Genomic DNA, 55,383 nt, shown 5'->3' with positions numbered 1-55,383 from the left:
GGCCGGTGCCGAAGTAGTTGTCCTGGTAGCTCCAGTCGATCCGGTTGAACCAGTCGCCTGCATTGAAGCTGTTCTTGTCCAGGGACTTCGAACGCAGCGTGTCGATGCCGGCGTGGTAGTAGGCCACACCCTGGCTGAAGGCGTTGATCGCCATGCCCAGCACCTGCACACGGGCGCGCTCGTTCGCAGGGGTCGCCACCGGCAGCTTGAGCACATTGATGTCGAACAGCGTCTGGTTGTCGTGGTTCTCGACGTAGTTCACCACTTCACCGGGCTGGCTCGCGTAGCCGGCCGGCTGGTCGCCGTAAGGGATCGCTTCCAGCGTGCTCTGCTTGCCGTCGAAGGTCTGGAAAGCGAACGGGCGCACCGAGCCGGCCAGGCCGACGCGGATCATGTCGGCCGCCTTCAAGAGGTCGGCCGTCTTGTGCTCGCCGCCCAGCGCGTTCGGATCGTAGACCAGGCCGTTGATATAGCCCTGGCGGCGGATCATCGCCTCGCCCGAGTCGCCGGCGCTGCCGCCGCGCACGGCGTCGCGTGCGCGGTCGCTGAAGGTGCCGATGCCGGAACCGTTCAGCGACAGCTGGGACGCCTGTACGAAGCGCGCGCCGTTGGCCACCTCGCCGAAGTTCCAGCCTTCGCCGATCAGCTGGACGTGGCGGCCCGCGGCCTTGTCGACGCGCTTCTGCAGGCGCTCCATCGCTTCGCGCGGCTGGTGGCCCATCAGGTCGAAGCGGAAGGAGTCGATCTTGTAGTGGCGGGTCCAGAGTTCCGCGGAGTCGATCATCAGCTTGGCCATCATGCGGTTCTCGGTGGCCGTGTTGTCGCAGCAGGTGGAGCGTTCGATGGTCCCCAACGCGTTCAGGCGGTGGTAGTAACCCGGCACCACGCGGTCCAGCACCGACTTTTCTTCCTGGCCGGCGATGAAGGTGTGGTTGTAGACCACATCGGTACCGACGCGCAGGCCGGACCGGTGCAGGTCCATCACCATTTGACGGAATTCCAGGATGCGGCGTGCACCATCCGACGGGTCGCTCGCGTAGCTGCCTTCCGGTGCGCTGTAGTGGTAGGGGTCATAGCCCCAGTTGAAGCAGTCCGTGTGCGCGGTCTTGCGGGTGAGGGCCTGCTGGCTTTCGCCGTCCGGGCTGCCCGCAGGTTGCGGCACGGCGCAATCCTTTTCCGGCACGCTGCCGATGTCGTACACGGGCAGCAGGTGGATGTCGGTCAGGCCGGCGCTGGCCAGGGCCTTCAGGTGGCGCATGCCGTTCGAGTTCGTCTCCCCGAAAGCCGTGTACTTGCCGCGCTTCTGTTCCGGCACGCTGGGGTCGTTGATCGAGAAGTCGCGCACGTGCAGCTCGTAGATGACCATGTCGGTCTGGGCTTTCACCGTGTTCGGCGCGCGGGTGGCGTCCCAGCCCTTGGGCTTGAGCGCCGGCGCGTCGAGGTCGGCGACGTAGCTGCGCTTCGAGTCCGTGGTCAGGCTGACGGAATACGGGTCGGTGACGAGGTTGCGCACCAGTCCCATGCCGTTGACGGCCACGTCCACGGCGTACCTGTAGTAGCTGCCCGAGAGATCCCTGGATACCTGGGCTTCCCAGGCGCCGGTGCGACCGTCGAAGGCCATCTCGTGCACGGCGCTCGCGCGGCCGCTGCCGCTGTCGTAGGTGCAGACGGCGACGTTGCGGGCGGTCGGGGCCCACAGGCGGAAGGTGGTGCGATTCTTCTTCGGCGTGGCGCCCAGGTCGGCGATGTTCTCGGCTGCCGCGTACAAATCATCCAGCGCGCCTGCCGCCTGGATGCGGGTCGCGTCGCGTACCGTGCCGTCAGGGGCTTCCTGCACCAGCACCAGCTGGCCGCGGTGCAGCTCCTTGACGCGTTTCAGGTCGGCCGCACCCAGCGCCAGCACGGGGCCGTTCGCCACATACCTGAAGCGGGCAGGCACGGCCGTGGCGGACGGCGCGAGCACCAGGGCGCCATCGGCGCCCGCGACCTTCGCGCCCGGCGTCGCGACGATGGCGGCCGTGGCGGAGTGATAGAGCTTGAAGGTGCCGGCGTTGGCGCCGGGCCAGGTCAGGCGCCGGCCGTCGAGCCAGACGGCACGGGCGTCCAGCGTGGCGTTCGACGCGTGCAGGACCTGCTGGAAGGCGGGATCGTCGCAGGCCGCGAGCGGCACGGCGGCGTGGGCGGAAGAGGCGAGGGCAGTGGCCGCGAGGGCGAGGTATCGGAGTGTAAGCATGTTAGGTGGGCGGGACCTCCCGCCCACGCTGTCACGCGGCAGCAGCCCCGCCAGTCAGGTAAATAATCAGCCGCGGTAGTGATCGACCATCTTGTAACGCTTGGCGTACAGCCCGAACACCAGGGCCGCCAGCAGCGCGAAGCCGGCGAAGAAGTACATCTGGAAGGCCATCACCCCCACACCGGAGCTTTCGATGTGGGCGATCACGGCCTCGTTCTTCACGCCCGCGTTCACGATCAGCACCCACAGGTTGCCGACGGTGACCGCCAGATACCACAGCGCCATGATCACGCCCTTCATCGAGGCAGGCGCCTGGCTGTAGGCGAATTCGAGACCGGTGGCCGAGACCAGCACCTCGCCCAGCGTCAGGAGGGCATACGGCAGGATCTGCCAGGCGATCGACACCGCGTCGCCCGCGTCCAGCTGCACCTGCAGGTTGCCCACCACGATCCAGGCCAGCGCCGAGAAGGCAATGCCGGCGGTCATGCGGCGCAGGGCGGTCGGGATCAGGCCCACTTTTGTCAGCAGCGGGAACAGCACCAGGTTGTTGAAGGGGATGAGGATCATCACCAGCAGCGGATTGAGCGCCTGCATCTGGGCGGGAATGACGTCGAAGGTCCAGCCGAACAGGTTCACTTCGGTCGACATGGCGTTGGCCTGCACGATCCAGGTCGAAGCCTTCTGGTCGAACAGCGACCAGAAGGGCGTGACCAGGCCGAACACGATCAGGATGCGCAGCACGGCGCGTACGCCGTCCACCGCGATGTCGGGATGGGCGCCGCGGGCGCGCTCGAGCTGCAGCGAGGCGCCGATGCCGATGCCGGCCAGCAGCAGCACGAGGGCGGTGCAGGCGGCGATCACGAAGCCCCAGCTCGGGGTCATGGCCAGCGAGGCGACAGCCGCCGCCGCGGCAAACGCGGCGACGACCAGGCCCGGACGGCCCTTGCCCGCCTGCTGCGCGAACAAGGCGGTGCGCACCACGCGCAGGAAGGAATGCGGGTCGCTCTGGCTTGGGGGCACGTGCACGTACTTCTTCTTGCCGCTCCACAGGACCATGGTGGCAATGAACATCAGGATGCCCGGGATGCCGAAGGCCACCGAGGGGCCGTAGTCGCGCAGGAAGAGCGGCATCAGCAGCGAAGCGAAGAAGGAGCCGAAGTTGATGATCCAGTAGAAGGCGTCGAACACCACCTTCGCCTTGTCCTTGTTCGTCTTGTCGAACTGGTCGCCCACGAACGAGGCCACCAGCGGCTTGATGCCGCCCGAGCCGAAGGCGATCAGGAACAGGCCGAAGTAGAAGCCCTCGACGCTGTGCTCGAAGATGGCGAGGCAGGCGTGGCCGGCGCAGTAGATGAGGCTGAACCAGAAGATGGTGTTGTACTTGCCGAAGAAGCGGTCGGCCAGCCAGCCGCCCAGCAGCGGGAAGAAGTACACGCCCATCATGAAGGTGTGGAACACATGCTTGGCTTCGCTGGCGCGATGTTCCTGGGCCACGAAGAGCAGCAGGGTCGAGATCAGGAAGGGCGTCAGGATGTTGCGCATCCCGTAGAAGCTGAAGCGCTCGCAACCTTCGTTGGCGATGATGTAGGGGATCTGGCGCGGCATGCGGCCTGCGCTTTTGACCTCGGCCGGTGCTGGAGAATTCATGGCGTCCTCGGGAAATCGAAACAGACGCGATCCTATGCCGAGCTCATGGAACTTTGCAATAAAAATATCGCTGTGAAACAAACGAGATACAGAACTTTCGTAGTTTAGCTACTTCGCGTTTCGGGACTCTGGAAGGGAGGATTTTGTAAGTAATTGAATTCAAAGGGTTATGTTTGCAAATTGTCTGATGCTGGGTAATTGTCAACTTTTTCTCGATCCTGTATATTGCCTAGAATTCCACGAACCCTGACGGACCAGCCATGACCCAGATCTCGACCAACCCCGACTGGTGGAAAGAAGCCATCATCTACCAGGTCTACCCGCGCAGCTACCTCGACACCAACGGCGACGGCGTGGGCGACCTGGCCGGCATCACCGAGAAGCTCGACTACATCGCGAGCCTGGGCGTGGACATCGTCTGGCTGTCTCCCTTCTTCAAGTCGCCGATGAAGGACTTCGGCTACGACATCGCCGACTACTGCGACGTCGACCCGCTGTTCGGCACCCTGGCCGACTTCGACAGGCTGATCGCGAAAGCGCACAGCCTGGGCCTGAAGATCATGATCGACCAGGTGATGTCGCACACCGCCGACACCCACCCCTGGTTCGTCGAAAGCCGCAAGAGCCGCGACAATCCGAAGTCAAGCTGGTACGTCTGGGCCGATCCGCTGCCGGACGGCTGCCCGCCGAACAACTGGCTGTCGGTCTTCGGCGGCTCGGCCTGGCAGTGGGACACCCGCCGCAAGCAGTACTACATGCACAACTTCCTCACCAGCCAGCCGCAGCTGAACTTCCACAACCCGGAGGTGCAGCAGGCCCACCTGGATGCGCAGCGCTTCTGGCTCGCACGCGGCGTGGACGGCGTGCGCATGGACGCCTGCGTGTTCCACTTCCATGACCGCCAGCTGCGCAGCAATCCGCCGGCCCTGGTGCGCGACACGTCCACCGTCACGGACGTGAACCCCTACGGCATGCAGGCCCACATCTACGACAAGACCCAGCCGGAGAACGTCGCCTTCCTGCAGCGCGTGCGTGCCCAGCTGAACGAGTTCGGCGCGGTGTCGATCGGCGAAGTCAGCTCGGACGACGCGCTGGCGCAAATGGCCGAGTACACCGAGGGCGGCGACAAGCTGCACATGGCCTACAGCTTCAACCTGCTCACGCCGGAATTCACGGCAGCCCACATCCGCAAGCAGGTCGAGGAATTCAAGGAGCGCGTGAAGGACGGCTGGGCCTCCTGGTCGGTCGGCAACCACGACGCCATCCGCGTGATGACCCGCTGGGGTGGCGCAGCAGGCCAATGCGCGACCCCAAGCCTGGGCAAGCTGGTGCTGGCGATGCAGCTCTCGCTCAAGGGCACGCCCTGCCTCTACCAGGGCGACGAACTGGCGCTGACGGAAGCGGACGTCCCCTTTGAACTCCTGCAGGACCCCTACGGCATCACCTTCTGGCCCGAGTTCAAGGGCCGCGACGGCTGCCGCACCCCGATGCCGTGGACGGGCGAAGCACCGAACGCCGGCTTCACCCGCGGCACGCCCTGGCTGCCGGTGGCCGCGCCGCACCTGGCCGCCAACGTCGAAGCGCAGGACAAGGATCCGGATTCGATGCTGAACTTCCAGCGCCGCTTCATCGCCTGGCGCAAGACCATGCCGCAACTGACCCGCGGCGACATCGACTTCTTCGACGCACCCGAACCGGTGCTGGCCCTGCGTCGTGACGTCGAGGGCATGGACAGCGTGCTGGCCGCCTTCAACCTCAGCAGCGAGCCGGTCAGCTTCGACTGGCCGGCAAGCGGCCAGGCCACGGCGCTGGATGCGCAAGGCCTGCCGGGCGAGGCCGCCGGCGGCCGCGTGAGCCTGCCGCCCTACGGCGCCTGGTTCGGCAGCATCCCGGCGGACACCAAATAATGGGAAGCCAGCAGGAGGCGACCAGCTTCGCGGAGAAGTCCGCGCGCACGGCATTCGCCGACGGACCGCGCCTGCTGGCGGACATCGGCGCGACCCACGCGCGCCTGGCCCTGCAGACGGCGCCCGGCAGCTTCGGCGCCGTGCGCGTGCTCAAGTGCGAGGACTTCGAAGGCATCGTCCCCCTGCTGCGCTACTACCTGCAGGACCACGCCAACCTCAAGCTGCACCATGCGGCGCTCGCGGTGGCCAATCCGATCAGCGGCGACTTCGTCCGCATGACCAACCGCGACTGGCAGTTCTCGACCGACGCCGTGCGCCGCGAGCTGGGCTTGGCCACGCTCCTGATCGTGAACGACTTCACCGCGCTGGCGATGGCGATTCCCGGCTTCGGCGAGAAAGACCTGATGCAGGTGGGGCAGGGTTCGCCTGTGCCGAAGGCCGTGATCGGCGTGCTCGGTCCGGGCACCGGCCTCGGCGTCTCGGGCGTGATCCCGACCGAGGACGGCTTCGTCACCCTCGGCAGCGAAGGCGGCCACGTGAACTTCGCACCCGGCGACGAGCGCGAATTCGCCATCCTGCAGACCGCCTGGCGCGAATGGCAGCACGTGTCGAACGAGCGCCTGATCTCCGGCCCCGGCATGGAAATCATCCACCGGGCGCTGGCCGAACGCAACGGCGTCGATGCGCCGCCGCGAAAGGCGGCCGACATCATCGCCTGCGCGCTCGAGTCGCAGGACCCGCTGTGCCTGGAAGTGCTGGAGTGCTTCTGCGGCATGCTGGGCGCCGCAGCCGCCAACCTGGCGGTGACCCTGGGCGCTTTTGGGGGCATCTTCATCGGCGGCGGCATCGTGCCGCGCATGGGCGAGTGGTTCGCCAGGTCACCGTTTCGCGCACGCTTCGAGGCCAAGGGGCGCTTCACGGATTACATCGCGCAAATCCCGACCTACGTGATCAGCGCGCCCTATCCGGCGCTGCACGGCGTGGCGACCATCCTGGCCGAGCACCTGCGCGGCCGCAGCGGCGCCAACACCCTGATGGAGCGGGTGCAGAACCTGCGCCACAGCTTGAGCCCGGCCGAGCAGCGCGTGGCGGCCCTCGTCATCGAGCAGCCGCGCCTGGTGCTGAACGAGCCGATCGCCGAAATCGCGCGCCTGGCCGACGTCAGCCAGCCGACCGTGATCCGCTTCTGCCGCTCGCTCGGCTTCCAGGGCCTGGCCGAGTTCAAGCTGAAGTTCGCCAGCAGCCTGACCGGAGCGATCCCGGTGCGCCACAGCCAGGTGCGCACCAGCGACAGCACCCATGACCTGTCGGCCAAGGTGATCGACAACACGGTCTCCGCCATCCTGCGCTTCCGCGACCAGCTCGACGTGCGCTCGCTCGACCGGGCCATCGAGCTGGTGAGCCGCGCACGCCGTGTCGAGTTTTTCGCGATGGGGAATTCGCGCGCGGTGGCGCTGGACGGGCAGCACAAATTCTTCCGCTTCCGCATCCCGACCTCGCTGTACGGCGACTCGCACCTGTTCAAGCTGGCGGCGGAACTGCTGCAGCCGGGAGACGTGGTGATCGCCGTGTCGAATTCGGGCAGCATCGCCGAGCTGCTGGAAGCCGTGGACATCGCGCGCCGCGCCGGCGCCGACGTCATCGTGATCAGCAACAGCCAGTCGCCGCTGGCGCGCAAGGCAACCGTGTGCCTGGCAGTGGACCATGCGGAGGACAGCACCAGCTTCCTGTCGATGATCTCGCGCATCCTGCAACTGCTCTTGATCGACATCCTCGCGGTCGGGATTTCGGTCGACGGCCAGCACGGGGAGACCGAAGGCGCCGACCCGCGCCGGCTCCTGATCTCGCACCTGGACAGCTAGGCGTTGTCGACCGTCCTCATTTGGACGGATCCGGAACATGGCCGCTCGATCGGGGCGCCTGGCGAAATAGTCGCGCAGCTTGCGGCCTGCTATCGATCCAATCAATGCGAGTAATGTTTGGGGCCGCTTACTTCCCTGTATGCGCTGAGACGCACCTGGAGGAAAGCCAGGATGACGACAATCCAGATTTCCCAGAAGAGTCCCGGATCGAAGCGGATATCGAAGAGCAAGCCCAGTAGTCCGCGCCCGCCCAGGTAAATGGCTAAAAGAAGATTGGAAGCTTTTAGCTTGATCTTCAGTTCTGCGCCGCAACTTGGGCATTTGGTTCGGCCGTCGAAGGGCGGTGAAAATTGCGCACGCCACGATATGGACAAGTCACGACAATGTGGGCACCGATACATGACGCTTCCTTTCGACAGCAATTAGTGAGTCGATTTACTCCTAGCGTGCGGCCTGCACGCCTTTCTGATCAGCCAGGGCAATCACTTCCCTGACCGCGGCGATCACCAGTTCCGGCTCCTCCAGCTGGATATTGTGGCCGCTCTTCTCCGTTACCACCTGCGAACCCTTGCTGAACTGGCGCAGGAAGTCCGCGTGCAGCGACTTCTTGATCGCCACCGCGTCCGCGGTCTCGAGGAAGAACATCGGCTTCCCGGCCTGCTGCACCGAGGTCAGGACCACGGTTGGCACGTCCGGCAGCTTGCCGGAATAGGGCGGCGCGGCGCCGTCGAGCACCGGCTGCAGCAACGCGAGCTCGGGCTTGAACTTGGGCGGGACGATGGCCGCGAACTGGGCGTCGTCGTCCGCAGCACGCTTGGCATCGAGCTTGCGCAGGGCGGCGTTGAAGCGTTCGTCGCTCGGATCGACCAGCACCAGGCCGGCCACCTGTGTGGGGTGGCGTGCCGCATAGGCGCGCGCCAGCAGGCCGCCGTAGGAGTGGCCGACGAGGATGAAGGGCGGCGCCAGCTTCTGCGCGGCGATCAGCTGTTCGAGCTCGTTGGTGTTCTGCGCGATGGTGCGCGGTTTAGGCCTTGCTTCGGACGTGCCGTGGCCGGCGCGCGAGTAGGTGACGACTCGCGCGTCCTTGGCCAGTTCCGGCGCCACCTTGCGCCAGGCGCTCAGGCCGGTGCCGAAGCCGGATTCGAAGATGACGGTGTAGCGGCCGGCGCCGGCGATGGAAGCTTGTACTGCGTAAGGTTTCGAGCCGACGGCGATCTGCCCGGCAGCGGCAGCGGGGGACTGGGCATGGGCGCTGGCGCAAGCCAGCAGGGCGGCAACGACGAGGGTGCGAACGGCGAGCTTCATGGGACCTTCCGTAGTGGATACCACCTAAGCATAGACGATTCAGATGCCGCAAATTGCGCACTTACTCACATCCTGGTCCCCAGCCGAGGTGGCGGATCGCGTCGGCCAGCGCCAGCGCGCACAGGACCGGCCTTCAGACTAAGTACCGTTTGTAGCTATCGCTGATTGGCTCGGCGATGGAAATCAGATGCTCGAACAAGGCGCGCTCGTCGCCATGGAGGGGATTGTTCAGAATGACGCATTCCATTTCGCAGGGAGGCCAGTAATGATGGTATGCAAGAACAAGATGTTCGTCCCTTATATGAAGCAGTGCCTCCAGCTGGGTCTCATTGCCTTGGGTTGACAGGTAGATGTACCCGGCGATATTCGCAGATTTGACATATCCAGCATCGAGCCATAGAGGCATGCTGTCGCCTGTGCCGGTACCCAGCATCGGCAAACGAAACGCGTAGTCAGGCGCAGCCAGCGCGAGGGTATCGATGAGCGGACTCGCACCATGCACGTCGATCTCGATCGTGAGGCTCGAAGACGCAATATGTCGAACGTACTCGGAGCTTTCTGTTTGTTGGTCGGCTAGTTCTCTGGAAGTGAGATGTGCCGTGCCAGTCACCACGTAGCTCAGGGCGATTTCGCTCGGCTGTTCGATCCAGCCGTTGACGTCCGTATAGGGAGGTCTCCAGATACAGCTGATTGCCTGCCCGTCTTTTACACGATCATTCCTGTCCAGGTACACCCGGCGGCTTTCTCCAGCACGCGGCACGATCCGTGCCAACTCGATGGCATCCGCGCCATAGTCCACCCCCGGGGCAGCGCCCCACAATATCGGCGTATATACTTTCATTGCTTACTCTCTCACTGGTCTTGGCAACGTTGCGGCCATTGTTCTCAGCCCTTGTAGCGGATTGCATCGATCACCAGCGCCAGCGCGCGCGAGGAGTGGCGCCGGCTTGGATAGTAGGCGTGCAGGCCGGGGAAGGGCGGGCACCAGTCGGGCATCACGCTGACGAGGCGGCCGGCGCGGATGTGGTGGCCGACCAGGTCCTCGGTCAGGAAGGCCAGTCCGCAGCCGCTCAGCGCGGCGTTCACCTGCGGGTAGACGGTATTGAAGATCAGCTGGCCGCGCGGGCGGAACTCGATGGCGCGGCCCTCGTGGCCGAGCTCCCATGCATACACGCCGCCGCTGGTGGCCAGGCGCAGGCCGATGCAGTTGTGCTTCATGAGGTCCTGGATCGACGCCGGCACGGGACGGTGCGCGAAATAGGCGGGCGAGCCGACGATCATGGTCGGCATGTCGGGCGTCAGCCGCACCGCCACCATGTCCTTCTCCACCTGGTCACCGAAGCGCACGCCGATGTCGTAGCGCTCCGCGGCGATGTCGACCATGCGGTAGTCCGAGCTCATCTCGAGGTGCAGGTCCGGGTACTGCGGCATGATAGTCGCGAGGCGCGGCCACAGGACGTTGTCGATCACGTTGTCCACCGCCGTGATGCGCACCAGGCCTGCGGGCTTGTCGCCCAGGTCGGAAATCGCCGCGATCTCGGCCTCGATCTCTTCCAGCCGCGGGCCGACGTTCTGCAGCAGGCGCTCGCCGGCCTCGGTGGGCGAGACGCTGCGCGTGGTGCGCGAGAGCAGGCGCACGCCGAGGCGCTCCTCCAGGCCGCGCATGATGTGGCTGAGCGCCGACTGCGTCATGCCCAGCTTGGACGCGGCGCGCGTGAAGCTGCGCTCGCGGGCGATGACGAGGAAGACCAGGATGTCGTTGATGTTGTCGCGTGCCACGTCGCCGTCCCCGATGATGAAGTGGCTATTTTATGACACTGCGCTCCTAATGGAATATGTTATTAATGAGCGAAATTCATAAGGCCATGCAAATTCCGGTCCATTCCCGAGGTCGCTTTGACATTACCATGCAGGCTATCGACAGCAACGCAAGGACCCACGCACCATGACCGTCAAAGCCTACGGCGCCCACGCGGGCGACCGCCCCCTCGAATCCCTGGACATCACCCGCCGCGCGCCGGGACCGCACGACGTGCAGATCGAGATCGCCTTCTGCGGCGTCTGCCACTCCGACCTGCACCAGGTCCGCGGCGAATGGGCCGGCACCCTCTACCCCTGCGTGCCGGGCCACGAGATCGTCGGCACCGTGAGCGCGGTCGGCGCCCACGTCAGCCGCCACAAGGTCGGCGACCTGGTCGGCGTCGGCTGCATGGTCGACAGCTGCCAGGGCTGCGCCGATTGCGAGGCCGGCCTGGAGAACTACTGCGACCACATGGTCGGCACCTACAACGGCCCCACCCGTGACGCCCCCGGCCATACCCTCGGTGGCTACTCCGAGAGCATCGTCGTGCACGAGCGCTATGTGCTGCGCGTGTCCCATGCGCGCGAACAGCTGGCCAGCGTGGCGCCGCTGCTGTGCGCCGGCATCACCACCTGGTCGCCGCTGCGCCACTGGCAGGCCGGCCCCGGCAAGGCCGTGGGCATCGTCGGCATCGGCGGCCTGGGCCACATGGGCATCAAGCTGGCCCGCGCCCTGGGCGCCCACGTGGTGGCCTTCACGACCTCGGAATCGAAACGCCAGGACGCCGAAGCGCTTGGTGCCCATGAAGTCGTGGTCTCGCGTGACCCGGCCGCCATGGCCGCCCAGGCCAAGCGCCTCGACCTGATCGTCAACACGGTGGCCGCGCCGCACGATTTGGACGCCTACCTGAACCTGCTCAAGCGCGACGGCACCATGGTGCTGGTCGGCGCGCCATCCACGCCGCACCCGTCGCCACAGGTCTTCAACCTGATCATGAAGCGCCGCGCCCTGGCCGGCTCGATGATCGGCGGTATCCCGGAAACCCAGGAAATGCTGGACTTCTGCGCCGAACACGGCATCGTCGCCGACATCGAGATGATCCGGGCCGACGAGATCAACGCCGCCTACGAGCGCATGCTGGCGGGCGACGTCAAGTACCGCTTCGTGATCGACAGCGCGACGCTGGCCGCCTGAACCCGGGCCGGATCAGTCGGCGCTCTTGAGGTCGACGCGCTCGATGGTGCGGCGCCATTCCTGCAGGCTCAGGAGCTTGTCGGTCTCCGGGTCTTCGACCAGGATCTCGTCGCCCTGCTGGGACACGAGGAAGCTCTCGCGACGGCGCACGTCGGCGGCGCGGTTCTCCACGAAAGTCAGCTGGTAGTACTTCTTGCCGTTGACTTCGCGCGGGATGGGATCGTCCTCGATCACGGCGCCGTGCGCCCTGCCCTGCGAGCGCTTCTCGATCTGGGCCGACCAGGCCTTCAGCTCGGGGACGGCGAGCAGGGCGTCCATCGCCTGTTCCTTGCTGCGCGCGGGCGCTTCCTTGACGGCGGGAGCGGGAGCGGGCTTGGGCGCTTCGCGCTCGGCGCGCTTGCAGCCCCCGGTCGACACGGCCAGGATCAGGGTGGCCAGCAGGGGGAGGGATGACAGGGAAAGAACACGCTTGGACATGGTTGCCTCGTTGGATGACGAAGGAGTCTACACCGAGCGTGTTTTCGGGGCAAATGCGGCCCCGGTCCCTCCTCAGCCGCCCTTGCGCGGCAGCGCCCCGTCGGCGCGCATGGTGCGCTCGAGGTAGCGCGCCACTTCCGCGTCCGGCGCCCCTGCCGGCGCTCCGCCGAGGTGGCGGTGCAGCATCTGCAGCACCAGGTGCTGCACCGCCCGCCGTACCACCGGGTTGCGCGTGTTGTGGCCCTCGTCCGGGTCGACCAGCAGGCTGACCGGCTTGCCCAGCCCCTGCAGGCGGGCGACATAGTCGACCACGGCCTCCACCTCGACCTTCTCGTCGCGCCCGCCCGCCACCACCAGCAGCGGCACCTTCACATTGGCGGTGTGCAGGGCCGGCGCCGCACGGGCGATCGGACCGAGCTGCGCCGCGTCGCCGGCATCGATGCCGAGCTCGCGCAGCACCTGGCTGAACGGGGCCTCGCCCGGCTTTGCGCCCACCGCGGCAGCCTGGCGCAGGGCGCGGGCCAGGTCGGTCGGGGGCTGGGTTGCGATCCCCGCGCGGAACATGCCGGGTGTGTGGCTGAGCGCCAGCAGGGTCGAATAGCCGCCGAAGGAGCCGCCCATGATGGCGAGACGCTGCGGGTCGCCCACGCCCTGCGCCAGCAGCCAGCGCACGCCGTCGACGATGTCGGCCTGGACCCGGCCATTGCCATAATCCGATCCCGGCGCCAGCATGTAGCGCTGGCCATAGCCGGTCGAACCGCGGAAGTTGGGCTGGAACACCGCGTAGCCGCGGTTCACCAGCAGCTGCACGGTCGGTTCGAAGCTTGCGTTGGCGTGGCTCCAGGGGCCGCCATGCACCGCCGTCACCAGCGGCAGCGTGCGGGCCGGCAGGCCGGGCGGCAAACTCAGGTAGCCATGCACCATCGCGCCGTCGGAAGCCGGAAAGCGCAGCGCGATCTTGTGCGCGAGCTGGCGTTCCGGCAGCGGCTTGCCGCCCGTGTCGACGGCAGCGAGGACGGCGTGGAAGCTGCGCGCCTGCGCATCGTAGAGCCAGTAGCGCGCCTGTTCCAGCCGGGCGCTGCGCTCGGCCAGCAGGCAGGTCCTCGGGGCGCAGGATTCCGGCAGCACGCCGCCCTCGGGAAAGCGGCGCGCGACGTCCTGGGCAAGGCGCTTGCCGGCCGCGTCGATGCCGGCCATGCGCGGCTGCGGCAGCAGCCAGGCCGCCGCCATCGGCTGGCGCTCCTTCGAGGACAGCAGAACGCCGGCCAGGTCGGCCGTCGCCAGCGGATCCTGCAGCACGGTGCGGCGCGCGCCGGATGCCAGCGTCACTTCGACCAAGGCGTCGCGGTCGTCCTGGTGCGCGGTCCGCAGGAACAGGCGCTTCCCGTCCGGCGACAGGCCGACCAGGCCGCACTCGCGGAAGGGCTGGCAACGCGTCACCTCCACCCAGGCGGCGCCGTCGCGGCGCAGGATCAGCTGGCGAAACCGGGCATCCAGGCGGCGGATCACGGCAAGCCGGCCGTCGGCGCCCATGGCGTGGCCGGTGACCATGCCGGGGCCGTCGTACAGGACTTCAGGCGCGCCGTCGGGACCGATGCGCATCAGGCGGCTCTTGCCGCGCGCCGGATCGTCCTCGCGCACGATGGCGTGGCGCGGGCGGGAGGGGTCGACGCCGGAGAAGCCCTGGCTGCGCGCACTGCCTGGCGTCTGGTCGAACACGGCGAGCCTGGCGCTGGCGCCATCTTTCGGCGCGACCGCGGACAGGCCGTCCTTCTGCTCGACGAAGAGCAGGCTGCCGTCGCCCGCCCAGTGGATGCGGGCGCCGGTCTCGAGGCCCAGCAGGCGGCGCGCCGGGCCATTGGCGACAGGCTGGGCATACAGGTAGGCGATGCCGCGCGATTCGACGATGTAGGCGAGATAGGCGCCGTCGGGCGCCAGGCGCACCTCGCGTATCTCGCCTTCCCGATTGAAGGCCTCCAGCGGCAGGAGCGGCGCGCGCGGCAGCGCCGCATTGCGGGCCAGCTCGGCGGCCAGCTGGCCGCCTGGCGCGGCCAGGCCGGCCACGGACGGCACGAGCAGCAGGAGCGCCAGCGCGGCGCGATGAAGAACTCGCATGCTCACTCTCCTGTCAGGCGGCGGCGGGTACCGCGACCGGGCTTGGCGTCGCCGATGCGGCTGGCAGGGCCGGGCGCGCGGCGTGGGGGCGCAGGATCAGCAGGCAGGCCGCGCAGGGAGGTCCCAGCAGCAGGGCGCCGATGGTCCAGGCCAGCCGGCTGCGCGGTGCGGCGTGGCGCAGGCGCCACCAGGCGAAGCCGCCCGAGAGCAGGGCGGCCAGCAGCGCCGCCGCGACGACAGCCGGCGGACGGGCGGGCGCGGGCGCGCCGGGAGCGTCTTCGATGAGGCCGACGTCGAGCAGGCGCTCCGGCAGGGACAGCAGGGCGTGGCAGGCCGGCGACAGCCACCAGGCCTTGTGCTCGAACAGCAGCGGGAGGTCGTGCGCCAGCGCGCGGATGGCGATGGCCTGCGCCCGGCCGTTGGCGTCCACGAACACCAGCTGCTGGCGCGAGCCGGCCTGGCCGTCGACCATGCGGCGCCCGAAATTAAAGGAGAGCAGGGTGCCGTCCAGCAGGCGCGCCACGTCGACACGCGCCAGGTCACGGAAGGGGCCCGGCAGCGCCACGCTGTAGACCTCCTCAAGCGGGGCGCCGGCGTCCAGCGGTTCGCGGTAGGCGATCAGGCGCCGGTTGGTCAGCAGGTACTGCCCCATCCCGATCTCCTTCGTGCGGCCGGTCATGGTTTCGCCGGCGGGCAGGGAGATCAGGGTGCGCAAGCGCCGGGTGTGCATCTCGTGCGCGAACAGGTGATGGCGGGTCACGATGTACTTGCCGTCCATCAGGGGCACCGATTCGAAGGGGCGCAGGTCGCCCATGCCGCCCCGGCCATACCAGCCGCGCGGCGCGTCGGTGTGCATGTCGCGGCCTTCGTACATCATGCGGTCGTGGTTGAAGCTCCAGATGATCTTCAGGTCTCCGTCGCTCCACTGCACCGCATTCGAATTGCCCAGCTCCTGGCGTACCGGGTGCGCGTCATGGGCCGGCAGCACGCCGGCCGCGCCCGACAGGGCGACCTGGCGCCGCCAGTGGGCCGCGCGCGGATCGTTCGATGCCGCCAGCATGCGCTGCAGGTTGGCCGGGCTGTCGCTGCGCACCAGTTCGGTGTAGCCGCCGGCCGGCGGTAGCGCGCGGTTGAGCGGGTGGACGCCGGCCAGCATCTGGCCATACTGGAAGCCGAGCGAACCGCCCCACAGCATCACGAAGTAGCAGCCGAGCAGCAGCGGGATCGCCGCCGCGATCATGCCCGCGCCGCGCGGTGGCGCCGTGCGGTCGGGGGCGAAGGTGCTGTAGGCGAGGGCCGTCATCAGGGCCACGCTGAGGAGCCCGGGCAGCAGGATGGCCGTGCCGGTGGCCATATGGGCCATGAGCAGGAAGGGCACGGCCAGCACCACGCAGGCGGCGCGCCGGCCGCACAGCATCAGGTAGGCGCCGGCCAGCCAGGCATTGGCGGCCGCCAGCACGGAGTAGAGCACGGCCAGGTAGTGGCGCAGGTCGACCGTGCGCCCGGACATCCGGTCGGTGCCGCTTACTGCGAGCAGCATCGGCAGGCCGATCACCAGCACGATCACCGCCAGCGCCGCCAGCGCCAGCGCGGCAAAAATGCGGCCGCGCGGCAGCGGCCTGTGCATCAGCCACAGCCAGCGGCTGCTCTGGCGGTGGCTGCCGAACTGGTAGACCGCCAGGGCCAGCGCGGCCAGGGCGTGGAGCAGGGGGAAGATGGATTGCGGCTGCCAGCGCTGCATGAGCGGCTCGGTGATGCGGGAAGCCAGCACCAGCAGCATCAGGTGCACGAGGATGCCGACGATGGCCAGGTTGCGGAAGCGCCGGCACTCGGCGAAGAAGAGGTCTTTCATGGCGCGTTCTTTCAGGCGGCGGCGGACAAGGGGGAAGCGCCGGCATGGCCGCGCGCGAGGAAGCCGTTGACGGCGCGGTCGAGGCTCACGGGCATGGATTGACAACTGCGCGCGCCCATCAGGCGCAGGCGGGCGCCGAAGTCCTCGCCGCCGTCGAACACGACGAGGTGGGTGAGGCCGTCGATGACGCGCATTTCCAGCACGCCCGGCAGGTGCGCCGAAAGATCGGCTGAACTCGGCTGGCGGAAGGGGAAATCGGCGATCCACAATGCCACGCGCTCGCAGAACTCGCCGGGCGGCGACATATGGCGCAGCACGCCGCGCTCCATGATCACGAGGTTGTCGGCGACGCGCTCGATCTCCTCCATCTGGTGCGAGCAGTAGACGACCGTCGCGCCGTCGTCCAGGCTCGTTTGCAGCAGGGCGTCCAGGAAGGCGCGCTTGGCGACGACGTCCAGGCCGAGCGTGGGCTCGTCGAGGATCAGGAGTTCCGGCCCTTGGGCCAGGGCCAGCGCCAGGCTGACGCCGGCGCGTTCGCCGCGCGAGAGTTCCGCGATCTTCTGGCGGTCGGCCACGTTGAAGTTGACCAGCACCTGGCGATAGCGCTCCTGGCTCCAGCCGGGGTAGAGACGGCGCTGCATGGCGGCCAGTTCTTCCACGCGCATCCAGGTCGGCAGCGTGTGTTCCTCGTTGACGAAGCCGATGCGGGCGCGCAGCGCGGGCCCCAGGGCGCGGCTGTCGCAGCCGAGTACCGCGGCGCTGCCGCTGTCGGCGCAAGCGAAGCCCAGCAGCACGCGGAACAGGGTCGACTTGCCGGCCCCGTTGGCGCCGACGATGGCGTGCACGCCGCCGCGCGCCAGGCGCAGCGACAGGTTGTCGAGCGCCTGCTTGCCGCGGTAGGACAGGCTCAAGGCTTCGGTATGGATGACGTAGTCGTTCATGATGACTCCTTATGCGACCTTGCGCGGCAGGCAGGCGGCCAGTTCGGACTCGACGCGCTCCAGCACTTCGGCGCTCGAGTAACCCAGGCCGATGACGTCGCCGGTGAAGCGGTCGACGGCTTCATCGAGCCGGCGTGCGCGTTCGGCGTCGGACAGCAGCTGGCGCGGCGGGAGCACGAACAGGCCCAGGCCCGCGCGCGATTCCACCCAGCCCTCGGTGGCCAGTTCGCCATAGGCCTTGGCGACGGTGTTCGGATTGATCGACAGCTGTTGCGCCAGGCCGCGCACGCTGGGTAGCGCAGCGCCGACCGGCAGCTCGCCGCTGGCGATCAGGCGGCGCACGCCGTCGACGATCTGGCGGTTGATCGGCCGGGTGTCGCCGGTGGCGATATTCAGCATCAAGGGGGTACGGCGGCTCATGGCGGCTCCTAACTGTACTATTACACGTAGTACAGTAGCGGCGGCGTCAAGCCTCGTCAATGCAAATCGGATGCATATGCTAGCTGAGCCGCTTGCCTGCCGCGCAGGCCTGCATCAGCTTCTCTAACCGGCCTGCGCGCGTCTCGGCCTTCTTCGCGTTCGTGATCCAGTGCAGGACCGTCTTGCGGTAGCCGGGCGGGCAGGTTTCGAAACAGTCCCATGCGGTGGCGTCGCGCTGGAAGCGCGCCAGTTCCGCCGGCGAGAGCTCGGGGGCATCGGTGCGCTCGTGCGAGTAGATGCCGGACTTCGCCTCCGATCGCAGCGCGAAAGCCGCTTCGCCCGCCGGCCGCATTTTCCCTGCGGCGCGCAGCTTGTCCATCTTCGCGATGTTCACCGCGCTCCAGATCGAGGAAGGCTTGCGGGGCGTGAAGCGGATCGAGTAGCTGTCGTCGTCGATGCGCCGGCGCACGCCGTCGATCCAGCCGAAGCACAGGGCTTCGTCGACCGATTCGGACCAGCTCATGCAGGGGCGCTTGGTGCCGACCTTGTAAAAGCCCACCAGCAGTTCGGTACTGCCTTCGGCATGGGCTTCCAGCCAGGCGCGGAATGCCCTGGCGTCGGCGAAAAAAGTGGGCGTCATGGCGGACATCATGCGGGCAGCACGACGGCGCCGCGCAGGAAATCGAACATGGCCTTCATCCGACCCAGATAGCGGGTGTCGGGATGGGCCAGCACCCACAGGCCGATGTCGAGTTCGGGCAAGGGCCCGTCCAGCATCACCACGTGGGGATGCTCTCGCATCACCGCCAGCGGCGCCACGCCGACGCCCAGGCCATTGACCACCGCGCCCGCCACCGCCAGCAGGTTGCTGACCTTGTGCCGCGGCGCGAGCTGCGGATAGCGCGCGCGACGCCAGCGCTGCGACGGGTGGTCGGGCAGGGCGTCGTCCAGCGCGATCCAGTCCATCTCGGCCAGCGGTTTGCCGGCCGGCTGCCGCGCCAGGTAGTCCTTGCCGGCGTAGACCGCCGAGCGCACCGTGCCGAGCCGGATGCCGACCAGGTGTTCGGGTGGATCGTCGGTGGCGCGAATCGCGATGTCGGCTTCGCGCTGGCTCAGGTTGACCAGCACATTGGTGGTGGCCAGTTCGAGCTCGATGCGCGGGTGGAGGGCAGCGAAGGGCGCGAGCACGGGCAGCAGCACCGTGTGCAGCAGCGTATCGGTGAGGGTGATGCGCAGCAGGCCCGATGGCTCGGTGGCCTGGTTGAAGGCGGCTTCGCGCGCTTCTTCCAGCTGGGTCTCGATGCGTTCGGCGTGGCTGGCCAGCACGCGGCCCAGTTCCGTCGCCGTATAGCCCTGCCGGCCGCGGTCGAACAGCAGCTCGCCGAGGTCCTGCTCGATGCGCTTGATGGCACGGAAGACCGTGGACGTGTCCACCTTCAGGCGCTCGGCGGCGCCGGCCAGGGTGCGGCCGCGCTGCAGCGCAAGGATGATCTCGAGCTCCTGGGGACCCAGCTTCGATTGCAGCTTTGCATACGATGGTTTCATGGATGCCTATTTTATATGCGTTCGCGCATCGATAGAGTGGTGGCTCCCCAACCCACTTCGCAAGGAACCCATCATGAACCACACGCTCCGCACCCTCGTCCTGCTGCTGCGCCTGTCGTTTGGCGCGTTCGCACTCGCCCTTGCCATGCTGACGGCGACTGCCCTCGGCGTGCCGGCCTTCGCGCAGGCGCTCGCCGGGCAGGGCATGCTTCTCCCCCTGAGCTGGCCGGCCGCGCTGGTCGAATGCGGGCTTGCGCTGGCCGCCTTTTTCCTGCGCCAATCCGCGCCGCGGCTGGTCGTCTCGCACCGCAAACCGGTGGACATGAAAAAAGCCTGCAAGGCGTGAACCCTGCAGGCTTTGTTTGCGGTGGACGGCGCCATCCGGCGCCATCCAGCGGGGCACATTACATCATGCCGTCCATGCCGCCCATGCCACCCATGCCACCCATGCCGCCCATGCCGCCGGCCGGCTTGTCTTCGACGACTTCCGAGACCATGCAGTCGGTGGTCAGCATCAGGCCGGCGATCGACGCTGCGTTCTGCAGTGCCGAGCGGGTGACCTTGGCCGGATCCAGCACGCCCATTTCGACCATGTCGCCATAGGTGCCGTTGGCGGCGTTGTAGCCGTAGTTGCCGGTGCCGGCGATGACGGCTGCGACCACGACCGACGGCTCGTCGCCGGCGTTCTGGACGATCATGCGCAGCGGCTCTTCCATGGCGCGCAGGACGATCTTGATGCCTGCGTCCTGGTCAGGGTTGTCGCCCTTGATGTCCAGGTTCGAGCGTGCGCGCAGCAGGGCCACGCCGCCGCCCGGGACGATGCCTTCTTCGACGGCGGCGCGGGTTGCGTGCAGCGCGTCTTCCACGCGTGCCTTCTTCTCTTTCATCTCGACTTCGGTGGCTGCACCGACGCGGATCACGGCAACGCCGCCGGCCAGCTTGGCCACGCGTTCCTGCAGCTTTTCGCGGTCGTAGTCCGAGGTCGCTTCTTCGATCTGGACGCGGACCATCTTGACGCGTGCTTCGATCGCTTCAGCGGCGCCGGCGCCGTCGATGATGATGGTGTTTTCCTTGCCCACTTCGACGCGCTTGGCCTGGCCCAGTTCCTGCAGCGTGACCTTTTCCAGGGTCAGGCCGACTTCTTCGGCGATGACCTGGCCGCCGGTCAGGATGGCGATGTCTTCCAGCATGGCCTTGCGGCGGTCGCCGAAGCCCGGGGCCTTGACGGCGACGGTCTTCAGGATGCCACGGATGTTGTTGACCACCAGGGTCGCCAGCGCTTCGCCTTCGATGTCTTCGGCGACGATCACCAGCGGACGGCCGGCCTTGGCGACTTGCTCCAGCACCGGCAGCAGGTCACGGATGTTCGAGATCTTCTTGTCGCACAGCAGGATGAACGGGTTCTCGTGAACGGCGACCTGCTTGTCCGGGTTGTTGATGAAGTACGGCGACAGGTAGCCGCGGTCGAACTGCATGCCTTCCACGATGTCCAGCTCGTCGTTCAGCGACTTGCCGTCTTCGACGGTGATGACGCCTTCCTTGCCGACTTTTTCCATCGCTTCAGCGATGCGCTCGCCGATCGAGGTTTCCGAGTTGGCCGAGATGGCGCCGACTTGTGCGATCTCTTTCGAGGTGGTGGTCGGCTTGGCGATCTTCTTCAGTTCTTCGACGGTGGCGGCGACGGCCTTGTCGATGCCGCGCTTCAGGTCCATCGGGTTCATGCCGGCGGCGACGAACTTCATGCCTTCGCGGACGATGGCTTGCGCCAGCACGGTCGCGGTGGTGGTGCCGTCACCGGCGTTGTCGCTGGTCTTCGAAGCGACTTCCTTGACCATCTGGGCGCCCATGTTCATGAGCTTGTCCTTCAGTTCGATCTCTTTCGCGACCGAGACGCCGTCCTTGGTGACGGTCGGGGCGCCGAACGAGCGCTCCAGCACCACGTTGCGGCCTTTCGGGCCCAGGGTGACCTTGACTGCGTTGGCGAGGATGTTGACGCCTTCGACCATCTTGGCGCGCGCTGCGTCGCCGAACACTACTTCTTTAGCTGCCATTTCTTGTTCTCCGAATGAATTCGTGAATGTGTATTACAGGAGGGATGCGGATCGACCGACGATCACTGGGCCACGACGGCCATGATGTCTTCTTCGCGCATGACCAGCAGTTCCTGGCCATCGACCTTGACGGCCTGGCCCGAGTACTTGCCGAACAGGACGCGGTCACCGACCTTCACTTCCAGCGGACGAACCTGGCCGTTTTCCTGCACCTTGCCGTTGCCGACGGCGAGGATCTCGCCCTGGTCCGGCTTCTCGGCGGCCGCGTCGGGGATGATCAGGCCGGATGCAGTCTTGGTCTCCTGGTCGAGACGCTTCACGATGACGCGATCGTGGAGAGGACGAAGGTTCATGCAAAACTCCTTATTTTTCAGTGGTTTGACTAGCTATCGAGGGCCGCCGCGGTGGGGCGCCGGCCTTGAATTTGGATACTGCGGTTGTTAGCACTCTCTGCCAACGAGTGCTAATTATAGGGATCATAACACCCCATTTCAAGCGCCAGTGTGTGAGATCGAACCGACTTTTTGACGGATCGCAACGTAATAGGGGGCTGTGCCCACCCGCGGCGTGGTCATGCGAACAATAGCCGGGCAGGGTACACTAAGACGACGCACCTGCGCCGCACGCCTGCGCCACGCCCGATCCGCCGCCGTGTTTCCCCTCGCAAGGGGGGCATGCCGTGCCTGCGATTCGGTTGACGGAAAAACCATCTCAGTCCTATAGTGTCGAATGATTTCCGAATTCCAAGACCTCTCCGACAAAATCGACCGGCTCGCCCAGCTGACCCAGTCGCTGCGCGCCGAGAACTACCTGCTCCGCCAGGCCAATAGCCTGTTAAGCGCCGAAAACCTCGCGTTCAAGGAGCGCCTGAACCAGGCCCAGCAACGTGTCGAGGCCTTGCTCGAGCAATTCCCTGCTCCTGAGACGGAAACGGGCGAGGGCGATGCTGCGGCGCCCGACGCGCGCGATAGCGAGGCCACCCAATGATCCATCTCGATTGCACCATCATGGGCCAGCCTTACCGCCTGGCCTGCCGCGAAGGCGAGGAGCGCACGCTGCGCGAAGCGGTCCATTACCTCGACGGCAAAATGTGCGCCTTGCGCGATTCGGGCAAGGTCAAGGGAACGGATCGCATCGCCGTGATGGCGGCGCTGAGCGTGGCGGCGGAATTCCTGTCCGTGAAGTCGCCGCAAGGTCCGCTGTCGGACATGTCGATCCTCGAAGTCAAGCAGAAGCTGGAATCGATGCACGCGGTGCTCGACAGCGTGCTGTCGCCGCAGGAAAACCCGTTCTGAGCCTGGATTCGGTTGACATGCTCGGCCAACAGAGTAAACTGCGCACTACCCTGCGGTGTTCGAGATTTGTCATATATTCCTTGAACCATTCTTTCGCATAGGTTGTGGGACATGCTTGGTGGGCGCGAGCGTCACTAGTCTGACGAACCCGAAATTGAGCTGACTGCGACCACCTTGAGCCTTTTGGTTCGGGATGCCGGCAATAACGACACAGGCGGGGCTACATACACGAGCGGTTGCGCACCTTGGTACGCAACCGCTTTTTTTTATTGTTTGCTGGAGATCCGATGCGCTACTGGTTGATGAAATCCGAACCGGACGAAGTCAGTTTCGACGACGTCCTGGCTGCACCCAAGCAGACGGTGGCCTGGTTCGGCGTCCGTAACTACCAGGCGCGCAACTTCATGCGCGACGCCATGTCGGTCGGCGACGGCGTCCTGTTCTACCACTCCAGCTGCGCCGTGCCCGGCGTGGCCGGCATCGCGGAAGTGGCCAGCACGCCCTACCCGGACGCGAGCCAGTTCGACCCCGCCAGCCACTACTTCGATCCCAAGGCCACCCAGGAAAACCCGCGCTGGATCTCGGTCGACGTGCGCGCCGTCGAACAGGGACGCTACCTGCCGCTGACGGAGATGCGCACCATCCCGGCGCTCGAAGACATGGTGCTGCTCCAGAAGGGCAGCCGCCTCTCGATTTCGCCGGTGACAAGCGGCCAATGGAACGCCATCCTCACGCTGCTGCGCGAAGGGAAGCGTTGATGGACGTCGGTTTGATCGTCGCCCTGCTGCTGATGGGCGCCTTCGGCGGCTTCGCGGCGGGCCTGCTGGGCATCGGCGGCGGCATGGTGCTCGTGCCCTTCATTACCATGATCTTCACGGCGCGCGGCATTGCGCCGGAACTCACCATCCACATGGCGATCGCCACCTCGCTCGCCACCATCCTGTTCACGTCGCTCTCCTCGGTGCGCGCCCACCACAAGCACGGCGCCGTCCTGTGGCCGGTGGTGAAGCTGCTGGCGCCGGGCATCCTGATCGGGTCGTGGATCGGGCCCTGGATCGGCAAGCAGATGGACTCCTCCTTCCTCGCCGCCTTCTTCGGTGTCTTCGTCGCCTTCTCCGCGACCCAGATGCTGGTCGGGAAGAAGCCGGCCGCCTCGCGCGCCCTCCCGGGCAAGCCGGGCATGTTCGCGGCGGGGGGCTTCATCGGCACCCTGTCGGGCATCGTCGGCGCCGGCGGCGGCTTCATCTCGGTGCCCTTCATGACCTGGTGCGGGGTGCGCATCCACAATGCGGTCGCCACCAGCGCGGCGCTGGGCTTTCCGATCGCGCTCTCGGGCACCATCTCGAACATCTGGTTCGGCTGGGGCGAGCCGGGGCTGCCGGAATATGCGCTCGGCTTCATCTACGTGCCGGCCCTGGCCATCATCGTGCTGGCCAGCGTGATCATGGCGCCGCTCGGCGCGCGCACCGCCCACCGCATGCCGGTGCGCCGGCTGCAGAAGGTGTTCGCGGTGATCCTGTATGCGCTTGCCGCGTATATGTTCTGGAAGGCGTTCCAGTAGGGTGGTCGGCTACGCCGACCGCGCGTTCAGCTCCCCTTCGATCAGACGATGTGCTGCTCAGAGACCGTTTGAACGCGCGGTCGGCAGAGCCGACCACCCTACAGACTGAAGCTGCGCATGCGGGCGCGGTCGAGCGGCAGGTCGCGCACCCGGGCGCCGCAGGCATCCGCCACCGCATTGGCGATCGCCGCCGCCGCCGGGCCCTGCGCCGCTTCGCCGGTGCCCAGGAAGGGCTGCCCCGGCCGGTCGAGCAGGTGCACCGCCACCTTGTCGGGCGCCTGGTTGAAGCGCAGGATCGGGTAGCCGGCCCAGTCGCGGCCCAGCACTTCCCTGGCATCGAAGCGCACCTGCTCCAGCAGGGTCCAGCTGGACGACTGGATGATGCCGCCCTCGATCTGGTTGCGCACCCCGTCCGGGCTCACGACTTCGCCGCAATCCACGGCCGCATCGGCGCGCACGATGCGCACGAAGCCGGTGTCCAGCGCCACCTCGACTTCCAGCGCGACAGCGCAGTAGGCGGCCAGGTTCTTGTAGCGGGCGAAGGCGAAGCCGCGGCCCCGTCCCGGCTTGCGCTTGTAAGCGTCCCAGCCGAACTTCGCGGCCGCCGTCCTGACAGCCTCGATGGCGCGTGGGTCGGCCAGGTGGCGCAGGCGGAAAGCCACCGGGTCTCGCCTGGCCGCCTGCGCCAGTTCGTCCATGAAGCTCTCGATCGCGAACACATTGCAGTAGGCGCCCAGCGAGCGCAGCGCCGAGGTGCGCAGCACGCCTTGCGGCTGGAAGCGGTGGACCACGCGCGCATTCGGGAGCAGGTAATAGGGCACGGCATTGCGGTCGCCGCTGCCTTCCGGCTGCGGGATGGGCTTCGGCGCCGGCGGCGCGAAGGGGCGCGCCAGGTGGGTGGCGGCGAGCAGGTTGCCGGCCTTGCCGGGCCGCGTGTTATGCGACTGGCTCCAGACCTCGTACTGCCAGTCGGCGATCATGCCGTCCGGGCCCAGCGTGGCCTGCACGTCCGCCACCATGGCGGGACCATAGGGCTCCCAGCCGTGTTCTTCCTCGCGCATCCACTGCACCCGCACCGGCAGGCCGGGGAAGGCGCGCGCCAGCAGCACGGCGTCGGCCGCGACGTCGTCGGCGCCGTTGTGGCCGTAGCAGCCGGAACCCTCCATGTGGATGCAGTGCACCGCCTGTTCGGGCGCGCCGAGCACTTCGGCCAGCGCGCGGCGCAAGGGGAAGACGCCCTGCGAGTGGGTCCAGACGGTGTAGCGGCCTTCTTCCAGCGAGGCCACGGCGCAGGAGGGGCCGATCGAGGCGTGCAGCTGGAAGGGGCGGGTGTAGGTGGCGCGCAGGGTCTTGCCGGCCGCGCCCGGCGTGCCGCGCGCCAGCACGGCTTGCCGTTCGCCGGGCAGGCCGCGCACGATGGAAGCGATGTCGCGTCCGCCCGGCAGCGCGGCCGGGGCCTCCCAGCGCGTGGCGCGCGCAAGGGCGGCAGCGGCCTTCACCGCGCGCCACTCCTCGTCGGCGATCACGGCCAGGAAGCGGCCGTCGCGCACGATTTCCAGCACGCCCGGCATGCGCATCACCTCCGACGTGTCGACGCCCACCAGCTGCGCGGCCTGCGACGGCGGGCGCACCACGCGCGCATGCACCATGGCCGGCAGGCGCAGGTCGTGCACGTAGATCAGGCCGCCCGCGACCTTGGCGGGAATGTCGAGGCGCGGCAGGCTGATGCCCGAATAGCGCGGCGTGCCCGGGGCCGGAGGATTCGAGGCGGGAAGAAAGGCCGTGGCCCGCACGTGCTGGTCGCTGCCCGCCACCAGTTCGGCGAAGCTCACGCGCCGCCCGTCCCGGCTGCGGAACACGCCGTTGGACAACAGCAGGGAATCGACAGGCGCCTTCAGGCGCGCGGCCGCGCGCTCGTAGAGGAGCTGGCGCACCTGGCCTGCGGCGTGGCGCAGGGCGGTGCCGCTATCCTGCATCGAATGGCTGCCGGCCGTATAGCCTTCGTCGGGCGTGCGTTCGGTGTCGGCGCTCACCAGCATCATGCGGCCCGGGTCGAGCCGCAGCTCGTGCGCGGCCACCTGCATCAGGGCGGTCTTGATGCCCTGGCCGAGTTCCGCCTTACCGGTGAAGACCGTGACGCGGTTGTCGGCGCCGACCCGGATCCAGGCGTCCAGCCACGGGGCTTTATCGAGGCTGCCCGGCAACCCTTCATCGCTGGCTGCCTGCAGCGGCAGCGCGAAGGACAGCGTGAGCGCGCCGCCGCTTTTCAGGAAGCGCCGGCGCGATGGGTGTGTGGGCATGCCGCTCATCGCTTCTTCCTTGCGGGCGCCGCCGTCAGGGCATCGGCCGCGCGCCGCACCGCGCGCAGGATGCGCAGATGGGTGCCGCAGCGGCACAGGTTGGGCTGCATCCAGGCGCGGATCTGCGCATCGGTCGGCTCGCGCACCGCGTCGAGCAGGGCGGTGGCGCGCATGATCATGCCGGCGATGCAGTAGCCGCACTGGGCCGCCTGTTCTTCCACGAAGGCCTGCCGCAGCACCACGCCCGGCACCCAGCGCGTGCCCGGCGACTCCACGGTGCGGATGGCGCGCGGGCCGACCATCGACACCGGCAGCAGGCAGGACATCACCGGCGCGCGGTCGACCGTCACCGTGCAGGAACCGCACTGTCCCATGCCGCAGCCGAACTTGGCGCCGTTGAGTTTCAGGTCGTTGCGCAGCACGTAGAGCAGCGGGGTGTCCGGGTCGACATCGACCTCGTGCGGCTTGCCGTTGACCTGCAGGCGGTACTTCGTCATGGTGTCCTCGTCTTCTTCACGCTGTCCTCGAGGTCTTCCCAAGGCTCCGCCTTGGCGCCGTAGCGCCGCAGGTAGGCGGCGAGCGCGGTGAGCTGTTCGTCGTTCAGGATGGTGGCGAAGCCCGGCATGAAGCGTCCCGGCTCGCCGTCCGGCGGCGTGATGCCCTCGCGCACGATGTGGATCAGGCTGCGCGGATCCGGGTCGTACAGGGCCACGGCCTGTTGCAGCTGGAGGGCCCCGCCCGAGCTGGACGCGCGGCCGGCGTCGTGGCAGCGCGCGCAGGCCATGACATAGGTCTCGTGGCCGAGGCGCATGCGGGCGTCGGGTTCGCTGGCGGCGGGAGCGGGCAGGGGGCCGGGCGCAGGCAGGACGCGTGCAGGAGCCTGGGCCAGGTAGCCGTGGATGTAGGCGGCGATGGCCCGCACGTCCTCCGGGTCGGCCTGGCCGAGCTGCACGACCACGTCCTGCATCGGGCCGCCCGCTACCGCGTGGCCGGGAGCGATGCCGGTACGCAGGTATTCGCCCAGGTGCTCGCGCGTCCACGGAAGCGGCGAAGGCGATTGCGCGTCAAGCGCCGGCGCATACCAGTCCTCGGCCTCGCCGCCGTCGAACTGGCGGCTGAGCCTGGGCCCGCCCAGCAGGCCCCGCGGCGTGTGGCAGGCGGCGCAGTGGGCCAGCGCATGGGTGACGTAGGCGCCGCGGTTCCATTGGGCTGATTGGCGGGTGTCCGCCTGCCAGGGCGATTCGTCGAGGTAGAGCAGGTTCCAGAATCCGACCAGGGGGCGGAAACCGAAGGGGAAGCGCATCCGGTTCTCGCGCGCCGGGGCGTCGATGGCCGGGCGCGTCATGAAGAAGGCGTACAGGGCGTCGATGTCGCCCTGGCCCAGCTTCGTGTAGTGGGTGTAGGGGAAGGCCGGGTAGAGCAGGCGGCCGTCGCGCGCGACCCCCTGGCGCATGGCGCGCGTGAATGCTTCGACGGTCCAGGCGCCGATGCCGGTGCGCGCGTCGGGCGTGATGTTGGTGCTGTAGACGGTGCCGAAGGGCGTGGCGAGGGCCAGGCCGCCGGCGAAGGGCTTTGCCACGTCGGCGGTATGGCAGGCGGCGCACATGCCGAGGCGGGCCAGGTTGGCGCCGCGCCGGACCTGGTCCGCATCGAAGGAGCCGGGGGAGCCGCCGCGCTCGGGCAGGGCGGGGCGCCACATGATGGTCCATGCGGCCAGCGCGGACAGGACGAGCGCCGCCCCTGCCAGCCACCACCGGTATCGCCTTGCCCCTCCCGCTTTCTTCATTCGATTTTTCCGGTCAGATGTCGAATCCCGGCCGCGCCGATCGTCGTGCTGTTGAATGGCGCTATTATCAAGCAAAAAGGAGAGCATCATGAGCACGCAAGCCGACGTCAAGGGTCCCGCATCCTACTTCCCCTCGATCGAGAAAAAATACGGCCAGCCGGTCGCGCACTGGTTCGGGCTGCTGGACACGCAGTCCGGCAAGAAGCACATGGAGCTGGTGGCCTGGCTCAAGGCCGAGCATGGGCTGGGCCATGGGCACGCCAATGCCCTGGTCGCGCACCACCTGGCTGCGCGCTAAGTGGTATGCTGGGGCCATGACTACTGATTCCGATATCGAACTGTCCGGCCCCTTCCAGGTGAAGGACGGCGCCGGCCGCCTGCTGGACGTGAAGGCGATCCGTATCTTCGACGAAGGCTACGGCATCATCGACGTCTACGTCGACTTCAAGGCCAGGCTCGAACCCGGCGCCTACAAGGACACGGTGCTGCTGCGCCAGATCGTCGAGCGCCTGCGTGCGCTGGGCTACAAGGGGCCGGACTTCGGCCACAGCGATCCGGGCCTGCAGGAAAGCCGCCTGATCGTGCTCGAGGCGCCCGAGGAATTCACGGCCTTCGCCAAGAGCCGCGGCTGGAAGAACCTGGCCGAGGATTTCGACTAAGTTCGGCCGGGGCAGGCGCGGCCCGGCATTGCCGCGTCCGTTTTTGCCTATAATGGCCCTTTTCACTTGGGCCCCCGCATGCCGCGCCAGGCTTCCACAGTTTCGCTCCGCCGCCTGCTGGTCCTGCTCACGGCCCTCGGGCTGCTGCCGCTGGCCCTGCTGGGCGTCTGGGGCCTCCACCTGGTCGGCGACTACCAGCAGCGCGAGCAGGAACGTTCGCTGCTCGACCTGGCGCGCGCGCTGTCGAGCGCGGTCGACGCCGAACTCGATGCCTCGGTCGGGACGCTCACCGCCATGGGCCGCACACCGGTGCTGGCCGGCGGCGACCTGCGCGGATTCCACGCTTTCGCCAGCGCCCAGGTGGCGGCGCAGCCGGAATGGCTGGCGGTGTTCCTGAGCGATACCGGCGGCGCCATCCTGTTCCGTACCACGGCGCCCTACGGCGCCCCGGACGGCCCCGTGGCCGATCCGGCCAGCCTGCGGCGCGCCATCGAGCTGCACCAGCCGGTGGCCGGCAGCGTCGTGCGCGGCAAGGGCGGCCGCGCGGCCTTCCCGGTGCGTGTGCCGGTCGAGAACAGCCTGGGCCGCGACTACATCCTCAGCGCCGTGATCAAGCCCGACCGCATGCTGCGCGTGATCGAGCGCCAGAAGGTGCCGGCCAGCTCGGTGCTCGCGATCATGGACGTCGGCGGCGCCATCGTGGCCCGCTCCAAGGGGCAGCCGCAGCTGGTCGGCAGCCCGCCCAGCCCGTCCCTCGTGAAACTGATGCGCGAGGGCGGAGCGGAAGCGGTTGGCCGTACCACCACCCTCGAAGGCGAATCCGTTACCACGGCGTTCGCGCGCTCCCGCTACGGCTGGTCGGTGGCGATCGGCGTGGCCACCGCCGCGCTGGCGCCCGCCTCCCTGCAGGGCCTGACCTTCTATGCGGCCGGCCTGGCGGCCTCGCTGCTGGCCTGCCTGCTGATCGCGTCGCTGCTCTCGCACCGCATCGTGCGCACCTTCCTCAGCCTGCAGCAGGGCACCGCGGCGCTCGGCGCGGGCGAGAAGGTGGAAGTGGCGCCCTCGCGCATCGGCGAGATCGTGCAGATGCAGGAGGCGCTCCTTGCCGCCGCCGCCCGGCGCGAGGCGCACGAAGCCGAGCGTTCGCGCCTGCTGGCTTCCCTGGAGACGGCGCTCGGCGACAGCCGCGCCGCCGGCCGGGTCAAGGACGAATTCCTCGCCATGCTGGGCCATGAGCTGCGCAACCCGCTCAGTCCCATCGTCGCCTCGCTCGACCTGATGGACATGCGGGGCGAAGCGGGCAGCCAGCGCGAGCGCACCATCATGCGGCGCCAGGTGAACCACCTGCGGCGCCTGGTCGACGACCTGCTGGACGTCTCGCGCATCGCCAGCGGCAAGCTGCAGGTCGAACTGAAGCCCCTGAATCTCGCGGAGCTGGTGCGCCATGCGGTGGCGGCATTCCCCGGCCGGCAGCCGGAGCTGGTGGCGCCAGGGTCGCTCTGGGTGCACGGCGACGAGGCCCGCCTCGCGCAGGTCCTGAACAACCTGCTGTCGAACGCGGCGCGCTTCGGCAGGGACAGCACCCGCGTCTCGCTGGACGCCCGCGACGGCATGGCGCGCCTGGCCGTGTGCGACGACGGCGCCGGCATGAGCGTGGCGATGCTGGAGCGGATCTTCGAACCCTTCTTCCAGGCGCCGCAGCCGCTGGCGCGCAATACCGGCGGGCTCGGGCTCGGCCTGGCGATCGTGCGCCGCATCGTCGAGCTGCATGGCGGCACCGTGAAGGCATTCAGCGAGGGCGAAGGCAAGGGCAGCCGCTTCGAGGTCTGGCTGCCGCTGGGCGAGGCGGCGCAATCCGGACAGGAAGCCACGGTCGAGGCGGCGCCCGCGCGCCTGGACGTGCTGCTGGTCGACGACAACTACGACGCCGTGGTGGCGACCGCCGCGCTGCTCGAGAACATGGGCCACACCGTGCGGGTGGCGGCGACCGGAGAAGAGGCGATCCAGGAAGCGGCGCGCCAGGCGCCCGACGTGGCCATCCTCGACATCGGCCTGCCCGACATGGATGGCTATGCGCTCGCGCGCCGCCTGCTCGACAAGGAGCCGGGCTTGAAGCTGGTGGCGCTGAGCGGCTACGGCCAGCAGTCGGACGTGGCGCAGGCGATGGCGGCAGGTTTTTCCCTGCACCTGACCAAGCCCGCCTCCCTGGAAGAACTACGGCGGGCCTTAGTGCCCGCCTGAACAGGTGTTACGCGTGCGCCGCGCGCGTCGGGGCCTGGCGATAGGCCCAGGCCAGCATGACCAGGGCGGCGACGATCATCGGCAGCGACAGCACCTGGCCCGAGGTGATCGGCAGCCCGAACACGGTGGTTTCCCAGTCCGGTACGCGGAAGTACTCGGTGGTGAAGCGCGCGCAGCCATACAGCAGGGTGAACATGGCGCCGACCGCCAGGCGCGGGCGCTGCTTGCGCGCATAGGGCCAGAGGATCAGGAACACGACGATCCCGTCGAGCAGCATCTGGTACAGGGGCGACGGGTGGCGCGGACCTTCGACGCCCGGCCACAGCATGGCCCAGGGCAGGCTGGGGTCGGCGATACGGCCCGGCAGCTCGGCGTTGATGAAGTTGCCCAGGCGGCCGGCCGCATAGCCGAGCGGCACCATCGGCGCGATGAAATCGTAGACGTCGAGCAGGTTGCGCTTGCGCTTGTGCGCCCACAGGGCCATCGCGATCAGCACGCCCAGGAAGCCGCCATGGAAGGACATGCCGCCGCGCCAGACCATGAAGATCTCGAGCGGGTGCTGGAGGAAGTAGAGCGGCTGGTAGAACAGCACCTCGCCCAGGCGCCCGCCCAGCACCACGCCCAGCATGCCGTAGAAGAGCATGTCGTCGAGGTCCTCGGCCTTCCAGCCTTGCGCCGCGATGTGCGGCTGCCTGATGCGCACCCGTCCCAGGATCAGGAACAGGGCGAAGGCGACCACGTACATCAGGCCATACCAATGGATCTGCACCGGTCCGATGGCGAAGGCGATGGGATCCGGCTGCGGGTGTACTAGCATGTCTATTCTTTCTCGCTTTTCTCTATTGTTCGATCAAATCCAGGAAGCCCCTGAGCACGGGCGATTCGCTGTCGCGGCGCCAGGCCACGCCCAGCTCGGCCAGCGGCGTGGGCGTGCGCAGGGGACGGTATTGCACGCCCGCGCGCATCAGGTTCGAGACGGATTGTGGCACAAGTGCCAATCCCATGCCGCCGGAGACCAGGCTGACGATGGTCTGCATCTGGATCGCTTCCTGCCCGATCACGGGCGTGAGGCCCTCCGCGCGGAAGGTCGCGAGGATGGCGTCGTGCAGCAGCGGGGCCAGGGTGCGCGGGAAGATCACGAGGGGCAGCGGCGGCAGGTCGCGCAGGCTGACCGGGCCTTCGTCCTGCAAGCCATCCAGGTCGGCGGGCGCGCACAGGATCAGCGGCTCTTCCAGCACCTTGCGGTAGGCGACCGCGGCGTCCAGGCGGCCGGGCAGGGGCGGGATCACGAAGCCGGCGTCGATGCGTCCGTGCAGCAGCTCTTCGGCCTGCACGTCGGTGGTGGCCTCGCGCAGCACCAGCTGGACCTGGGGGAAGGCGGCGCGGTAGCGCTGCAGGATGCCGGGCAGGATGCTGTAGTCGGCGGTGGACACGAAGGACAGGGTCAGGCGGCCCGCTTCGCCGCCGGCCACGCGCCGGACCAGGCCCGGCAAGGCCTCGGCATCCTCGAGCAGGCGCCGGGCTTCGGGGAGCAGGGCGCTGCCGGCCGGCGTGAGCGTGACCTGGCGGCGGTTGCGCAGGAACAGCGGCGCGCCGAGCTGGCTTTCCAGGTTGGCGATGCTCTGGGACAGGGGCGGCTGCGTCATGTGCAGGCGCTCGGCGGCGCGGCCGAAGTGCAGTTCCTCGGCGACCGTGACGAAGTGGCGGAGCTGGCGGAGTTCGAAGTTCATTGATACGCGCAGTGTATGGGATGGACCCGGTGATATGTGCAGCATATCACCCTGCGGTATCGGGGAGATAACTTACCGACGCTTGCCGTTCTTGTCGAAGGCGTTCTTCACGCGCGCCTCGCGGCGCTGGTTGTCGACGTTGTGCGCCTTCTTCTTGTCGAGGCCGAGCATCTTTTCGATGAACTCGAACCAGATGAAGGCGGCCACCATCAGCCCGACGATATACCACCAGGACAGGTCGGCGAAACGCCAGACTTCGAAAAAGCGCAAGCCGCAGAGGGCGGCGATCAAGAGGATGAGGGGCATGGATAAACTCCTTAGGCAGCCATCTTACAAATAAAATGATGCCGTGTGGAAAAATTCAATCCGGGTAGCCGCCGTATCAAAGCCCGGCGTTGCGCGGCCGTGACAGCCATCGCTACGCACGTGCGTTACAGAGTGTATCCACGGCTACAGAGTGTTTCGCCCCATGGACCTTGTGGAAATTCACGGTAGAATGAAGATGTTATGAACCTGGAGAAACAAATGAAACGGTCTTTGTTGTTGTGTGTAGCACTGTCGGCCTTCGCGTCCACCAGCGCGTTCGCACAAGCCGACCTGGCGAAAGCCAAGAACTGCATGGCCTGCCATGCGGTCGCCAACAAGCTGGTCGGCCCCTCCTACAAGGACGTCGCCGCCAAGTACGCGGGCCAGAAGGGCGCCGAGGACAAGCTGGTGCAGAAGGTCATGAAGGGCGGCGCGGGCACCTGGGGCCCGGTGCCGATGCCGGCCAACCCGCAGGTGAGCGAGGCCGAAGCCCGCAGCCTGGTGAAATGGGTGCTGACGCAGAAATAAGCTGCATCGTTCCGCAATGAAAGAAGCGCGCCTGTGTGAGCAGAGCGCGCTTTGTTTTTGTAGGGTGTTCGGCTATGCCGAACGCGCGTTCAACTCACTTCCGCGCAGAGGCTCATTGTGCCTGAGTGATACTGAAGTTTGAACGCGCGGACGGCGGAGCCAGCTACGCGCTCCGGTCCACCCTACACAATCATTTGCGAGCCGGGGCGCCGCCGATCCGGTAAATGACATCGGCCATCTGCGCCAGGCGCATCGCCGCCACCAGCGCCATCTCCGCGCCTTTCGGCGGCGCACGCCGGTCGCCGACGTTGCGCGCATACGGGTCGCTGGACATGCCCATGGAATTGGACAGGTTTTTCAAAGGTTCGACCGACACGCCGGTCGCCGGGCCGAGCCTGGCGCCGAGGCCCTTGGCGATGAGTTGCGCCTTGAGCCTGGCCTTGGCCAGCGCTTCATTCAGCAGGTCGGTCTCGATCTTGTCGCGGTCGCTGCGGTTGAAGGACACCGCCAGCGATTCGATATTCTTCATCACCAGCACGGAGCGCATCAGCGGCGTCCACTGCGACAGGTCGCGCACGGTCAGGTGGATCGAGACGCGGGTTTCCATCGGCAGCGGCTGGCCTTCCGGCAGCACCTCGACCTTGCGCGGGCGGCGCACGATGTCCTGCACGAGCACGTCTTCCGGCGCCACGCCGTGCTGGGCGAACAGCGCGCGGCTTTCCTCGAGGCGGGCATTGACCTCCTTCCAGGCGGTGTCGGGATCCGTCTCGAGCGAGGTGATGTCGATGTCGATCTCGCCGATGTCGGGCATCACGTAGAACTCGGCGCCCGCAGTGACGTGGATGAAGGGATGAGCGGGCAAGTCGGCCGCCACGGCGGGAAGAAAGGTGGCGGCCAGCGACAGGGCGGCGGCGAATCGTTTCAGCATGCGAGGCACTCCAGGTAGGGAAGGAATGCCTCGACGATAGATTAAGTAGACATCGATGTCTACATATTTCTAGTGTCAAGCCGACAGCTTATGCTGTATTCATAGAGCGGCCTGTTTAGGTTCGCAGACCCGGAAGCGCCGGTAGTCGAGGTCGCAGAAGTAGTCTTCCAGGGCCTGCGCGGAAGCGCCCGGGTCGCACAGGGCGACGTAGCCGTCCGGCCGCAGCAGGTAGCCGGCATTGCGGCAAAAGCCGGCCTCGTCGTGCGCAGGGCTCCAGTCGAACTCGCGCAGGATCATGCCGTGCCGGTCGCACCAGGCGCGCAGGTCCGGATAGGCCTGGCCGTAGACGTGCACCTGCCAGTCGATCCTGGCCGGCGCCGCGTAGTTATCCTGTTCTTCACGGGCCACCCAGGGCAGGCGGTCGCCGCCCTGCACCCGTCCGGCCACGCCGCTCGACAGCGGGCTGTCGTGGTAGTTGATCGTGGTCTGCGAGAGGATCCGGAAGATCATCTCGCGCACCGGCCCGATCCCATAGGCCGCGCTGGCGAAGGTCGGGGCGATGCGGGTGCGCACGAAGTCGGCGAAGCCGCTCTCCGCGGTGACAAAACTGAACAGGCGGTCGGTGGTCTCCACCAGCTTGCGGGCGAAGGCGATGCGCTCGCGTTCGTAGGTGTCGAGCAGGCTGTCCGGCGCCTCGCCGCGCGCCACGGCGGCCAGTTTCCAGGCCAGGTTGATGGCGTCGCCGATGCCCGTATTCATGCCCTGGCCGCCGGCCGGGCTGTGCACGTGGGCGGCATCGCCCAGCAGGAAGGCGCGGCCCCTGCGGTAATGGTCGGTCACGCGGTGGTGCACGCGGTAGGTCGAGAACCAGTGCACCTGCTCGACTTCCAGGCCCAGGCTGGCCATGGCGCGGTGGCTGACGTCGTTGAAGCTGAGCGCCCCCGCCTCGCCGCGCTCGTCGCGGATGGTGCCGACCAGGCGCGCGCGCCCGGCGTCGTCGTAGCCGAGCAGGATCACGAAGTCCGAGGTTTCCAGCGACAGGTGGATCTCGCCGTTGGCGGCCTTGCCGCGCGCCTGCACGTCGGCCACGTAGAACAGGTGGTCGTAGGTGCCGCCGGCAAAGCCCGTGCCCAGCTGGCGCCGGACAAAGGAGCGCGCGCCGTCGCAGCCGGCCAGGTAGCGCGCCTCGACCTGCAGGTCTTCACCGCTGGCGCGGCGCAGGCTGGCCAGCACGCGGTCTTCCCGCTCCTCGAAACCGGCCAGCTCGGTGCGGCGCCCGACCGTCACGCCGGCCGCCTCGAGGTGGCGCACGAGCAGCTGCTCGTGCGCGTCCTGCGGATAGATCAGCACGTAGGGGTAGGGCGTCAGGCGCGCGCCGGCGTCGCGCAGCGAGAGCTGGGCGCGGCGCTTGCCGCGCACCCACAGGTTGATGCAGGGATTGGGGCGGCCTGCGCCTGCCACCTCGTCGGCCAGGCCCACCGGGCGGTACAGCTCCAGCGTGCGCGCCTGCACGGCCATCGCGCGCGAGGTGGTACCGGGCGCGTCCGCCTTGTCGACGATGCAGACCCGGATGCCCTGCTTGGCCAGCGCGAGCGCCAGCACCATGCCGGTCGGGCCCGCACCGGCGATGAGAACGTCATATCGGTCCATGGTAGCCTCCTCGGAGTCATGATGGGAATCCTACTCCCACCGACCGGGGGCCGGCCAAATGTTCCGTATCGGCTTATTCGATGACGAGGGCCAGGTCGCGGCCTTCGAGCGCCACCTGGCCGGCGTAGTCGGCCGCGTACACGCGCAGGATGTACTCGCCGGGGGCGAGCGCGCCCACCTTCCAGCTGCCGGTCTTCACTTCGCCGTCCTGCAGGCGGCTGTCCAGCGCATAGGCGAACTGGGTCGACTTGCTGCCGTAGACCGTGATGCCGCTGCTGGGCGCATAGACGGCCTTGACCGCGTCCGGGTTGCGCGGCAGGCGGTCGTAGACCTGGGTGATCAGGGGCCGCTCGTAGCCGGGGACGACGCTGCCGTCCGGGCGCAGCAGCTGGTAGCCGAGCTTGTACAGGCCCAGGCGCCGGCGCGCCAGGTTGCCGTCCACCTGGTCATAGGCGTCCACGACGATATTCACCTCGCCCAGCGAACGCGGCACGCGCAGGCGCTTGTCGAGCACGGGCTTCTTGCGCGTGCCCTGCGGCGCACGCAGGCGCTTGCCCGTGCTGTCGAACAGGGCGATGCTGTTGATGCGCGGCGCGACGGTGTCCGTGAAACCGACGAAGGGCAGGGTGAGCGGATTGACCACCGCGCCGCCCTGGTAATAGTCGAGGTGGACGTGGGCCATCGCATTGATGGTGCCGAGCGGATCGCCGACCGCGAAGCGGGTGCCGCGCGGCACGCGCACGAGCTCGGGCTTGCCGCGCGCCTTTCCTTCCTCGATGAGCAGGAGCTGGAAGCGCGCATCGAGCGGCTTGCCGCGGCTGTCGCGGCCGACGCGCATGTGGATGTAAGACAGCGGGCCCAGGCTCAGGCCCTCGCTGAGGGTGTCGAAGCCCCAGTTGGCGTAGGGGTCGGAGACCTTGGAGGGGAACACGGCCAGCACTTTGGCGCCGACGTCGGCGCGCACGTCGAGGCCGGCGTGGAAGTGGTCGCGGTTCTCTCCCGTGTAGCTGCCGCGCACTTCACCCATCACGCCGACGACCTCGTGCACCATGTCCTGTGGGCCGACCGGCCAGGGCATCGGCGCCTCGCGCCGCACGGCCACCGGCCGGGGCCGCGCCGGCGCCGCCTCATTGGGGCGCGGGCTGGCGAGGCGGTGCAGGCGATGGGCCTGGGCATCGGCCACGACCAGGCTGCCGTCGCGTTCCACCGCGATGCCGCGCGGGCCGTAGAGCTGCACGGTGCCGTCGGGGCCGAAGCCATCGCTCGACGGCGGCACGTCGGCATCCTGCAGGGCGCGGTACTCGCCCTCGGGAGTCAGTTGCAGGATGCGTCCGCCCGCGCTGGCGCCGATGTAGAGGTAGCCGTCGCGGGTAAGCGCCAGGCTGACCGGGCGGCGCAGTACGGGGCGGCGCTCGCCGTCTAGCGGCATGGCGATAGTCGTGACCGTGCCGTCGGTCGTGATTTTCCGGATCGCGTTGTTGCCGGTGTCGGCCACGTAGAGGGTGCCGTTGGTCGTCACGGCGATCGCGCTCGGGGTGTCGAAGCTCGCAGCCGCGCCAATGCCGTCCGCGTTGCCGGGCCTGGCGCCGCCGGCGATCGTGCTCACGTTGCCGTCGCGGCCGATGCGGCGGATGCGGTCGTTGTAGGTGTCGGCCACCCACACGATGCCGGTATCGTCCACCGCGAGGCCGACCGGGCCGTTGAAGCGGGCCGCGCGGCCAATGCCGTCGTTGTCGCCGCGCGTGCCGTTGCCGGCCAGGGTGGTGACCGTGCCGTCCTTCGTGATTTTGCGGATCGCGTGGTTGCCGGTGTCCGCGACGTAGAGGTTGCCCTCGTGGTCGAAGGCGATGCTGGAGGGCGTGTGGAAGGCCGCCGCCGTGCCCACGCCGTCCGCGAAACCTTCACCGCTACCCGCGAAGGTGGCGACCGTGCCGTCGGGCGCGATGGTGCGGATGCGGTTGGTGTCGCCGGCGTCGGCGATGTAGATCCTGCCCTTGCTGTCGAGGGCGACGCCGAAGGGATCGTCGAAGCGGCTCGACGCGGCCGGGCCATCAAGGGCGCCCGGAATGCCGTCGCCGGCCAGGGTCGTGACGCGGGCCGGCCAGAAGGGCACGGTCTTCGCGGCCTTGGGCGTGAACACGGCCAGGGCGCCCGGTTGGCGCTCGATGGTGTCGGTGAAGTAGAGGACGGCGCCGGCAATGGCGACGCCTGCGCCCGCGAGCGCCGCGATGAGGATCTTTCGGTTCACAGGAAGGGCCGGATGGATTGCAGAGTTTGCAATCTTAGCCGAAGCGTGGGGACGGCGTCGCCCATCCCACGAGCAGGGGAATCTATTTGCCGAGCGTTTGCAGGTGGGCGATTTCCTGACTCACGGCCTGGCTGACGATCTCGCCCAGCGCTTCGTGCAAGCCTTCGCGCAGGTCGGTCGTGAAGCTCTCGAGTGTGCGCTGCATGGCGTCGGCCATGGCGTCGCGTACGCGCTGCTCGAGGACGAAGTCGACCCGGCCCTGCAGTTGCTGGAGCACGCGCTCGGTCACGCGGCGTTCCAGCACGCTCCATTCCTCGCCGGTCCAGCGCTCGGTGGCGCGGCGCTCGAGGCGTTCGGCCACCGGTTCGGGGGCGGACGCCGCGGCTGCGCCCGGGTCGGTGACGACTTCAGTGAGTACCGGGATGCTTGCATCGTAAGCGTTCTGGCTCATGACTGTCCTGCGACGAAGTGGGTCAGGGGATAGGACTGCTTCTTGTAGGCGACGTAGCGCTTGCGGCCTTCGGCGGCATCCGTTTCGTCGGTCGAGATGATCTCGAACACGCGGGCGAAGCGGTCGACGGTGGCGGGGGTGCGGCGGGTGAGGTTGACCAGCATCTCGTAGTGGGGCAGGGCAGCGGCTTCATCGAAGGTGACGATGACCGGCGTCTGCGCCGCCAGCGGATCGCCGGCCAGCACGTGCGGGATGAAGTCGGTGTCCGACACGCTCCACAGCGCGGCATCGAGCGCCTCGGCCTGGGCTGCATCCTCGGCCAGCAGCACGACCCTGGCCTTGCTGGAATAGGCCTTGCGCGCCAGGCGGCAGGCGTAGGCCAGCTTGTCCGGGATGTTGGTGTGGAAGTCGACGCGTGTGTTCATGGTGCTCAGTATGAAACGGGCGGCGCCTGGCCGCCCGGAGAAACATCAGCCATTCATGCCGCTGTGGCGCAGCAGGGCGTCGATCGAGGGTTCGCGGCCGCGGAAGGCCTTGAACGATTCCAGCGCCGGTCGCGAGCCGCCCACCGCCAGGATCTCGCGCTGGAAGCGCTTGCCGGTTTCGACGAGGTTGCCCACTTCGATCGCTTCTTCAAACGCGGCGTAGGCGTCGGCGGACAGCACCTCGGCCCACTTGTAGCTGTAGTAGCCGGCCGCGTAGCCGCCCGAGAAGATGTGGCCGAAGGAGTGCTGGAAGCGGTTGAAGCTCGGCGGAATCAGGACCGCGAACTGCTTGCGGATATCGTCGATCAGCTCCTGCACGGTGCGCTCGGCTTTCGGGTCGAAGTCGTAGTGCAGGTGCATGTCGATCAGCGAGAACTCGACCTGGCGCAGGGTCATCATCCCCGACTGGAAGTTCTTCGCCGCCGTCATTTTGTCGAACAGGGCGCGCGGCAGCGGCTCGCCCGTCTTCACGTGTGCCGTCATCTGCTGCAGCTTGTCCCACTCCCAGCAGAAGTTCTCCATGAACTGCGACGGCAGTTCGACGGCGTCCCATTCGACGCCCGAGATGCCCGACACCGACAGCTCCTCGACTTCGGTCAGCATGTGGTGCAGGCCGTGGCCGAATTCGTGGAAGAGGGTGATGACTTCGTCGTGGGTGAAGAGCGAAGGCTGCAGCTTGCCGTCGACAAGGGCGGGAGGCGTGAAATTGCAGGTCAGGTAGGCGATCGGCGTCTGCACGATGCCGCCCGTGGTGAGGCGGCGGCCGCGCGCGTCGTCCATCCAGGCGCCCTGGTTCTTGCCTTCGCGCGCGTACAGGTCGAGGTAGAACTGGCCAACCAGTTCGCCATCGCGTTCGATGCGGAAGAAGCGCACGTCAGGGTGCCAGACCGGCGCATCGTCCGGCTTGATCTGGACGCTGAACAGGCCCTGGATGACGTCGAACAGGCCCTGCACGACCTTCGGTTCGGGGAAGTATTCCTTCACTTCCTTCTCGGAGAAGGCGTAGCGCTGCTCGCGCAGTTTTTCCGAGGCGTAGGCGACGTCCCAGGACTGCAGCTCTTCGATGCCCAGCTCGGTCCTGGCGAAGCTGCGCAGCTCTTCCAAATCTTTCTCGGCGAAGGGGCGGGCGCGCCTGGCCAGGTCTTCCAGGAACTCGACCACGTGCTGCGGGCTTTCCGCCATCTTCGGCACAAGCGAGACTTCCGCGAAGTTGGCGTAGTCGAGCAACTGGGCTTCTTCGTGGCGCAGTTGCAGGAGCTTCACGATGTTGGCGGTGTTGTCCCACTCGGCGCTCTTGCTGAACATGGTGCCCGCGTCCGATGCCTTGGTGGCGCTGGCACGGTAGATCGTTTCGCGCAAGGAGCGGTTGTCGCAGAACTGCAGCACCGGGTAGTAGGAGGGGAAGTGCAGGCTGAATTGCCAGCCTGCCTTGCCGTCCTTTTCGGCGCTGGCGCGGGCGGCGGCTTTCACGTCGTCCGGGATGCCGGACAGTTCTTCTTCCGATTCGACCAGCAGCTTGTAGTCGTTGGTCGCATCGAGCACGTTCTGCGAGAAGCGGGTCGAGGTCGCAGCCTGCTGTTCCTGGATCTCGGCGAAGCGCTGCTTTTTGTCTTCGGGCAGCTCGGCGCCGCCCAGGCGGAAGTCGCGCAGGGCGTTCTCGACGATGCGCTTGCGCGCCGGCGACAGGCTGTCGTACTCGCTGCTCGCGCGCAGGGCCTTGTACTTGGCGAACAGCGCCTCGTTCTGGCCGAGCGAGGTCCAGAACTCGGTGACCTTGGGCTGGTTTTCGTTGTAGGTGGCGCGCAGCTCGGGCGTGTCGCGCACGTGGTTCAGGTGGTTGACCACGCCCCAGGCACGGCCCAGGCGTTCGGTGGCTTCCTCGAGCGACACCACGAAGTTGTCCCACGTGACCTGGTCACTCGGGGCTTCCAGCTTGGCCACCACCTCGGCGGCATCCTTGATCAGTTGCTCGATGGCCGGCGTGACGTGTTCCGGCTTGAACAGGTCGAAGCGCGGCAGGCCGGAAAAATCGAGGAGGGGATTGCAGGTAGCGATGCTCATGGTCTTCCTTCCTGGCTAAACGATTAGGCCACGCCAGGCTTCGGTTCCATTCCCGAGGCCTCGCCCGGCACGATTTGCTTGCTGGAGTTGACACGTTCGGCCGACTCCAGGGTATTCATCAACAGCATGGTGATCGTCATCGGACCGACGCCGCCCGGCACCGGCGTGATGTGCGAGGCCACCTCGCGTACGCCGGCGTAGTCGACGTCGCCGCACAGCTTGCCGGCGTCGTCGCGGTTCATGCCGACGTCGATCACGACCGCGCCCGGTTTCACCATGTCGGCGGTAAGCGTATTGCGGTGGCCGACGGCGGCGACCACGACATCGGCCTGGCGGGTGTACAGGCCCAGGTCCGGCGTCGCGCTATGGCAGATGGTGACGGTGGCGTTGGCTTGCAAGAGCAGCAGGGCCATCGGTTTGCCGACGGTGTTCGAGCGGCCGATCACGACGGCGTGCTTGCCGCGCAGGTCGATGCCGGTGGTTTCGATCAGCTTCATGCAGCCGTACGGCGTGCAGGGGCGGAAGCCCGGCAGGTTGGCGACCAGCTCGCCCGCCGACAGCACCGAATAGCCGTCCACGTCCTTGCTCGTGGCGATCGCTTCGATGACCTTGCTCGGGTTGATGTGCTTGGGCAGGGGCATCTGCACCAGGATGCCGTGGATGGCCGGGTCGTCGTTCAGGGCCGCGATGCGGTCCAGCAGGGCCTCTTCGCTCAGGTCGGCGTCGTACTTCTCCAGCACCGAATGGAAGCCCACGTCGCCGCAGGCCTTGACCTTGTTGCGCACGTAGACGTGGCTCGCCGGGTCCTCGCCGACCAGGATCACGGCCAGGCCGGGCTGGCGGCCGCTGGCGGTCAGTTTGGCGGCGCGCTCGGCGATCTCGCCGCGCAGTTGTTGGGAAAGGAGGACTCCGTCGATGTTCTGGGCTGGCATGTTTTGGCTCACGGCTAGGCAAAAATGAAATTATAAAGCCCGCACACCTATCGCGCGCCGCATGGGGGCAAGCGTTGTCATATTAATCCTCGGTTTTCCGCCAAAGGAAGGAGCAAGCCGCCGGCTGCGCGTTATAGGATTGCTATCGCGCCCCAGAGGGAAAAATGTGCACTTGCAGCATTCAATTTCACACTATGAAATGACATATCGCAATTTGAAAAAGGCAAACTCCACTGGTAGAATCGAACGGTTTATTTTCAGATAGTTGAAATTTCACCATCGCCGCCAGCCATTGATAAGGGATCGGGTGGGGCGCAAACTCAAGGAGACGCATTAATGTCAGCTCAACTCGACCAGTTGACGGCACAAGCTGCCAACGACCCGGACACGCTCGAAACCCAGGAATGGCTGGACGCGCTGGAAGCGGTGATTGAACACGAGGGTACCGAGCGCGCGCACTACCTGATGGAGCGCATGGTCGACCTGGCCCGCCGCCGCGGCGCCCACATCCCGTTCTCGAGCAACACCGCCTATGTGAACACCATCCCGGCGCACCTGAACGTGAACTGCCCGGGCAACCTGGAATACGAGGAGCGCCTGCGCTCGTGGATGCGCTGGAACGCGATGGCGATGGTCGTCAAGGCCAACCGCGCCGACGGCGACCTGGGCGGCCACATCTCCTCCTTCGCCTCGCTGGCCAACATGCTGGGCATCGGCTTCAACCACTTCTGGCACGCCCCGACCGAAGACCACGGCGGCGACCTGCTGTACATCCAGGGCCACTCCTCGCCCGGCATCTACGCGCGCGCCTACCTGGAAGGCCGCATCACCGAAGAGCAGATGCTGAACTTCCGCCGCGAAGTCGACGGCAAGGGCCTGTCGTCCTACCCGCACCCGAAACTGATGCCGGACTTCTGGCAGTTCCCGACCGTGTCGATGGGCCTCGGCCCGCTGATGGCGATCTACCAGGCGCGCTTCCTGAAGTACCTGCACGCACGCGGCATCGCCAACACCGAGAACCGCAAGGTCTGGGTCTTCTGCGGCGACGGCGAGATGGACGAGCCGGAATCGATGGGCGCGATCGGCATGGCCGCGCGCGAGCGTCTCGATAACCTGGTCATGGTCGTCAACTGCAACCTGCAGCGCCTGGACGGCCCGGTGCGCGGCAACGGCAAGATCATCCAGGAGCTGGAAGCGGACTTCCGCGGCGCCGGCTGGAACGTCGTCAAGGTCATCTGGGGCTCGCAGTGGGATGCGCTCCTCTCGAAAGACAAGGACGGCATCCTGCAGCGCGTGATGATGGAAACCGTCGACGGCGAATACCAGAACTACAAGGCGAAAGACGGCGCCTACGTGCGCAAGCACTTCTTCGGCAAGCACCCCGAGCTGCTGAAGATGGTCGCCAACATGAGCGACGACGACATCTGGCGCCTGACCCGCGGCGGCCACGATCCGCACAAGATCTATGCCGCCTTCAAGAACGCGCAGGAGAACAAGGGTTCGCCGACCGTGCTGCTGGTGAAGACCGTCAAGGGCTTCGGCATGGGCAAGTCGGGCGAGGCGCGCAACACCGCGCACCAGACCAAGAAGCTGGACGACGCCGCCATCCGCGAGATGCGCGACCGCTTCAACATCCCCATCCCGGACGACAAGCTGGCCGAGATCCCCTTCTTCAAGCCGTCCGACGATGCGCCGGAAATGCAGTACCTGCACGAGCGCCGCAAGGCCCTGGGCGGCTACCTGCCGCAGCGCCGGTCGAAGGCCGATGAAAACCTGGTGGTGCCGCCGCTGTCGACCTTCAAGGCGGTGATCGAGCCGACCGCGGAAGGCCGCGAGATCTCGACCACGCAATCGTACGTGCGCGTCATCACCAGCCTGCTCAAGGATGAAAGCATCGGTCAGCGCATCGTGCCGATCCTGGTCGACGAATCGCGTACCTTCGGCATGGAAGGCCTGTTCCGCCAGATCGGCATCTTCAACCAGCAGGGCCAGCTGTACGAGCCGGTCGACCGCGACCAGGTGATGTACTACCGCGAAGACAAGGCCGGCCAGATCCTGCAAGAGGGTATCAATGAAGCGGGCGGCATGAGCTCGTGGATCGCCGCGGCGACCTCGTACTCGTCGAACAACCGCACCATGATCCCGTTCTACACCTTCTACTCGATGTTCGGGATGCAGCGTGTGGGCGACCTGGTCTGGCTGGCGGGCGACATCCGTGCGCGCGGCTTCCTGATGGGCGGCACCGCCGGCCGCACCACGCTGAACGGCGAAGGCCTGCAGCACGAGGACGGCCACAGCCACATCATCGCGGCCACGGTCCCGAACTGCATGCCCTACGATCCGACCTTCGGCCACGAAGTCGCCGTGATCATCCAGGACGGCCTGCGCCGGATGGTGCAAGAACAGGAAGACGTGTTCTACTACATCACCATCATGAACGAGAACTACGCGCATCCGGGCCTGAAGCCGGGCCAGGAAGAGGGCATCCTGAAGGGCATGTACCTGCTGCAGGAAGGCGCGCCGATCCAGGGCAAGAAGGAAGACGCCAAGCGCGTCCAGCTGATCGGTTGCGGCACCATCCTGCGCGAGTCGATCTTCGCCGCCGAGCTGCTGAAGAACGACTGGGGCGTCGATGCGGACGTATGGTCGGCCCCGTCGCTGACGCTGCTGGCTCGCGACGGCCAGGATTGCGAACGCTGGAACATGGTGAACCCGGATGCGCAGCAGCGCGTGCCGTACGTGACCTCGCTGCTGCAGAACACCGCGGGCCCGATCGTCGCGACCACCGACTACATGCGCCTGTTCGCCGAGCAGATCCGCGCCTTCATGCCGAAGGACCGTACCTACAAGGTGCTGGGCACCGACGGCTTCGGCCGTTCGGATTCGCGCGTCAAGCTGCGCGAGTTCTTCGAGGTGAACCGTTACTACGTCACCGTCGCCGCCCTGCGCGCCCTGGCCGATGAGGGCAAGATCGACCGTGCTATCGTGGCGCAGGCGATCGCCAAGTACGGCATCGACCAGAACAAGCCGAATCCTGTGACCCAGTAAATGCTCGAAGCGCGCCGTCCCCGCGTGGGCAGGGGCGGCGCCCTTAGGCTAACTCAAAGAATAACGGAGCTAACACTATGAGCATTGTGGAAGTCAAAGTACCCGATATCGGCGACTTCAAGGAAGTCGAAGTCATCGAACTGCTGGTCAAGCCGGGCGACACGATCAAGGTCGACCAGTCCCTGATCACCGTCGAGTCGGACAAGGCCAGCATGGAAATCCCGGCGAGCCACGCCGGCGTCGTCAAGGAAATCAAGGTCAAGGTCGGCGACAAGGTTGCCGAAGGTTCGCTGGTGCTGCTGGTCGAGGAAGCTGGCGGCGCAGCCGCTGCGCCTGCGGCCGCCGCGCCTGCACCCGCACCCGCACCGGCTGCCGACGCCGCGCCGGCGCCGGCCGCCGCCCCTGCGGCGTCCGCACCGGCTGGCGCCGGTGCCATCGTCGAAGTCACCGTGCCGGACATCGGCGACTTCAAGGAAGTCGAAGTCATCGAACTGATGGTCAAGCCGGGCGACCAGATCAAGGTCGACCAGTCCCTGATCACGGTCGAATCGGACAAGGCGAGCATGGAGATCCCGTCCAGCCACGCCGGTACCGTCAAGGAAATCAAGGTCAAGGTCGGCGACAAGGTCGCCAAGGGTTCGCTGGTGCTGCTGGTCGAGTCGACCGGCGGCGCGCCTGCCGCTGCGCCTGCCGCTGCCGCTGCCGCTCCGGCGCCCGCAGCCGCTGCTCCGGCCCCTGCCGCTGCTCCGGCCGGTGCCGCTGCACCCGCAGCCGCACCGGCGCCTGCCGCAGCCCCGGCGCATGGCGTCACCGGCTCGAAAGCCCACGCCTCGCCGTCGATCCGCAAGTTCGCCCGCGAACTGGGCGTGGACCTGGCGCGCGTGCCGGGCACCGGCCCAAAAGGCCGCATCACCCAGCAGGACGTGCAGAACTTCGTCAAGGGCGTGATGGCAGCCGGCCCGGCAGCAGCCGCCCCGGCCAAGTCGGGCGGCTCCGGCAACGGCCTGGAAGTGCTGGCCTGGCCGTCGCTGGACTTCTCGAAGTTCGGCCCGACCGAGACCGTGGCCCTGCCGCGCATCAAGAAGATCTCCGGCCCGAACCTGCACCGCAACTGGGTCATGATCCCGCACGTGACCCACTTCGAGGACGCCGACGTCACCGACCTGGAGCAGTTCCGCGTCGATTCGAACGCCGCGCTGGCCAAGCAGAAGTCGACCGTCAAGCTGACCATGCTGGCCTTCGTCATCAAGGCGTCGGTCGCCGCGCTGAAGAAGTTCCCGCAATTTAATTCGTCGCTGTCGGAAGACGGCGCCAGCCTGATCGTCAAGCAGTACTACAACATCGGCTTCGCGGCAGACACCCCGAACGGCCTGGTGGTCCCGGTCGTGAAGGATGCCGACAAGAAGACGATTTCGCAGATCGCCGTCGAGATGGGCGAGCTGTCGGCCCAGGCGCGCGAGGGCAAGCTGTCCCCAAGCGCGATGCAGGGCGCGACCTTCACGATCTCGTCCTTGGGCGGCATCGGTGGCACGGCCTTCACGCCGATCATCAATGCGCCGGAAGTCGCGATCCTGGGCCTGTCGAAGTCGGCGATGAAGCCGGTGTGGGATGGCTCGGCCTTCCAGCCGCGCCTGATGCTGCCGCTGTCGCTGTCCTATGACCACCGCGTCATCGACGGCGCCGGCGCCGCGCGCTTCGCCGCCTACCTGGCCGACGTCCTGGCCGACCTGCGCAAGACCCTTCTGTAAGGAGCCCGGGAATGAGCACTGTTGAAGTGAAAGTCCCGAATATCGGCGACTTCAAGGACGTGGAGATCATCGAGCTGCTGGTCAAGCCGGGCGACACCATCAAGGTCGACCAGTCCCTGGTCACCGTCGAATCGGACAAGGCCAGCATGGAGATCCCGTCGACGAATGCCGGCGTGGTCAAGGAAGTGAAGGTCAAGGTTGGCGACAAGGTGAACGAAGGTTCGCTGCTGCTGATGGTGGAAGAATCCGGTGCTGGCGCAGCCGCGCCGGCCGCGGCCCCTGCACCGGCCCAGCCGGCGCAGGCTGTCGCGCCGACCGCCGCCACCAAGCCAACCGATTCCTACGCACCGGCGCATCCGGCGCCGGCGGCCAGCCCGGCAGCCGCCCCGGCCCCGGGCGCGGCCAGCTACAGCGGCCAAGTGGACATCGAATGCGAGATGATGGTGCTGGGCGCCGGTCCCGGCGGCTACTCGGCCGCCTTCCGCTCGGCCGACCTCGGCATGAACACCGTGCTGGTCGAGAAGTACGCGACCCTGGGCGGCGTCTGCCTGAACGTGGGCTGCATCCCGTCCAAGGCGCTGCTGCACGTGGCGCACATCATGGACGAGACCGCGCACATGGCCGACCTGGGCGTGAGCTTCGCACCGCCGAGCGTGGACATCGACAAGCTGCGCGCCTACAAGGATGGCGTGATCAAGAAGATGACCGGCGGCCTGAACTTCATGGCCAAGGCGCGCAAGGTCAATGTGGTGCAGGGCGTGGGCCAGTTCCTGAGCCCGAACCACATCGAAGTGACTGCGGCGGATGGCTCGAAGAAGGTCGTCAAGTTCGCGAAAGCGATCATCGCCGCCGGTTCCTCGGTGGTGAAGCTGCCCTTCGTGCCGGAAGATCCGCGCATCGTCGACTCGACCGGCGCGCTGGAACTGCGCCAGGTACCGAAGCGCATGCTGGTCATCGGCGGCGGCATCATCGGCCTGGAAATGGCGACCGTGTACTCGACCCTGGGTGCGCGCATCGACGTGGTCGAGATGATGGACGGCCTGATGCAGGGCGCGGACCGCGAGGCCGTCAAGGTCTGGCAGAAGTACAACGCCCACCGCTTCGACAACATCATGTTGAAGACCAAGACCGTCGGCGTGGAAGCGCTGCCGGAAGGGATCAAGGTGTCCTTCGAAGCCGCCGAAGCGGGCCAGCCGGCGCCGCAAGCCCAGGTCTACGACCTGGTGCTGGTAGCGGTGGGCCGCAGCCCGAACGGCAAGAAGATCGCCGCCGAGAAGGCTGGCGTGGTTGTGAGCGACCGCGGCTTCATCGGCGTGGACGGCCAGATGCGCACCAACGTGCCGCACATCTTCGCCATCGGCGACCTGGTGGGCCAGCCGATGCTGGCGCACAAGGCGGTGCACGAGGCCCACGTGGCGGCGGAAGCCGCGCACGGCGAGAAGGCCTTCTTCGATGCGAAGGTGATCCCGTCGGTGGCCTATACCGATCCGGAAGTCGCGTGGGTCGGCCTGACCGAGGACGAAGCCAAGCAGAAGGGCATCGCGGTCGAGAAGGGCCACTTCCCGTGGAACGCCAGCGGCCGCGCGGTCGCCAACGGCCGCGACGAGGGCTTCACCAAGCTGCTGTTCGATGCCGAGACCAAGCGCATCATCGGCGGCACCATCGTCGGCACCAATGCGGGCGACATGATCGGTGAAGTGGCGCTGGCCATCGAGATGGGCGCGGACGGCGTGGACATCGGCAAGACCATCCACCCGCACCCGACCCTGGGCGAATCGATCGGCATGGCGGCGGAAGCCTACAAGGGCGTCTGCACCGACCTGCCGCCGGCACGCAAGAAATAAGCGCGGCGCGGCCAGGCACAAGAACGGGACCTTCGCGGTCCCGTTTTTCATTTGGGAAGATACAAGTACCCACTGCTAAACATTCTAGAAAGAAACATCTATTTCTATTGCATATTTTTGTTGCTATACTTGCCGCTCTTGATTTTTAGTAGCAGTGTAGGTATGACCGCAGTTCCTCCGATCGAAGTCGCTCATCAGCCGGCAAAAGAGCGCAAGCGCCGCCCGAAATTCAGTTGCTACCCCTTCCTGGGGGTTTTGCTGGCGCTGTTCACGGCAGTCCTCACCTATGGCGGCTTGTTCCTCTTGCTGGTTGAAGACTAGCGGAAGGCCCGGATAAGCGCCGCAGCCTACATCTGCCTGAACAGATCCACGTAATTCCGGCTCACCACCAGCTGCTCGTCGCGCCCCTTCAAGCGCACGTGCAGCCGCCCGCGAAAATCCGTGCGCGTCCCCGCGATATGCTTCGCCGCCACGATCACTCCCCGGTGGATCTGCCAGAACTGCTGCGCATCGAGCTGCTCCTTCAGCTTGGCCAGGGGCGTGCGGATCAGGCATTCGCCATCAGGCAGGAAGACGCTGGTGTACTTGTCGTTGCTCTGGAAGTAGATCACCTCGTCGATGGCGATCAGGCGCGTTTCCTGACCCTTGGCGGCGCGGATCCATTGCAGCGGGCTTGGGGCGGGCGCAGCGACGCCGAGCTGGCGCAGCAAGGCCGCCAGCGCATCCGCGGGCGGCGATGAAACAGGCCGGGCCAGCGTCTCCTTCAGCCGCGCCACGGTGCGCGACAGGCGCTCGAGGCCGATCGGCTTGAGCAGGTAGTCGAAGGCCGCATGCTCGAAGGCCTGCAGCGTGTAGTGCTCGTAGGCCGTGGTGAACACGACGCGCGGCGCATTGGCGCCCTCGCACAGGCGGGCGGCGAGGTCGATGCCGTTCAGTCCCGGCATCTGGATATCCAGGAAGACCACGTCGGGCGCCAGCTCGTCGATGAGCTGCAGGGCCTGGATGCCGTTGGCCGCGCGCGTGATGCGCAGGCCCGGCCAGGCAGCAGCCAGCTGCGTGGCCATGTAGTCGAGCAGGTGCGGCTCGTCGTCCGCGATCAGGGCGTGGGGATGGTCGATGATGGCACCATGGACAAGGGAAGCAGCAGGCGCGAGGTGACGCCGCCCGCCGGGTTTTCGATGAGCTGCAGTTGTGCGGCGGGACCGAACAGCTGCCGCAGGCGTTCGCGCAGGTTGGACAGGCCGACCCCGCCACCGGGACGGGGCGGCGCCATGCGCAGGCCAAGGCCGCTGTCCACCACTTCGATGCAGAGCAGACCGTTGTCGACCCGCGCCCGCACGACGATCTCGCCGCCTTCGAGCTTGGGTTCGATGCCGTGCATGATCGCGTTCTCGACCAGGGGCTGCAGCAGCATCGGGCGCATCGGCAGGCCGCTGCTTGCCGGATCGAGCTCGAAGCGCCAGCGCAGGCGCTGCTCCATGCGCACACCCAGCACGTCGAGGTAGGCGCCGGCCAGCTCCAGCTCGCTGCCAACGGTGGCGTGTTCCGCGCGGCTGGCGGCCAGGCTGGCGCGCAGGTAGTCGATGAAACGTTCCAGCATGCGCCTGGCCTTGGCCGGCTGGGCATCGATCAGGCTCACCACATTGGCCAGGGTGTTGTAGAGGAAGTGCGGCTCGATCTGGGCCTGCAGGGCGCGCAGGCGGGCTTCCGCGATCAGCCGGCCGGCGGCGGCGATCTGTTCCTGCTGGCGCGCCGACTCTTCCGCGCGCCGCAGCCGCCGCTCGCCCGCGACCAGCAGCATCACCATCAACGCGGCGGTCATCACGGCGAAGCTTGCCAGGATGGCCAGTGCGGAGCTGTGCTGGAAGAAGCGCATCGGATGCGTTCCGACGAGCAGCGCGTTGCCGAAGGGGATGCCGATCATGCTGGCCGTGGCGACCGCCAGCAGCTGGGCGCAACGGAACAGCAGCATGTTATGGCGCGGCAGGTAATGCTCGAGCAGCTGCAGGGCGCCGTGGACCATGAAGCCGATCAGGTTGCTGATCACGATGGTGGCGAACAGCAGGCGCATGAAGGAGGCGCCGCCCCGGCCGAACAGCTTCTGCAGGACGGTCAGCGCAAGCGCAAGCAGGCTGCTCCAGATCGCCGTGTAGAGCAGGTTGCGCAGGGGCGAGGGCGCCCAGCGGCGGAACAGGGGAATCAGTTCCAGCGGATGGCCGCGCCTGAGGTGGGTCGTGGTGATCATGCAGACAAGAAATTACCATGAAAGCAGTGCGGCGTGCGATAGGGCAGCCGGGCCAGCGCCACCGGGCCGGCGTTCACCCGCGCCGCATCGAACACCGTCATCACGCCCACGCCTTTCTTCAAGTCCTGGGCCACGCCCACCAGATAGCCGTCGGTTTCAAGGCGCGCGTTGCGGCGCGGGACCAGCACGTGTTCCTCGACCTGCCAGTCCGCGCCGAAACGGTAGCCGTCGACCTTGCCGCTGTCGAGGTCGACCAGGTTCACGGTGTCGAGCCGGGCCGGGCTCTTGTGCTGGTCGCTGCCCAGCAGTACCAGCCTGCGGTGGCGGGCGCCGACGACCAGCGGCGACACGCGCGGAAATTCGCTCGGGCCCAGCAGGCGGCTCACGCGCGCCTGGCGGGCGCCGTAGTCCAGGCAGATCTGCACCGCCTCGCTGCGTCCCTGCGCGTTGGCGCGCTGTTCGCCCGCCATCAGGCCGCCCAGGTCACTGAGCACGTCGCCCTCGTGCAGCACCGTGTCGAAGCGGGTGCAGGCGCCGTCTTCCCAGGCATTCCCGAAGTGGAAGACCATGCGCGGCGGCAGTTCGAAGACCTGGCGCACCGCCAGGGTGTCCTTGGCCACCACGACGACGCGCATCGGTCGCGCGGCGGGACCGCCGCCGGCCCAGGCGTGGCGTTCGGCGAAGCTCAATTCCTTGCCGTCTTTGAGGTCATAGGGCGGGACCAGGAAGATCAGGTGCTTGCTGCTCACCACGAAGTCATGCACCATGGCTTGCCGCGGCACCTCGACGAGGCCGGTGCGCAGTACCGCGCCATCGGCGCCGATCTGGTAGAGGGCGATGCGGTTCGAGCCGGGCAGGGCGCCGAAATTCCACATGCCGCCCTGCGGATCGCATTTCGGATGGGCCGAGAAGGGCATGGCGCGCAGGTCGTCGCGCCAGGTCTTCACGCCTTTCGTCGCCAGGGTCTCGGGATCGACCTCGTAGGCCGAGCCGCCTTCCCACAGCGCGTACAGGCGGCCGCCCAGCGGCACCAGGTTGGTGTTGGCCGCGTTCAGGGTGTCGTTGTCGCGGAAGCCCCGGCGTGCGACATACGTGCCGAAGGACGGGTAGAGGAACTGGCCGGCCTGTGACTCGTCGAGGTAGCGGCGCGTCTCGACGAAGCGCCCCTGGTGCCGGACCCTGCCATCGACAATGGTCCAGCGCTGCACGAAACCGTCGCCGTCGAACCAGTGGTGATAGCGCTCGCCGCCCAGTTCGAAGCGCCCCGGCCCGTTGCGGTAGAAGCTGCCTTGCAGGTCCTGCGGAATACGGCCGGCGACCACCGCTTCCCCAAGCTGGCTGCCGACCGTGTCGGCGAACACGCCCAGGCTGGGATTGCGTTCGAGCGCGGCGTGGAAGCGGCGGAAGGTCTCCCGGTCGGCGCGGGCGGCATTGGCCAGGGTGAGCGCGCCCAGTCCTGCGAGAAAGCGGCGGCGGTCCATGTCCGGCTCCTCAACGCAGGCTGATGGTGGCGGTGGCGCCCGCGGCCGGCAGGCTGAACTTCACCTGGTCGAAGCTGGGCGGGCCCATATTGCCGCGCGCATTGTTGCTGAAGGCGTGGTCTTCGACCGGGATGCCCATGAAGTTGCTGTCCATCTTGCCGTTGCCGTTGGCGTCGTGGAACACGGCGATGCCGTAGCCGCCCGCCGGCAGGTCCTTGATGACGATGTCGACGGCGCCGGTGGCGGCGTTCGCGCGTGCGCTCTGCACCGGGCGGCGCAGGAAATTGGCCGGCCCATCGTAGACGGCGACCATGATGCTGCCCTGTGCGGATGGGATGTCGGCGACGCGGACGGTCAGGTCGGCGGCGCAGGCGGGCAGGGCAAGGAGGCTGGTGAGGCTGAGGGCGAGGCAGGCGGCGCTGCGGATCGGGTTCATGGTGGTAGTCTCCTTCGGGTTGTCGATGGAGCCACTCTAGCGAGGCGCCGGCCGCCCGGCCCTGGCTTGCGACGAAGCGGCGGGGAGCCGGCGCGAAATGCATGGCGCCGGCGCGAGTTGCAGGGGTCAGGCCGCCGACCAGGCCAGCTGGCCAGGCGCAACGCGGCTGGCCGCGGGCCGGATAGCGGCGGTGCGTGTCGTCGGCTGCTCGGTTTCTTCACCCGTCTTGAACACGCTGACGCGCCGGGCCAGGCTGGCTGCGCTTTCCTCGAGCGACTGGGCCGCGCTGGCCGCTTCTTCGACCAGGGCCGCATTCTGCTGGGTGACCTGGTCCATCTGGCTGATGGCCTGGTGGATCTGTTCGATACCGGCGCTCTGTTCGCTGCTGGCCGCCGTGATCTCTCCCATGATGTCGGCCACCCTGCGCACGCTCTGCACGATTTCTTGCATGGTGGCGCCGGCCTGGCTCACCAGGTGGGTGCCGCTGTCGACCTTGTCGACCGAGTCGGTGATCAATGCCTTGATTTCCTTGGCCGCGCTGGCCGAGCGCTGCGCCAGGTTGCGCACTTCGGAGGCGACCACGGCGAAGCCGCGGCCCTGTTCGCCGGCCCGGGCCGCCTCGACGGCGGCGTTCAGCGCCAGGATATTGGTCTGGAACGCGATGCCGTCGATGACGGCGATGATGTCGACGATCTTGCGCGCCGACTCATTGATGGCGCCCATGGTGTCCACGACCTCGGCGACGACGGCGCCGCCGCGGGTAGCGACATCCGATGCCGTCGCCGCCAGGCCGTTGGCCTGGCGCGCATTGTCGGCGTTCTGGCGTACCGTCGTGGTGAGTTCCTCGACCGAGGCCGCGGTTTCTTCGATCGAGCTGGCCTGCTGCTCGGTACGCGAGGACAGGTCCATATTGCCCATGGCGATCTGGCTCGAGGCGGTGGCGATGATCTCGCTGCCGCTGCGTACCTCGCCCACGATGCCGGCCAGGCTGGACGTCATGTCGCGCAGGGCAGCCAGCAGCTGGCCGAACTCGTTGTTCGAATCAACCGTGATGCGGGTCCCGAGGTCGCCGCCGGCCACCCGGCGCGCCGCCTCCACCGCCACGTCGAGCGGACGGGTGATGGCGCGCACCAGATAGACCGTGGCGCCCACCGCCAGCAGCACGGCGAGCAGGATCGCCCCGATGCTGAGCATGTTCAGGAAGTGAAGGCGCTCATGCAGTTCTTCGCCGCGACGTGCGTCGCGGGTGCTCATGAAATCCTGCATGCTTGCGTAAGCCTGCTGGCCTTTCAGGTAGGTCGGGTTGATCTGGCGGATCAGCAGCGACTGCGCGAGATCCCAGTTGCCCTCCTCGAGTGCGCGGGATGCTTTGCCGATCAGGTCGATTCCGAAGCCCTCGCTGGCGCTTTCCCAGCGCGCGAGCGCTTCCTTCGTCTCCGGACGTTGGAGGGAGGCCAGCAGGGTGTCGTACTCCTTTTTCAGCGCCTCGGTGTTGGCGTTGATGCTGTTGAAATGGTTCGCCAGCGGATGGTCGTGCATCACCGCATATTTGCTTTCGGGGTTGTGCTGGAGGGCTTGCAGGAGCTGGCTACGATTGGTTTCCATCCGGTAGGCGATGGTCGCCAGCTCCGTTTGCTGTTTGGCGCCGCGCAGGGCGAGATTCTCGAGCAGGTCCACGGATTGCTGGGTCGCATAATAACCAAGGCCGCCGACCGCAACGGTCACGACGATGAGGGCGCTGGTGACCGACGTGATGATGTGTTTGATACGGAAGTTCTTCATTGTCTCAAAGGGCAAAAGAAAAGCGGCGGGATGCCGTTAAGGATCGGTATTCTCTACCCAAATTCGATAAATTTCCATGCGGCAACTATGCATATCGTCCAGATAAGATTGCAAAACGTCGATATTTGATTAAATGGACAAACTGTCACAGCTCCTGGGCCGCCATGCGTTTCACGCCCGGGTTTTCTTCAATGGTGACTTCTGCGACGCCAACCGTTTCCGTCAGAACGGGATGTCCGGCCACCTTCACCTGGTGCGGCGCGGACCGGTTGAGTTCGTGCATGAGGA

The 55,383-nt window shown here is 67.1% G+C and carries 49 protein-coding genes and 1 other RNA gene (2 of these 50 only partly in view); 18 read left to right on the top strand and 32 right to left on the bottom strand.

Annotated features, from left to right (window positions below; all coding sequences use genetic code 11):
- Both NX780_RS02860 and NX780_RS02855 read right to left on the bottom strand, forming a co-directional pair.
- On the bottom strand, positions 1 to 2,233 hold the 5' portion of the coding sequence (locus tag NX780_RS02860) for an alpha-1,6-glucosidase domain-containing protein (RefSeq protein WP_258826348.1). Its footprint begins 476 nt before the window's first position; only the first 2,233 of its 2,709 coding nucleotides appear in the window; its start codon is at positions 2,231 to 2,233; its stop codon lies off the left edge, out of view.
- Positions 2,234 to 2,299: 66 nt separating this feature from the next.
- A complete protein-coding gene (locus NX780_RS02855; RefSeq protein WP_258826395.1) occupies positions 2,300 to 3,838 on the bottom strand; it encodes a POT-type proton-dependent oligopeptide transporter in 1,539 nt (512 codons plus the stop codon).
- 302 nt (positions 3,839 to 4,140) lie between these two features.
- Here NX780_RS02855 and NX780_RS02850 point away from each other — a divergent pair, with 302 nt between their 5' ends.
- Positions 4,141 to 5,787: an alpha-glucosidase gene (locus NX780_RS02850; protein ID WP_258826347.1), complete on the top strand. Its 1,647-nt coding sequence runs from the start codon at positions 4,141 to 4,143 to the stop codon at positions 5,785 to 5,787.
- Positions 5,787 to 7,649: a glucokinase gene (locus NX780_RS02845; RefSeq protein ID WP_258826346.1), complete on the top strand. Its 1,863-nt coding sequence runs from the start codon at positions 5,787 to 5,789 to the stop codon at positions 7,647 to 7,649. The genes NX780_RS02850 and NX780_RS02845 overlap by 1 nt, the downstream gene beginning before the upstream one ends.
- A 441-nt stretch (positions 7,650 to 8,090) precedes the next feature.
- Here NX780_RS02845 and NX780_RS02840 read toward each other — a convergent pair whose 3' ends face one another.
- The 3 genes from NX780_RS02840 to NX780_RS02830 all read right to left on the bottom strand — a co-directional run bounded on the left by NX780_RS02840 (position 8,091) and on the right by NX780_RS02830 (position 10,733).
- Positions 8,091 to 8,954 (bottom strand): alpha/beta fold hydrolase, encoded by an 864-nt coding sequence (locus NX780_RS02840; RefSeq protein ID WP_258826345.1) that lies wholly within the window; start codon positions 8,952 to 8,954, stop codon positions 8,091 to 8,093.
- A 133-nt stretch (positions 8,955 to 9,087) separates the two neighbouring features.
- Positions 9,088 to 9,795 carry a hypothetical protein gene (locus NX780_RS02835; RefSeq protein ID WP_258826344.1) on the bottom strand — a complete coding sequence of 236 codons (708 nt, stop codon included), beginning with the start codon at positions 9,793 to 9,795 and terminating at the stop codon, positions 9,088 to 9,090.
- Positions 9,796 to 9,839: 44 nt separating this feature from the next.
- Entirely contained in the window at positions 9,840 to 10,733 is an 894-nt protein-coding gene (locus tag NX780_RS02830) for a LysR family transcriptional regulator (protein WP_258826343.1), read from the bottom strand.
- 166 nt (positions 10,734 to 10,899) lie between these two features.
- Here NX780_RS02830 and NX780_RS02825 point away from each other — a divergent pair, with 166 nt between their 5' ends.
- Positions 10,900 to 11,949, top strand: coding sequence for an NAD(P)-dependent alcohol dehydrogenase (locus NX780_RS02825; RefSeq protein ID WP_258826342.1), 1,050 nt, complete (start codon positions 10,900 to 10,902; stop codon positions 11,947 to 11,949).
- 12 nt (positions 11,950 to 11,961) lie between these two features.
- On the opposite strand, the gene NX780_RS02820 is transcribed toward NX780_RS02825, so the two are convergent.
- The 7 genes from NX780_RS02820 to NX780_RS02790 form a co-directional block, all read right to left on the bottom strand.
- Complete coding sequence (locus NX780_RS02820; RefSeq protein WP_258826341.1) at positions 11,962 to 12,426, bottom strand: hypothetical protein; 465 nt, start codon at positions 12,424 to 12,426, stop codon at positions 11,962 to 11,964.
- 72 nt (positions 12,427 to 12,498) lie between these two features.
- Positions 12,499 to 14,541: a S9 family peptidase gene (locus NX780_RS02815; protein ID WP_258826340.1), complete on the bottom strand. Its 2,043-nt coding sequence runs from the start codon at positions 14,539 to 14,541 to the stop codon at positions 12,499 to 12,501.
- A gap of 13 nt (positions 14,542 to 14,554) precedes the next feature.
- The gene (locus NX780_RS02810) at positions 14,555 to 16,393 is read right to left on the bottom strand and encodes a hypothetical protein (protein ID WP_258826339.1); all 1,839 of its coding nucleotides are present in this window, start codon (positions 16,391 to 16,393) and stop codon (positions 14,555 to 14,557) included.
- Between the two features lie 11 nt (positions 16,394 to 16,404).
- Entirely contained in the window at positions 16,405 to 17,334 is a 930-nt protein-coding gene (locus tag NX780_RS02805) for an ABC transporter ATP-binding protein (protein ID WP_258826338.1), read from the bottom strand.
- A gap of 9 nt (positions 17,335 to 17,343) precedes the next feature.
- The gene (locus tag NX780_RS02800) at positions 17,344 to 17,754 is read right to left on the bottom strand and encodes a GntR family transcriptional regulator (RefSeq protein ID WP_258826337.1); all 411 of its coding nucleotides are present in this window, start codon (positions 17,752 to 17,754) and stop codon (positions 17,344 to 17,346) included.
- A gap of 79 nt (positions 17,755 to 17,833) precedes the next feature.
- Positions 17,834 to 18,394, bottom strand: coding sequence for a YdeI/OmpD-associated family protein (locus NX780_RS02795; protein ID WP_258826336.1), 561 nt, complete (start codon positions 18,392 to 18,394; stop codon positions 17,834 to 17,836).
- A gap of 8 nt (positions 18,395 to 18,402) precedes the next feature.
- Positions 18,403 to 19,299 (bottom strand): LysR family transcriptional regulator, encoded by an 897-nt coding sequence (locus NX780_RS02790; RefSeq protein ID WP_258826335.1) that lies wholly within the window; start codon positions 19,297 to 19,299, stop codon positions 18,403 to 18,405.
- A gap of 73 nt (positions 19,300 to 19,372) precedes the next feature.
- On the opposite strand from NX780_RS02790, the gene NX780_RS02785 reads away from it, so the two are divergent.
- Positions 19,373 to 19,645 carry a hypothetical protein gene (locus tag NX780_RS02785; RefSeq protein WP_258826334.1) on the top strand — a complete coding sequence of 91 codons (273 nt, stop codon included), beginning with the start codon at positions 19,373 to 19,375 and terminating at the stop codon, positions 19,643 to 19,645.
- Between the two features lie 58 nt (positions 19,646 to 19,703).
- On the opposite strand, the gene groL is transcribed toward NX780_RS02785, so the two are convergent.
- Complete coding sequence (groL, locus tag NX780_RS02780) at positions 19,704 to 21,350, bottom strand: chaperonin GroEL (protein WP_258826333.1); 1,647 nt, start codon at positions 21,348 to 21,350, stop codon at positions 19,704 to 19,706.
- A 62-nt stretch (positions 21,351 to 21,412) separates the two neighbouring features.
- On the bottom strand, positions 21,413 to 21,703 hold the full coding sequence (groES, locus tag NX780_RS02775; protein WP_027865155.1) for a co-chaperone GroES: 291 nt from the start codon (positions 21,701 to 21,703) through the stop codon (positions 21,413 to 21,415).
- 376 nt (positions 21,704 to 22,079) lie between these two features.
- Between groES and NX780_RS02770 the strand changes: the two genes are divergently transcribed.
- The 5 genes from NX780_RS02770 (at position 22,080) to NX780_RS02750 (ending at position 24,206) form a co-directional block, all read left to right on the top strand.
- The gene (locus NX780_RS02770; protein WP_258826332.1) at positions 22,080 to 22,337 is read left to right on the top strand and encodes a hypothetical protein; all 258 of its coding nucleotides are present in this window, start codon (positions 22,080 to 22,082) and stop codon (positions 22,335 to 22,337) included.
- Positions 22,334 to 22,645 carry a cell division protein ZapA gene (locus tag NX780_RS02765; protein WP_258826331.1) on the top strand — a complete coding sequence of 104 codons (312 nt, stop codon included), beginning with the start codon at positions 22,334 to 22,336 and terminating at the stop codon, positions 22,643 to 22,645. The genes NX780_RS02770 and NX780_RS02765 overlap by 4 nt, the downstream gene beginning before the upstream one ends.
- Positions 22,646 to 22,689: 44 nt before the next feature.
- Positions 22,690 to 22,870, top strand: a non-coding RNA gene (gene ssrS / locus NX780_RS02760) — 6S RNA.
- Between the two features lie 62 nt (positions 22,871 to 22,932).
- Positions 22,933 to 23,403, top strand: coding sequence for an EVE domain-containing protein (locus NX780_RS02755; RefSeq protein ID WP_258826330.1), 471 nt, complete (start codon positions 22,933 to 22,935; stop codon positions 23,401 to 23,403).
- Positions 23,403 to 24,206, top strand: coding sequence for a sulfite exporter TauE/SafE family protein (locus tag NX780_RS02750; protein ID WP_258826329.1), 804 nt, complete (start codon positions 23,403 to 23,405; stop codon positions 24,204 to 24,206). Before NX780_RS02755 ends, NX780_RS02750 begins: the two co-directional genes overlap by 1 nt.
- 98 nt (positions 24,207 to 24,304) lie before the next feature.
- Here the strand turns inward: NX780_RS02750 and NX780_RS02745 are convergent, their stop codons facing one another.
- From NX780_RS02745 to NX780_RS02735, 3 genes are read right to left on the bottom strand one after another with little or no spacing between them, the layout of a single operon-like run.
- Positions 24,305 to 26,506, bottom strand: coding sequence for a xanthine dehydrogenase family protein molybdopterin-binding subunit (locus NX780_RS02745; RefSeq protein ID WP_258826328.1), 2,202 nt, complete (start codon positions 26,504 to 26,506; stop codon positions 24,305 to 24,307).
- Positions 26,507 to 26,511: 5 nt separating this feature from the next.
- Entirely contained in the window at positions 26,512 to 27,003 is a 492-nt protein-coding gene (locus NX780_RS02740; protein ID WP_258826327.1) for a (2Fe-2S)-binding protein, read from the bottom strand.
- Positions 27,000 to 28,292, bottom strand: coding sequence for a c-type cytochrome (locus NX780_RS02735; protein WP_258826326.1), 1,293 nt, complete (start codon positions 28,290 to 28,292; stop codon positions 27,000 to 27,002). Before NX780_RS02735 ends, NX780_RS02740 begins: the two co-directional genes overlap by 4 nt.
- 88 nt (positions 28,293 to 28,380) lie before the next feature.
- On the opposite strand from NX780_RS02735, the gene NX780_RS02730 reads away from it, so the two are divergent.
- The 3 genes from NX780_RS02730 to NX780_RS02720 all read left to right on the top strand — a co-directional run bounded on the left by NX780_RS02730 (position 28,381) and on the right by NX780_RS02720 (position 31,192).
- Positions 28,381 to 28,590, top strand: coding sequence for a DUF4287 domain-containing protein (locus NX780_RS02730; RefSeq protein ID WP_258826325.1), 210 nt, complete (start codon positions 28,381 to 28,383; stop codon positions 28,588 to 28,590).
- Positions 28,591 to 28,606: 16 nt separating this feature from the next.
- Positions 28,607 to 28,951, top strand: coding sequence for a hypothetical protein (locus NX780_RS02725; RefSeq protein ID WP_258826324.1), 345 nt, complete (start codon positions 28,607 to 28,609; stop codon positions 28,949 to 28,951).
- A 78-nt stretch (positions 28,952 to 29,029) separates the two neighbouring features.
- Positions 29,030 to 31,192, top strand: coding sequence for a hybrid sensor histidine kinase/response regulator (locus tag NX780_RS02720; protein ID WP_258826323.1), 2,163 nt, complete (start codon positions 29,030 to 29,032; stop codon positions 31,190 to 31,192).
- A 7-nt stretch (positions 31,193 to 31,199) separates the two neighbouring features.
- Here NX780_RS02720 and lgt read toward each other — a convergent pair whose 3' ends face one another.
- The 3 genes from lgt to NX780_RS02705 all read right to left on the bottom strand — a co-directional run bounded on the left by lgt (position 31,200) and on the right by NX780_RS02705 (position 33,228).
- Entirely contained in the window at positions 31,200 to 32,009 is an 810-nt protein-coding gene (lgt, locus tag NX780_RS02715; RefSeq protein WP_258826322.1) for a prolipoprotein diacylglyceryl transferase, read from the bottom strand.
- A 22-nt stretch (positions 32,010 to 32,031) separates the two neighbouring features.
- Positions 32,032 to 32,922, bottom strand: coding sequence for a LysR family transcriptional regulator (locus tag NX780_RS02710; protein ID WP_258826321.1), 891 nt, complete (start codon positions 32,920 to 32,922; stop codon positions 32,032 to 32,034).
- A gap of 72 nt (positions 32,923 to 32,994) precedes the next feature.
- Positions 32,995 to 33,228 (bottom strand): TIGR04438 family Trp-rich protein, encoded by a 234-nt coding sequence (locus NX780_RS02705; protein WP_258826320.1) that lies wholly within the window; start codon positions 33,226 to 33,228, stop codon positions 32,995 to 32,997.
- A gap of 219 nt (positions 33,229 to 33,447) precedes the next feature.
- Between NX780_RS02705 and NX780_RS02700 the strand changes: the two genes are divergently transcribed.
- Positions 33,448 to 33,756 carry a c-type cytochrome gene (locus NX780_RS02700; RefSeq protein ID WP_258826319.1) on the top strand — a complete coding sequence of 103 codons (309 nt, stop codon included), beginning with the start codon at positions 33,448 to 33,450 and terminating at the stop codon, positions 33,754 to 33,756.
- Between the two features lie 190 nt (positions 33,757 to 33,946).
- On the opposite strand, the gene NX780_RS02695 is transcribed toward NX780_RS02700, so the two are convergent.
- From NX780_RS02695 to folD, 7 genes are all read right to left on the bottom strand, one after another.
- Positions 33,947 to 34,684 (bottom strand): SIMPL domain-containing protein, encoded by a 738-nt coding sequence (locus tag NX780_RS02695; RefSeq protein WP_258826318.1) that lies wholly within the window; start codon positions 34,682 to 34,684, stop codon positions 33,947 to 33,949.
- A gap of 99 nt (positions 34,685 to 34,783) precedes the next feature.
- Complete coding sequence (locus NX780_RS02690) at positions 34,784 to 36,334, bottom strand: FAD-dependent oxidoreductase (RefSeq protein ID WP_258826317.1); 1,551 nt, start codon at positions 36,332 to 36,334, stop codon at positions 34,784 to 34,786.
- Positions 36,335 to 36,407: 73 nt separating this feature from the next.
- Complete coding sequence (locus NX780_RS02685) at positions 36,408 to 38,582, bottom strand: NHL repeat-containing protein (protein WP_258826316.1); 2,175 nt, start codon at positions 38,580 to 38,582, stop codon at positions 36,408 to 36,410.
- An 82-nt stretch (positions 38,583 to 38,664) separates the two neighbouring features.
- Positions 38,665 to 39,033, bottom strand: coding sequence for a DUF2486 family protein (locus tag NX780_RS02680; RefSeq protein ID WP_258826315.1), 369 nt, complete (start codon positions 39,031 to 39,033; stop codon positions 38,665 to 38,667).
- Entirely contained in the window at positions 39,030 to 39,458 is a 429-nt protein-coding gene (locus tag NX780_RS02675; protein WP_258826314.1) for a DNA polymerase III subunit chi, read from the bottom strand. The genes NX780_RS02680 and NX780_RS02675 overlap by 4 nt, the downstream gene beginning before the upstream one ends.
- A gap of 45 nt (positions 39,459 to 39,503) precedes the next feature.
- The gene (locus NX780_RS02670; protein WP_258826313.1) at positions 39,504 to 41,579 is read right to left on the bottom strand and encodes a M3 family metallopeptidase; all 2,076 of its coding nucleotides are present in this window, start codon (positions 41,577 to 41,579) and stop codon (positions 39,504 to 39,506) included.
- Positions 41,580 to 41,602: 23 nt separating this feature from the next.
- Positions 41,603 to 42,511, bottom strand: a complete 909-nt coding sequence (folD, locus tag NX780_RS02665; RefSeq protein WP_258826312.1) for a bifunctional methylenetetrahydrofolate dehydrogenase/methenyltetrahydrofolate cyclohydrolase FolD — start codon at positions 42,509 to 42,511, stop codon at positions 41,603 to 41,605.
- Positions 42,512 to 42,847: 336 nt separating this feature from the next.
- Here folD and aceE point away from each other — a divergent pair, with 336 nt between their 5' ends.
- From aceE to NX780_RS02645, 4 genes are all read left to right on the top strand, one after another.
- The gene (gene aceE, locus NX780_RS02660; RefSeq protein WP_258826311.1) at positions 42,848 to 45,559 is read left to right on the top strand and encodes a pyruvate dehydrogenase (acetyl-transferring), homodimeric type; all 2,712 of its coding nucleotides are present in this window, start codon (positions 42,848 to 42,850) and stop codon (positions 45,557 to 45,559) included.
- 77 nt (positions 45,560 to 45,636) lie between these two features.
- A complete protein-coding gene (gene aceF / locus NX780_RS02655; RefSeq protein ID WP_258826310.1) occupies positions 45,637 to 47,307 on the top strand; it encodes a dihydrolipoyllysine-residue acetyltransferase in 1,671 nt (556 codons plus the stop codon).
- An 11-nt stretch (positions 47,308 to 47,318) separates the two neighbouring features.
- The gene (gene lpdA, locus NX780_RS02650; RefSeq protein ID WP_258826309.1) at positions 47,319 to 49,151 is read left to right on the top strand and encodes a dihydrolipoyl dehydrogenase; all 1,833 of its coding nucleotides are present in this window, start codon (positions 47,319 to 47,321) and stop codon (positions 49,149 to 49,151) included.
- Positions 49,152 to 49,313: 162 nt separating this feature from the next.
- Positions 49,314 to 49,472 carry a hypothetical protein gene (locus NX780_RS02645; protein WP_258826308.1) on the top strand — a complete coding sequence of 53 codons (159 nt, stop codon included), beginning with the start codon at positions 49,314 to 49,316 and terminating at the stop codon, positions 49,470 to 49,472.
- A gap of 26 nt (positions 49,473 to 49,498) precedes the next feature.
- On the opposite strand, the gene NX780_RS02640 is transcribed toward NX780_RS02645, so the two are convergent.
- The 5 genes from NX780_RS02640 to NX780_RS25185 form a co-directional block, all read right to left on the bottom strand.
- Complete coding sequence (locus NX780_RS02640) at positions 49,499 to 50,215, bottom strand: LytR/AlgR family response regulator transcription factor (protein WP_258826307.1); 717 nt, start codon at positions 50,213 to 50,215, stop codon at positions 49,499 to 49,501.
- Between the two features lie 32 nt (positions 50,216 to 50,247).
- Positions 50,248 to 51,396: a sensor histidine kinase gene (locus NX780_RS02635; protein ID WP_258826306.1), complete on the bottom strand. Its 1,149-nt coding sequence runs from the start codon at positions 51,394 to 51,396 to the stop codon at positions 50,248 to 50,250.
- On the bottom strand, positions 51,393 to 52,877 hold the full coding sequence (locus NX780_RS02630; RefSeq protein WP_258826305.1) for a carotenoid oxygenase family protein: 1,485 nt from the start codon (positions 52,875 to 52,877) through the stop codon (positions 51,393 to 51,395). Before NX780_RS02630 ends, NX780_RS02635 begins: the two co-directional genes overlap by 4 nt.
- A gap of 10 nt (positions 52,878 to 52,887) precedes the next feature.
- On the bottom strand, positions 52,888 to 53,313 hold the full coding sequence (locus tag NX780_RS02625; protein WP_258826304.1) for a DUF2141 domain-containing protein: 426 nt from the start codon (positions 53,311 to 53,313) through the stop codon (positions 52,888 to 52,890).
- 126 nt (positions 53,314 to 53,439) lie between these two features.
- Positions 53,440 to 55,095, bottom strand: coding sequence for a methyl-accepting chemotaxis protein (locus NX780_RS25185; protein WP_307732585.1), 1,656 nt, complete (start codon positions 55,093 to 55,095; stop codon positions 53,440 to 53,442).
- A gap of 133 nt (positions 55,096 to 55,228) precedes the next feature.
- Here NX780_RS25185 and NX780_RS02610 point away from each other — a divergent pair, with 133 nt between their 5' ends.
- Positions 55,229 to 55,383, top strand: the beginning of a protein-coding gene (locus tag NX780_RS02610; RefSeq protein ID WP_258826303.1) for an AraC family transcriptional regulator. The gene runs 667 nt beyond the window's last position; 155 of the gene's 822 nt are visible here — the first part of the coding sequence; the start codon lies at positions 55,229 to 55,231; its stop codon lies off the right edge, out of view.

The sequence above is a fragment of the Massilia agri genome, from assembly GCF_024753255.1.
Taxonomy (GTDB): domain Bacteria; phylum Pseudomonadota; class Gammaproteobacteria; order Burkholderiales; family Burkholderiaceae_D; genus Telluria; species Telluria agri.
This window is presented reverse-complemented; position numbering and strand designations above follow the sequence as displayed.

Excerpts from the sequence above, each read along its gene's own strand:
- NX780_RS02625 (WP_258826304.1), bottom strand. The coding sequence starts at position 53,313 with ATGAACCCGATCCGCAGCGCCGCCTGCCTCGCCCTCAGCCTCACCAGC.
- NX780_RS02815 (WP_258826340.1), bottom strand. The coding sequence starts at position 14,541 with ATGCGAGTTCTTCATCGCGCCGCGCTGGCGCTCCTGCTGCTCGTGCCG.
- NX780_RS02770 (WP_258826332.1), top strand. The coding sequence starts at position 22,080 with ATGATTTCCGAATTCCAAGACCTCTCCGACAAAATCGACCGGCTCGCC.
- NX780_RS02745 (WP_258826328.1), bottom strand. The coding sequence starts at position 26,506 with ATGCCCACACACCCATCGCGCCGGCGCTTCCTGAAAAGCGGCGGCGCG.
- NX780_RS02820 (WP_258826341.1), bottom strand. The coding sequence starts at position 12,426 with ATGTCCAAGCGTGTTCTTTCCCTGTCATCCCTCCCCCTGCTGGCCACC.
- NX780_RS02785 (WP_258826334.1), top strand. The coding sequence starts at position 19,373 with ATGAACCACACGCTCCGCACCCTCGTCCTGCTGCTGCGCCTGTCGTTT.
- NX780_RS25185 (WP_307732585.1), bottom strand. The coding sequence starts at position 55,095 with ATGAAGAACTTCCGTATCAAACACATCATCACGTCGGTCACCAGCGCC.
- NX780_RS02825 (WP_258826342.1), top strand. The coding sequence starts at position 10,900 with ATGACCGTCAAAGCCTACGGCGCCCACGCGGGCGACCGCCCCCTCGAA.
- lpdA (WP_258826309.1), top strand. The coding sequence starts at position 47,319 with ATGAGCACTGTTGAAGTGAAAGTCCCGAATATCGGCGACTTCAAGGAC.
- folD (WP_258826312.1), bottom strand. The coding sequence starts at position 42,511 with ATGCCAGCCCAGAACATCGACGGAGTCCTCCTTTCCCAACAACTGCGC.
- NX780_RS02790 (WP_258826335.1), bottom strand. The coding sequence starts at position 19,299 with ATGAAACCATCGTATGCAAAGCTGCAATCGAAGCTGGGTCCCCAGGAG.
- NX780_RS02805 (WP_258826338.1), bottom strand. The coding sequence starts at position 17,334 with ATGAACGACTACGTCATCCATACCGAAGCCTTGAGCCTGTCCTACCGC.
- NX780_RS02845 (WP_258826346.1), top strand. The coding sequence starts at position 5,787 with ATGGGAAGCCAGCAGGAGGCGACCAGCTTCGCGGAGAAGTCCGCGCGC.
- NX780_RS02710 (WP_258826321.1), bottom strand. The coding sequence starts at position 32,922 with ATGAACTTCGAACTCCGCCAGCTCCGCCACTTCGTCACGGTCGCCGAG.
- NX780_RS02700 (WP_258826319.1), top strand. The coding sequence starts at position 33,448 with ATGAAACGGTCTTTGTTGTTGTGTGTAGCACTGTCGGCCTTCGCGTCC.
- NX780_RS02750 (WP_258826329.1), top strand. The coding sequence starts at position 23,403 with ATGGACGTCGGTTTGATCGTCGCCCTGCTGCTGATGGGCGCCTTCGGC.
- NX780_RS02645 (WP_258826308.1), top strand. The coding sequence starts at position 49,314 with ATGACCGCAGTTCCTCCGATCGAAGTCGCTCATCAGCCGGCAAAAGAG.
- NX780_RS02855 (WP_258826395.1), bottom strand. The coding sequence starts at position 3,838 with ATGCCGCGCCAGATCCCCTACATCATCGCCAACGAAGGTTGCGAGCGC.
- NX780_RS02835 (WP_258826344.1), bottom strand. The coding sequence starts at position 9,795 with ATGAAAGTATATACGCCGATATTGTGGGGCGCTGCCCCGGGGGTGGAC.
- NX780_RS02810 (WP_258826339.1), bottom strand. The coding sequence starts at position 16,393 with ATGAAAGACCTCTTCTTCGCCGAGTGCCGGCGCTTCCGCAACCTGGCC.
- NX780_RS02640 (WP_258826307.1), bottom strand. The coding sequence starts at position 50,215 with ATGGCCACGCAGCTGGCTGCTGCCTGGCCGGGCCTGCGCATCACGCGC.
- NX780_RS02755 (WP_258826330.1), top strand. The coding sequence starts at position 22,933 with ATGCGCTACTGGTTGATGAAATCCGAACCGGACGAAGTCAGTTTCGAC.
- NX780_RS02840 (WP_258826345.1), bottom strand. The coding sequence starts at position 8,954 with ATGAAGCTCGCCGTTCGCACCCTCGTCGTTGCCGCCCTGCTGGCTTGC.
- NX780_RS02630 (WP_258826305.1), bottom strand. The coding sequence starts at position 52,877 with ATGGACCGCCGCCGCTTTCTCGCAGGACTGGGCGCGCTCACCCTGGCC.
- NX780_RS02705 (WP_258826320.1), bottom strand. The coding sequence starts at position 33,228 with ATGCCCCTCATCCTCTTGATCGCCGCCCTCTGCGGCTTGCGCTTTTTC.
- NX780_RS02730 (WP_258826325.1), top strand. The coding sequence starts at position 28,381 with ATGAGCACGCAAGCCGACGTCAAGGGTCCCGCATCCTACTTCCCCTCG.
- NX780_RS02675 (WP_258826314.1), bottom strand. The coding sequence starts at position 39,458 with ATGAACACACGCGTCGACTTCCACACCAACATCCCGGACAAGCTGGCC.
- NX780_RS02795 (WP_258826336.1), bottom strand. The coding sequence starts at position 18,394 with ATGACGCCCACTTTTTTCGCCGACGCCAGGGCATTCCGCGCCTGGCTG.
- aceF (WP_258826310.1), top strand. The coding sequence starts at position 45,637 with ATGAGCATTGTGGAAGTCAAAGTACCCGATATCGGCGACTTCAAGGAA.
- NX780_RS02735 (WP_258826326.1), bottom strand. The coding sequence starts at position 28,292 with ATGAAGAAAGCGGGAGGGGCAAGGCGATACCGGTGGTGGCTGGCAGGG.
- NX780_RS02720 (WP_258826323.1), top strand. The coding sequence starts at position 29,030 with ATGCCGCGCCAGGCTTCCACAGTTTCGCTCCGCCGCCTGCTGGTCCTG.
- NX780_RS02690 (WP_258826317.1), bottom strand. The coding sequence starts at position 36,334 with ATGGACCGATATGACGTTCTCATCGCCGGTGCGGGCCCGACCGGCATG.
- groL (WP_258826333.1), bottom strand. The coding sequence starts at position 21,350 with ATGGCAGCTAAAGAAGTAGTGTTCGGCGACGCAGCGCGCGCCAAGATG.
- NX780_RS02850 (WP_258826347.1), top strand. The coding sequence starts at position 4,141 with ATGACCCAGATCTCGACCAACCCCGACTGGTGGAAAGAAGCCATCATC.
- NX780_RS02740 (WP_258826327.1), bottom strand. The coding sequence starts at position 27,003 with ATGACGAAGTACCGCCTGCAGGTCAACGGCAAGCCGCACGAGGTCGAT.
- NX780_RS02680 (WP_258826315.1), bottom strand. The coding sequence starts at position 39,033 with ATGAGCCAGAACGCTTACGATGCAAGCATCCCGGTACTCACTGAAGTC.
- NX780_RS02670 (WP_258826313.1), bottom strand. The coding sequence starts at position 41,579 with ATGAGCATCGCTACCTGCAATCCCCTCCTCGATTTTTCCGGCCTGCCG.
- groES (WP_027865155.1), bottom strand. The coding sequence starts at position 21,703 with ATGAACCTTCGTCCTCTCCACGATCGCGTCATCGTGAAGCGTCTCGAC.
- NX780_RS02765 (WP_258826331.1), top strand. The coding sequence starts at position 22,334 with ATGATCCATCTCGATTGCACCATCATGGGCCAGCCTTACCGCCTGGCC.
- NX780_RS02725 (WP_258826324.1), top strand. The coding sequence starts at position 28,607 with ATGACTACTGATTCCGATATCGAACTGTCCGGCCCCTTCCAGGTGAAG.
- aceE (WP_258826311.1), top strand. The coding sequence starts at position 42,848 with ATGTCAGCTCAACTCGACCAGTTGACGGCACAAGCTGCCAACGACCCG.
- NX780_RS02800 (WP_258826337.1), bottom strand. The coding sequence starts at position 17,754 with ATGAGCCGCCGTACCCCCTTGATGCTGAATATCGCCACCGGCGACACC.
- NX780_RS02695 (WP_258826318.1), bottom strand. The coding sequence starts at position 34,684 with ATGCTGAAACGATTCGCCGCCGCCCTGTCGCTGGCCGCCACCTTTCTT.
- lgt (WP_258826322.1), bottom strand. The coding sequence starts at position 32,009 with ATGCTAGTACACCCGCAGCCGGATCCCATCGCCTTCGCCATCGGACCG.
- NX780_RS02635 (WP_258826306.1), bottom strand. The coding sequence starts at position 51,396 with ATGATCACCACGACCCACCTCAGGCGCGGCCATCCGCTGGAACTGATT.